This is a genomic window from Sphingomonas sp. (assembly GCF_019749955.1).
Classification (GTDB): Bacteria; Pseudomonadota; Alphaproteobacteria; order Sphingomonadales; family Sphingomonadaceae; genus Sphingomonas.
This window is the reverse complement of the sequence record NZ_JAIEPC010000019.1, coordinates 1-45,930: the sequence shown is the minus strand read 5'-3', so window position 1 is coordinate 45,930 and position 45,930 is coordinate 1. Positions and strand designations below refer to the sequence as shown.

The following is a 45,930-nucleotide window of genomic DNA, read 5'->3' as shown; positions in this document are numbered from 1 at the left end:
TGATCTGCTCGTCCTTCTTCCAAGGTGATGGGAGATTGACGCGATTATAGCGATCGAATGCGTCAGCGTAACCATAGACGACCTGGTCTCCATCGACGTCCATCTCGAAGGTGTCGGGGCGCTCAGTCAGCGCGAAACCCGGGAGCGTCGTGTCGACCCAGCGAAGGCCCCAGCCGCCGACATCAACCAGCGTCTCGGGAAACACGATCTCGATCTACCCATCGCGTTCAATGGCGAGGCGCGGCAGTGTCAGCACCTTGCCTTGCACGACAGGCGATGAGGTCGCCGCATGGCGTGAGATGAAGAGCAGGTTTGATTTTTTGCAGTCTAAGTCTGCAAGGGTCAGTCAATTGCTGACACTGGCTCGAACACCGATCTAAAATGCGCAACTGCTGACCGGCGGTTTCTGTCTCTCAGTGGGAATCCGCCCCCTAGAATCCTCGGGTGAAACTCGGGTGAATTCGGGAGGTATTCCCTCTATGTTCTCTATTCCATCCGGCCGTGGAGAACTGAAAAGATGAGAGAATTCAAGTAAATCGGGCGCTGCCACTGTGTTGACATCGCAGGGGTCGCAAGTTCAATCCTTGCCACGCCCACCATTAAAAGCCCGCCGGATCGCCCGATCCGGCGGGCTTTTTCGTGTCCGCCGAGCGCAATTTCAAAGGCGCGGCGCCGTGCTCGCGACGTCCGCTCAGCCGAACGTCGCGGCCGTGTGCGCCAACCGTTCGTCGATCTCGCCACGCGACGCCGTCACGCCGAGGTGCTTGGCGATCACCGGCCAGTCGGCCAGCGCATCACGCACTCTGTCGATGATCCCGGCGATCGTCCGATCTGACAGGCCGTGCCGTCGTCCCAGCGTTACGACCTGCGCCCGGGTCGGCGTGCGGCCTTCGCCTTCGACGGCGAGGTAATGTTCACCGCGAGGGCCGTTCGAGAAGGTCAGGTCGTAAGCAGGCGCGAGCCGCCATTCGCCGTCGGCATCCACCAGGTAGCTGTGCTGGCGCGTATGATCATCGCGATTGTGCGCGAGAATGTTGAACACCATCCGGCGAAAGGCCTGCTCGACGTCGCCGGCGTGGCGGGTGATCGCTCTTGTTGCGCGCAACAGTCCATCATAATCGATGCTCGGCACGTCGGGCAGCGCCTCCAGCGCGCCTGCCAGCGACACCATGTGCAGGCGGCGGCCGGGTGACGGGCGATCGAACCGGCGGGTCGCGAAATAGCCGAAACCGTCTCTGGCCGACAACAGCCGCGACGGCGCCATGTCGATCCCGGCGGCGCGGGCCATTCGAGCATAGGCTTCTTCGACGGGGCCAATGTCGACCGGATCGACCGTGGCGCGGAACTTGACGATCCACTCGTCATGGCCATCGGCAGCGGCGTTCTGGCAAAGCGTGCCGTCGGTGGCGATGCCGATGCTCACCTTGGGCCGCGCGCCGCCGGATGCGCCGCCCAGCCGGGCCAGCGTGTCAATGAGGTCGGTGTCCTCGCCCAGCAGCAGAAGTTGCGATTGCTTGGCCAGCGCGTCGAGATCGATCGCGCCCGGGTCGTCCGCCGGTGTCGTCGCGGGCTGATAGACCAGCGCGCCCCGCCCGCCATTGCCAACGAGCGCGAGCCGATCGACGGCGGAGAGTGTTTCCAGCCGGACGCCCAGCTTCGCCAGCCGCCGCTTCATCAGCAACCGCCCCCAGGCGTCCGGCAGGCTGCCGGCGAGGAAGCCGTGCAGCCCGTCAAAGTCGCGGCCGCGCGCCGCTTGCAGGCCCGCTTCCGGTGGGTAGAGCAAGGGATCGATCCGCAATTGGGTCGCGATCACCTCGGCTGACCATTCCAGCTGCGCCAAGCCGCCTGCCACCGCGAGCCGACCAATGGGCGACGAAGGCGCGCCTTCGTCCAACAGCAGACTGATCTCGAGGGGGGTGCCGGGCGCGAGCTTCACGACGATGCCTTCGATGGTGGTGCGCGCAAGCGCCGCTTCGGCGCTGCGACCTGCGCCGCCCGCTGCTGTTGCAGCAGGGCATCCATCGACGTGGCGGCAGGCTCAGGAAACAGCGCGGCGAGGTCGCGCTCGCACCGCAGGGCGATCGCCGCACGGACCAGGTCTTCGATCGACGCCTTGCCTTCGCTCTCCAGTCGACGCCAGGTACGATAGGCGACGCCGGCCCGGGCGGCGGCGTCAGCCTGGGTGAAGCCCATCGCGAGTCGCCGGGCCTTGATACGCTGGCCCAGCGCAAAGGCCAATTCGCGCGGCGTTTCTATCATTGGCCTTATGTGGCCAATAAACGCGCTTTTGTCAATTATATTGCCCAATTAAGGACGCTATATGATGAATGATGGCATCGTTCGCTGTCGCCAAACCCGGCGCTGACCAAGGGGCGGGGCGCGGCCCCGGCGCTTGCATCCGCTGCGAAAGCGCGGAAAAGGAAGGGCAGGCTAGGCTGCGCAGGAAAAATCATGGAAACGATCGTCGACCGGCTCGAAGCGAAACGCGCAGGCGCGCGATTGGGTGGCGGGCAGAAGCGGATCGACGCGCAGCACGCCAAGGGCAAGCTGACCGCGCGCGAGCGGCTCGATGTGCTGCTCGATGCCGGATCGTTCGAGGAACTCGACATGTATGTCGAGCATAACTGCGTCGATTTCGGCATGGCCGACCAGATCATCCCCGGTGACGGCGTGGTGACGGGCAGCGGCACGATCAACGGACGGCTGGTGTTCGTATTTTCGCAGGACTTCACCGTGTTCGGCGGCTCGCTGTCCGAGCGGCATGCGCAGAAAATCTGCAAGATCATGGACATGGCGATGAAGGTCGGCGCGCCAGTGATCGGGTTGAACGACTCAGGCGGCGCGCGGATTCAGGAAGGCGTGGCGTCGCTCGGCGGCTATGCCGAGGTGTTCCAGCGCAATGTGTTGGCGAGCGGGGTGGTGCCGCAACTCAGCCTGATCATGGGGCCGTGCGCGGGCGGGGCGGTTTACTCTCCCGCGATGACCGACTTCATCTTCATGGTGAAGGATTCGAGCTACATGTTCGTCACGGGCCCCGATGTGGTGAAGACAGTGACCAACGAAGTCGTGACGCAGGAAGAACTCGGCGGCGCGATCACGCACACCACCAAGTCTGGTGTCGCCGATGTCGCGTTCGACAATGACATCGACGCGCTGCTCGCCGCGCGCGATTTCATCGATTATCTGCCCGCGTCGAACCGCGAAGGCGTGCCCGAGCGGCCGACCGCTGACCCGTGGGACCGGATCGAGGACAGCCTCGACACGTTGATCCCGGCGAGCGCCAACCAGCCGTACGACATGCACGAATTGATCCGGAAGATGGTCGACGAAGGCGATTTCTTCGAAGTGCAGCCCGCGCATGCGTGCAACATCATCGTCGGCTTCGGGCGGATCGAGGGGCGGACGATCGGCGTGGTCGCCAACCAGCCGATGGTGCTGGCGGGCGTGCTCGACATCAACTCGGCAAAGAAGGGCGCGCGGTTCGTGCGCTTCTGCGATGCGTTCGAAATTCCGATCGTGACGTTGGTCGACGTCCCCGGCTTCCTGCCCGGCACCGCGCAGGAGCTGAACGGCATCATCAAGCACGGCGCCAAACTGCTGTTCGCTTATGCCGAAGCGACCGTGCCCAAGATCACGGTGATCACGCGCAAGGCTTATGGCGGGGCCTATGACGTGATGGCGTCGAAGCATCTGCGCGGCGATTTGAACTATGCCTGGCCGACGGCGGAAATCGCGGTGATGGGCGCGAAGGGCGCGGTCGAGATCATCTTCCGCGGCAAGACGCCCGAGGAGATTGCCGAGCGGACCGCGGAATATGAAGCGCGGTTCGCCAACCCGTTCGTGGCGGCGTCGAAAGGCTTCATCGACGAAGTAATCCAGCCGCACTCGACGCGGCGGCGGGTGGCTTTGGGGTTACGCAAGCTGCGCGGGAAAGTGCTGGAGAACCCGTGGAAGAAGCATGATAATATTCCCTTGTGAGGAGATGATTGGATGAGCCTTGTCCCCGCATTTTTTCTGGCGGCGATGGCGGCTGCCAGTCCCGGCGCCGATGTGCTTGCCGTCGAACGCGCGATTGCGCAGGCGCAGGTCAAGAACGACATAGCCACGATTGAGGCATCGCTTGCCCCCGGCTACACCTTCACCCTGCCCGACGGGAAGATCGTGACCCGCGACCGCTTTGTGGCCGATATGCGCACCTGGTGGCGTCCCTTGGCCGTCGAGAATAGCGAGCAGCAGGTCCGGGTCATTGGCTCGGTCGCAATCATCAACGGCAAGGCGCTTTATCGCTGGCAGGCCAAGGGAAAGCCGGTCGAGGAGGCGCGCGAGCAATATACCGATACCTATGCGCTCAGCGACGGGCGGTGGCAGCGCGTCGCGTCGCACTCTTCATGCCTTTCGGGGCGCTGCACCTGAACTTTAGGGTCGCCGAGCCAACATCACGTTGAACGACGTTGCACGCCGCCAAGCCCGGTATTACAATGACCTTATAATGCCAAGGAGCCTGCCATGCAGACCGAACGGGTCACCTTTCTCACCAGCGCCGACCAGAAGGCCGCGCTCGATGCCTTTGCCAAGGGGACCGGGATGTCGGTCGGGCATGTGCTGCGCGAGGCGTCGAGCCAGTATATGGCCGAAGCGCCGCTGGGCGATGATGAGAAGCTGGCGATCCTGGTCGCCGAACTCAACGAAGCGGTGCCCGCCATCGCGGAGAGTTTCGACCGTATGATCGCGTTGATCGACAGCGCGCACGACGAATTGCGGCAACTCCGGGCCGAGCGTGCCGGGTTGCGCACGCAGTGAGCGCGTTCGGGGATGCCTATAAGGCAATCGAGAGCGTCATCCTGCTTCGCTCCCGCGTCGAGGCACTGGAAAAATCCGTCGGCAAGCTGGTCGATGAAATGAAGGAGCAGGGTCGCGATTTGTTTGATCATGAGCGACGCCTGATCCGCATCGAGACGATGATCGAAATGACGCGCGGCGGCCCCCGCACGCCAAGGATCACCGAATGAAACTCGGCCGCCTCAACCATATCGGCGTTGCAACGCCGTCGATCGAAGCGTCGATCGCGCTGTACCGTGACGTGCTGGGCGCGACGAAGATCCACGCGCCGTTCGATTTGCCCGCGCAAGGGGTGAAGGTGTGTTTCGTCGACACCCCCAACACCCAGATCGAGCTGATCGAACCGCTCGGCGACGCATCGCCGATCCACGGTTTCCTCGCCAAGAACCCGGCGGGGGGGCAGCATCATGTCTGCTACGAAGTTCCCGACATCCACGAAGCCAAGGCGTGGTTCGAGGCGAAGGGCGCCAAGGTGCTCGGCAAGCCGCGCATCGGCGCGCACGGCACCCCGATTTTCTTCGTCCACCCCAAGGATATGGGCGGCGTGCTGACCGAGATCATGGAGACGCCGAAAGCACCGCATGACTAGCCTGAGCGCCTGTTTTGGGTTAGCGGTGCGCGATGGATGAGAGTCGTCGCATCAGTTTTGACGTGGATGACGCGACGCTGGCCCGCATTGAGGCACTCGCGGACATTGAGCAGCGCAGTGTCGCCGACATCGCCGCCGAAGCAATCCGCGAGCATCTGGCCACACTCCAGGACTATCATGCGGCCATCGACGAAGGGCTTGCCGATTTTGCGGCAGGGCGCTTTTGGACCCATGAACAATTCCTCGAACGCCGCGCGGAAAGTCGGCGTGCCTGGCTTGCCAATCACACGTCGTGAGGTTGTTCTGGTCGGCGATGGCCGAACGTGACGTTCATCGCATCTGGTGTTTTCTTGCCGCGCGCAGCGTCGCCTATGCCGACCGGGCGGAAGCCAAGTTGCGCGAGCGTGCCGAGTCACTTGTCGACCACCCGCGCATCGGCAGGCCGGTTCGGGGGGAACATGAACGCGAATTGTCAGTGCCCGATTTCCAATATCGAATGGTCTATCGTATCGCCGACGACCAAATTCGGATTTTGAGAATCTGGAGTACGCGCGAACAAGGGGAGAGGGCATGACCTACGAAATGATCCGCACCGAGCGCCAGGGCGATGTGCTCGTCGTCACGCTCAATCGGCCCGAGCGGCTCAACGCCGCGCCGCCACAGATGTTCGAGGAAATCGGCCACGCGATCGAAAATCTCGACGGTGCGCGCGCGGTCTTGATCACCGGTGAGGGGCGCGCCTTTTGTTCGGGGGCGGACCTCGCCGGTCGCGATCAGGCGCAGGTGTCGCCGGCCGAACGCGCGAAAAATTCGCTGACTAACAGCTACAACCCGACGATGCTCAAAATCGCGCACGCGCGGGTGCCGATCGTCAGCGCGGTGAATGGTCCGGCAGCGGGCATCGGGTGCAGCCTCGCGCTCGCCGCCGATTTCTGCATCGCGGGCGAGAGCGGCTATTTCCTGCAAGCCTTCGTCAATATCGGGCTGGTGCCTGATGGCGGCGCGTCTTGGATGCTCGCGCGGCTGGTCGGCAAGGCGCGCGCGACCGAAATGATGCTGCTCGGCGAGCGCATTTATGGCCCCCGCGCAGCCGAATGGGGGCTGATCCATAAATGCGTGCCCGATGTGGTGCTGATGGAGGAAGCGATGGCGCTGGCAACGCGGCTCGCGGCGGGGCCGACGGTCGCGCTCGGGTTGATGCGGCAAGGCCTGGCCGCCGCGCTTGAGAGCGAATATGCGGCGGCGATGGCGGGCGAGGCCGAGCGCCAGTCGATCGCCGGGCAGACCGAGGACGCCCGCGAAGGCGCGATCAGCTTCCTGCAGAAGCGCAAGGCCCAGTTCAAGGGGGCCTGAGCCTCCCAACCACCGTTCGTCCCGAGCGAAGTCGAGGGGCGGGCGTCAAGCGATGCGCGGTGTCTCGACTTCGCTCGACACGAACGGCTAGGAAGTGGGCATGACCGACAAACCATCCGCCGGCCCCACCCTCGCCGACTGGGACGCCCTTGCCGCCAAGGAAGTGAAGGGCGCCGATCTCAGCTGGCACACGCCCGAGGGGATTGCCGTCAAGCCGCTCTACACGGCGGCGGACGTGCGCGATGATCCGGGCCTGCCCGGGTTCGCGCCCTTCACCCGCGGGGTGCGCGCATCGATGTACGCCGGACGCGCGTGGACGATCCGGCAATATGCCGGGTTCTCGACCGCTGAAGCCTCCAACGCTTTTTACCGCCGCAATCTCGCCGCCGGGCAAAAGGGGCTGAGCGTCGCCTTCGATCTTGCGACCCACCGCGGCTATGACAGCGACCACCCCCGCGTCACCGGCGATGTCGGCAAGGCGGGGGTCGCGATCGACAGTGTCGAGGACATGAAGATCCTGTTCGACGGGATTCCGCTCGATCAGATGTCGGTGTCGATGACGATGAACGGCGCGGTGATTCCGATTCTCGCCTTCTTCATCGTTGCGGGCGAGGAACAGGGCGTAGCCTTGGCCAAGCTCGACGGCACGATCCAGAACGATATCCTGAAGGAGTTCATGGTCCGCAATACCTATATCTACCCGCCCGCACCGAGCATGCGGATCATCGCGGACATCATTGCCTATACTTCGGCCAACATGCCGAAATTCAACAGCATTTCGATCAGCGGCTATCACATGCAGGAAGCCGGGGCGACGCAGGTGCAGGAGCTTGCCTTCACGATTGCCGATGGGCGTGAGTATGCCAAGGCAGCCATGGCGGCGGGGATGGACATCGATGCCTTCGCCGGTCGGCTGAGCTTCTTTTTTGCGATCGGCATGAATTTCTTCATGGAAGTGGCGAAGCTGCGCGCGGCCCGTACACTCTGGCACCGCGTGATGACCGGGCTGGGCGCGAAGGACGAACGCAGCAAGATGCTGCGCACGCATTGCCAGACGAGCGGCGTCAGCTTGCAGGAGCAGGACCCCTATAACAACGTCATCCGCACGACGGTCGAGGCACTGGCGGCCGCACTCGGCGGCACGCAGTCGCTCCACACCAATGCGCTTGATGAGGCGATCGCGCTGCCGACCGATTTCTCCGCCCGCATCGCGCGCAACACGCAGATCGTGCTGCAGGAAGAAACCGGCGTCACCAAGGTCGTCGATCCCTTGGGCGGCTCTTACTATGTCGAGGCGCTGACGAGCGAGCTGGTCGACCGCGCCTGGGAAATCATCGAGCGGGTCGAGGCCGAAGGCGGCATGGCGAAAGCGGTCGCGGCGGGCTGGCCCAAGGCGATGATCGAGGAAGCCGCCACGGCACGCCAGGCGCGCGTCGATCGTGGCGAGGATGTGATCGTCGGCGTCAACAAATACCGCCTCGCCGAACAGGACCCGATCGAGATCCTCGACATCGACAATGTCGCGGTGCGCGAAGGCCAGATCGCGCGGATCGCGCGGGTGAAGGCGGCGCGCGACGAGGCCGCGTGCCGGGCGGCGCTCGATGCGCTTCGGGACGGCGCGCGGGGCGCCGACAATCTCCTCGCGCTCGCCGTCGATGCTGCCCGCGCGCGCGCCACGCTCGGCGAAATTTCCGCCGCGATGGAGGATGTGTTCGGCCGCCACGCGACCGTGCCGACGCCGGTCAGCGGCATCTATGGCGGCGCCTATGCCGACGATACCCGCTGGGACCAGCTCCGCGACGGGGTGAGCGCGACCGAGCGGCGGCTGGGCCGCCGCCCCCGCATGCTCGTCGCCAAAATGGGGCAGGACGGGCATGATCGCGGCGCCAATCTGGTGAGCAGCATGTTCGGCGATCTGGGCTTCGAGATCGTGCCGGGGCCTTTGTTCCAGACGCCGCAAGAAGCGGCTGCGCTGGCGGTTGTGAGCGATGTCGATGTCGTCGGCGCGTCGAGCCTCGCGGCCGGGCACAAAACGCTAATCCCCGAGCTGATCGACCATCTGAAGGACGCCGGTCGCGCCGATATCAAGGTGATCGCGGGCGGGGTCATCCCGGCGCAGGACTATGATTTCTTGCGCGAGGTCGGCGTGCAGGCGATCTTCGGGCCGGGCACCAATCTCACGGAGGCAGCGGCGGAAGTGCTGCGGCTGCTCGGGCATAATATGCCGCCGGAAGGGGCGGACGTACAGGAGGCTGCGGAATGAACGAGTCGACAACGATAAGCCCCTCCCCTGAAGGAGAGGGGTTAGTGAGAGCAAACTGGACCCGCGCTGAAATCGCCGCGCTGTTCGACCTGCCTTTCGACGAGCTGATGTTCCGCGCGCAGACGGTCCACCGCGCACACCATGCGGCGGGCGAAGTGCAGCTGTGCACCTTGCTGTCGATCAAGACCGGTGGTTGCCCGGAGGATTGCGGCTATTGCTCGCAAAGCGCCTCCGCCGACACCGGGCTGAAGGCCGAAAAGCTGATGGATGTCGACGCCGTGCTCGCCGCCGCGGCCGAGGCCAAGGCGAGCGGATCGCAGCGTTTTTGCATGGGCGCGGCATGGCGCAACCCCAAGGATCGCGATCTCGATGCGGTTGTGCAGATGGTCGAGGGCGTGAAGGCAATGGGGCTGGAGACCTGCATGACGCTCGGCATGCTCGAGCCGCATCAGGCCGAGCGGCTCGCCGAGGCGGGGCTCGATTACTACAACCACAATATCGACACGTCGCCGGAGAATTACGGCAACATCATCTCGACGCGGACCTTCGAGGATCGGCTCGACACGCTCGCGCATGTCCGTGCGGCGGGGATCAACGTGTGCTGCGGCGGGATCGTCGGCATGGGCGAGACGCGCGCCGACCGCGTCGGCTTCGTCCATGCGCTCGCGACCTTGCCGCGCCATCCCGAAAGCGTGCCGGTCAACGCGCTGGTGCCAGTGAAGGGGACGGTGCTCGGCAACATGCTCGCCGACACGCCGATGGCGAAGATCGACGATATCGAATTCGTGCGCACCGTCGCGGTCGCGCGGATCACGATGCCGCTGAGCATGGTGCGGCTGAGCGCGGGGCGCGAGAGCATGTCGGAGGCGACGCAGGCCTTGTGCTTCATGGCGGGGGCGAATTCGATCTTCACCGGCGACAAGCTGCTAACCACCGGCAATCGCGGCGATAGCGCGGATGGGGCAATGTTCGAGCGGCTCGGGCTGCGGCCGATGGTGGGCGAGGAGCCGATGCGGGTGGTGGCGTGAATGTTGGTCGCGTTGGCCCTTTCTGCTATGATAGCGGCCCTTGGTAGAAAGGTAGTCCGATGGGCGCGCAGATGAATATCAAGAGCGATGAAGCCTATGCATTGGCGACCGAAATCGCGGGCCGCACGGGCGAAACGCTGACGCAGGTGGTGTTGGAGGCGCTGCGGGCGCGGCAGCGCGCGTTGACGAAGGACGAACGGTTCGAGCAGGCCATGGCCATCTGCCGGGATGCTCGTTCGCGCATGAGCCCAGAACTGCTGGCGCTCGATATGGACGAGTATCTCTATGACGAGCGTGGATTGCCCAAATGATCGTCGATAGCTCGGCGGTCGTTGCCATGCTTTGGGTCGAGCCTGAAGGCGAGGCTTTTGCTCAGATGATCCTTGATCGGGGCGGCGCATCGATTTCGGCGGGCAATTATCTGGAAACGGGCATTGTCATCGACAGTGACCGCGATCCGGTGCTCACCGCTGAGCTCGATATGATTCTCCAGCGACTTGGCGTCGACATTGCCCCCGTCACTGAGGCCCAAGCGCGGATTGCCCGGCAAGCCTATCGCGATTTCGGCAAGGGGAGCGGGCACAAGGCGCAGCTGAATTATGGCGACTGCTTCGCCTATGCGCTGGCGATGGAGCGCGGCGAGCCGTTGCTGTTCAAGGGCGAGGATTTTGTGCATGCGGGCGTCGCGAGGGCGGGGTGACGGATGAGTATGGAGGCGATACCAGCGTCGACGGGAGGCGTCGCATGAGTATTTCAGCTAAAGCTGCCGACGAGCGCGTGCTCGACGTGCGCTTCGACGACGCGAGCCTGATCGTCGATCTTATGGACGGGCGAACGATTTCGGTGCCGCTCGTCTGGTATCCGCGCTTGCTGCACGCCACGCCGGTCCAGCGGGCGGGCTGGGCGAAGGCGGGTGCTGGTTATGGCATCCGTTGGCCTGCGGTCGACGAGGATTTGAGCACCGAGGGGCTGCTACGCGGCGCACCGGCGGTAAAGGCGGCGTGACCAACCAATACCCCTTCCGTCACCCCGGCCTTGTGCCGGGGCCTACGTCTCCACTCGCAACCCCGTCGCTTGTTGCGCGGTGGGCCCCGGCACAAGGCCGGGGTGACGCATCGCAGGGAGCGGATGAGTGAAGTTCATACTGGTGTCAGCGGGCTTTTGGCTGTCGGTCGCTGCTGTGGCAGTCGCAACATTTCTAGGAAGTAATTTTGCCGGTCCGTCGGGCACGCCGACCTACGTTTGGCCGACGATAAATGTCACTGCGGTCGGCGCGGTCGTCTATGGTGTCGGCCTGATTATATTCCGTCACCGAAAGAGATTGTAATGCTCAAGAAAATCCTCGTCGCCAATCGTGGTGAAATCGCCTGTCGCGTGTTCCGCACGGCCAAGGGGATGGGGCTCGCCACCGTCGCGGTCTACTCCGATGCCGATGCGCGCTCTCCCCACGTACTGATGGCGGACGAGGCGGTTCGACTCGGCCCGGCACCGGCAGCGGAATCCTATCTCAAGGCCGATCTGATCCTCGCTGCCGCCAAGGCGACGGGCGCGGATTGCATCCACCCCGGCTATGGCTTCCTGTCCGAGCGCGAGAGTTTTGCACGCGCCTGCGCCGAGGCGGGCATCGCGTTCGTCGGCCCGCCGCCGGGCGCGATTGCGGCGATGGGCGACAAGATCGAATCGAAGAAGCTCGCCAAGGCGGCGGGGGTCAATGTCGTCCCCGGTTTCCTCGGGGAGATCGCCGATACCGATGAAGCGGTGAAGATCGCCAAGGACATCGGCTTTCCGGTCATGATGAAGGCTTCGGCAGGCGGCGGCGGCAAGGGGATGCGGCTGGCGTACTCGGAGCAGGACGTGCGCGAGGGCTTTGAAGCGACCAAGCGCGAGGGGCTGGCGTCGTTTGGCGATGACCGCGTGTTCATCGAAAAATTCATCGAAAGCCCGCGCCACATCGAAATCCAGCTGCTCGGCGACCAGCACGGCAACATCCTCTACCTCAACGAGCGCGAATGCAGCATCCAGCGCCGCCACCAAAAGGTCGTCGAGGAAGCACCGTCGCCCTTCGTCACGCCCAAGATGCGCCAAGCAATGGGCGAGCAGGCGGTCGCGCTGGCCCGCGCCGTGGGCTATTACTCAGCGGGCACGGTCGAGCTGATCGTTTCGGGCGCGGATACGACCGGCGAGGGGTTCTACTTCCTCGAAATGAACACCCGGCTCCAGGTCGAGCATCCGGTGACCGAGGCGATCACCGGCATCGATCTGGTCGAACAAATGATCCGCGTGGCTGCGGGCGAGCCGCTGCCGTTCGGCCAGGCCGACATCGGCATCAATGGCTGGGCGATCGAGAACCGGGTGTACGCCGAAGACCCCTATCGCGGCTTCCTGCCGAGCATCGGGCGGCTGGTGCGCTATGATCCGCCGGAGGCCACCGGTACGCCCTACCGACCGTTCGTCCCGAGCGAAGTCGAGGGGCGGGCCGCAGGCGATGCGCCTGGCTCCCGTGTCTCGACTTCGCTCGACACTAACGGGGAAGTGGTGGATTCTCCACAACCCTACACCCGCGTCGACGATGGCGTGATCGAAGGCGGCGAGGTCAGCATTTTCTACGATCCGATGATCGCCAAGCTCATCACCTGGGCGCCCACGCGGCTTGGCGCGATTGACCAGCAGATCGCCGCGCTCGATGCGTTCGAGATCAGCGGGCCGGGGCATAACATCGATTTCCTGTCGGCGATCATGCAGCACCCGCGTTTTCGCTCGGGTAACATCACGACAGGGTTTATCGCGGAGGAATATCCCGACGGCTTCCACGGCGCGCCCGCCTCGCCCAATCTGGTCCGCGCGCTCGCAGCCGTCGCTGCCTTTGTCGCGACGGCGGAGGCCGATCGCGCGCGCCGCGTTGATGGCCAGCTCGGCCAGCGGCTGTTGCCGCCCGCCGACTGGGTGGTACGGATCGGCGATACCGATCACGACGTCGAACTCGCCGAGGACGAGATCAGCGTCGACGGCGAGCTGCTCGATCTGGAGATTGCCTACACCCCCGGCGACCGGCTGATCGAAGCAACGCTTTATGACGCCGAGGACGAGGAAGTCGTCGTCGACCGGCTGATCGTCCGCCTCGCCAAGGCGCCGTCGGGCTATGTGCTGACGACCCGCGGCGCCAGCCACCGCGCGCGCGTGCTACCAGCCTATGCCGCGCCCTATGCCGCGCATCTGATTGAGAAAATCCCGCCCGATCTGTCGCGCTTCCTGCTGTGCCCGATGCCGGGCCTGCTGATGCGGCTCGATGTCGGCGAGGGCGACAAGGTCGAGATCGGCCAGCCGCTGGCGGTGGTCGAGGCGATGAAGATGGAAAACATCCTGCGCGCCGAAAAATCGGGGCTGGTCAAGGTGGTCAGTGCAAAGCCGGGCGATAGCCTGGCGGTCGACGCTATCATATTGGAAATCGATTAGCGCCGCCCGCCGGAGCGGGCGGCGCCGATCCGTCAATTCTTCTTGTCTTCGACGGCGTCAGCGGGGGCCATCGGTTTGACCTTCTTGCCCTTTTTCTGGAACTCGGCGAGGTCGGACGGCGACAAATTGGGGCGTCCAACGATGATGCCCATCGCGATTGTGCACTTCACGAAATAGGTTTCGCCGGGCTCGACTTCCATCGTCAAGCGGTCGGTCGCTTCGCTCTTCACCCAATATTTGTGAACGCCCGGCGTCGCGAGGTGAATAAAATAGCGGTTGCCGGTGAGCTTCGACAGATGCTTTTCGTCGGCACCGTCACCTTCGCGGACGAGGCAGCCGATCAAGGCACCGGCGCCGCCGGGGCGGTAGAAAATGATCTGGCCCTTGTCGGCGGGCGCCTTGTCGAACAGGCCCGCAATCTTGTCGCTACCATCCGCCATCGGCGCGGGCGGTGCTGGCGGCGCCGTTTGTGCCGTTGCGGGCGCTGCGACGAGCAGTGCCAAGGTCAATATGCTTTTAGATTTCACTTGCCATCCTCCTGCTTGGGATTCGTTGTTGGTGCCGGTGCCGGTGCCGGTGCCGGTGCCGGTGCCGGGCCGACGGGCGACAGCGTCGTGTCGACCGCGATTTTGGCGGTGCCGAGCGTTCCGAGCGGGACATATTTGTTGCCGCCGCTGATGAAGACGCCGACGATGCCGACTGCTGCGTTGACGGCTAACGCCAGATCAGTGTTGTTTTTGCCCGCGCCACCGAGTTGAAAGCCGCGTAGCGGGATCTCGCGACCATCCAGGGTAAGGTGACGCACGACCACGCTCAACTCGCCCGGGCGCCCCATCAGGCCCGAGTGCGCGACATGGATGACTTCCCCCACGCCCGGTGTCCCGGCGGGGATCAGGGTCGCGTCGCCCTGCACCAGCGGCTCGGCAAGGTGGATGGGAAATGCCTGCCCGACCCGCGCGGTCTTCGAATCGAGCGCCTTGTCGATCGATATCGTGACCAGCGTTCCGCCCGATACCGTGCAGCATGGCGCGGGAGCGGGCGGGGCGGGCGGATCAGCAGGAGGTTGCGGCGTCACGGCAGCAGGTGCTGCCGGCACATCCTGCGCGGTCGAAGGGCTGGCAGCGGCAACGGCCCCGACCAGCAGCGCTGCTTCGGCGCAGCACAACAGCGGACGCCGCAGGCGCCAACCGACTGTCATCAACATCTTATTTGCCCACCCCGGCCCCTTGCTTCTATTTCAATATCTAAGCGCGGACGCGCGAAGATGGCAATAGAGTGCATCGCCCCCTGTCGTGCGAGGTCATCGCACTTCAGTAACAAATCACCGTAGACGTTGCGCGCGCCACAGGGCATTAGAAGGCGCTATGTGGCGTTCTCACCGATTAACAGTTCCCGGTTTTGCATTGCTGCTTGCATCGTGCGCCGTGGGGCCGAATTACCGCCCTCCCGAGACCAAGGTGTTGGCCGTTCCGCCGGGCTACACCACCCCGGCACCCAATGGTGCCGTGCCTGATCTTCAGCGCTGGTGGGTCAATTTCAACGATCCGCAGCTCGATTTGATCGTCGATCTGGCGCTCAAGGACAATCTCGACATTGCGCAGGCGGTGTCGCGATTGCGTCAGGCGCGCGAATCGCTGATCCAGTCGCGCGCTTCACTGTTTCCGACGGTGAATGCCAACGCCAGCTACTCGCGCAATATCAATATTCGCGGACGCACCTTCGGCCAGATTACCAACGCCGGTATCGTCAACGAGAATTACGCGCTGTCGGGCGACGTGTCCTATACTGCGGACATCTTCGGCGGTGTGCGGCGCGGGGTCGAAGCGGGGCGCGCCAGCTACGAATCGAGCGGTTATAATCTTGCGCAGGTGCAGGCGACGATCGCTTCCGAAGTCGCGCGCAACTACATCCTCGCGCGGGCGGCGCAGGCGGGCGTGTCGATTGCGCGCGGCAGTCTCGCGATCCAGCAGGACAATCTGGAGATTGCGGGTTTCCGTGTCCAGGCCGGACTCGTCTCGTCGCTCGATGCCGAGCAGGCGCGGGCGCAGCGGGCACAAACGGCGGCCAATGTGCCGAGCCTCGAACAGCAATATGAACAGGCGACCAACCGGCTCGGCGTGCTCACGGGCCAGGCGCCGGGCGCGCTGAAGGCGCAGCTCGCCGCGACCGCGCCGATCCCGCAGGGGCCGGGCGCCGTGCCGGTGGGCCTGCCCGCCGATGTCATCCGCCTGCGCCCCGATGTCCGCGCCGCCGAGCGCAATCTGGCGGCGGCGACCGCGCAAATCGGCGTCGCCAAGGCCAATCTTTTGCCGCAGCTCACGTTGGCGGGCAGCATCAGCAGCAACGCGACGTCGATCAACGCGCTGACCGACATCATCACGGGGCGCGTGTTCGGCCAGCTCGCGCAGACGATCTTCGATGCCGGGCGCGGCCGATCGGTCGTCCGTGCGCGGCGCGCGCAGGCCGAGGAAGCGTTTGCCGCCTATAAAGCGAGCGTGCTCGGCGCGCTTGAGGATGTCGAAAATGCGCTGACCGCGCTGGCGACCGCGCAGGCCCGGCAGCGCGAGTTCGAAATCGCGGCCGATGCTTCAAGCAATGCCGCGATTCTGGCGCGCAGCCAGTATCGCGCCGGGCTGACCGACATCACCACGCTCAACAATACCGAAGTGTCGCTGCTGTCGGCGCAGAGCGGGCTCAACACCGCGCGGTCGGATCAGGCACAGGCGCTGGTGCAACTCTATCTCGCGCTCGGCGGCGGCTGGAATGCCAGCGCCCCGCCGCCGACCGCCGAACCCTTGAAGGCGGGGGACGGCCAGCCCACTCCCCGCGCGACCCAGTAGCAGGACCCTAAATGGCAGACGCATCCGCATCCGATCTCAACGACTTTCTCGGCGTTCGCCCGGTCCCGGCGTGGCGCCGCTGGGGCAAATGGGTGCTGGTCGCGATCGGCGTGGTGCTGCTGATCCTGCTCGTCGCGAGCTTCTTCAAGCCTGCCCCCAAGGCAAGCTACGCGACCGACGTCGCCCAAAAGGGGACGCTGACGGTCACTGTCTCGGCGACGGGTAAGCTCGCGCCGACGAACCGGGTCGATGTCGGCTCCGAAGTGTCGGGGCTGGTGTCGAAGGTGCTGGTCGACGTCAATGATCATGTCGTGAAGGGCCAGCCGATCGCGCTGATCGATCCGTCGCGCTTCCGTGATTCGGTGAACCAGAGCCAGGCGCAACTCGCGTCGCAGCAAGCCGCCGTCGCGCAGGCGCAGGCAACGCTCGCCCAGTCGAGCGCGCAGTTGAAGCGGCTTGAGGAAGTCAGTCGCTTGTCAGGCGGGCGGGTACCGGCCAAGACCGAAATGGAGCAGGCAATTGCTGATCGCGACCGCGCGATCGCCAATGTCCGTGCGGCGCAAGCCAATGTCGCCGCCGCCCGCGCGACCCTGTCGTCGAACGAATATAACTTCGTCCGCGCCGTGATCCGGTCGCCCGTCAACGGGGTCGTGCTCGCGCGGCAAGTCGAGCCGGGGCAGACCGTCGCGGCGTCGTTCAACACGCCGACCCTGTTCGTCATCGCCGAAGATCTGACGCGGATGAAGCTCGAAGTGTCGATCGACGAAGCCGATGTCGGCGAAGTGCGCGCAGGGCAAAAGGCAAGCTTTACCGTCGATGCCTTCCCGGGCGAGACCTTCCCGGCGGATATCACCCGCGTCAATCTCGGTTCGAACCTGTCGGCGCAATCGACGACCACCACCAGCACAGCGACGACCAACCAGGTCGTCAGCTATTCGGCGACGCTGGCGGTGTCGAACCCCGATATCCAGCTGCGGCCCGGCATGACTGCAACGGCTGAAATCACGACCACGCAGAAGACCAATGTCCTGCTGGTGCCGAACGGCGCGTTGCGCTTCCGCCCGACGACGCCCGCTGCCGGATCGCAAGGCGGCGTTGCCAGCGTGTTCGGCCCGCCGCGCCTCAACCGGGGTGGGCCGCGCACGGCCAATGCCGGGCGTGGCGCGACCCAGACGCTTTATGTCCTGGACGCCGATGGCAACATCAAGCCCGTCGAGGTCCGCACCGGTGACACCAATGGCACGCTCACGGAAATCACCGGCGGCGATCTGAAGCCGGGGCAGAAAGTCGTGACGGGCGAATTGTCGGCGGCGGCTGCTGCTGCGAAGCCTGCGGTGACGGTCGGGACAACGCGTGTCCGGTAACGAAGAAGCCCGCGCTGATGTGGCGCTGTTGCACGATGACACGCCGGCCAATTCGCGGGCGCTGATCTCGATGCGCGGCGTCATCAAAACCTATGGCGTCGGCCCGACCGCCTTTCAGGCGCTGAAGGGCGTCGATCTCGACATTTTGCCGGGCGATTTCGTCGCGGTGATGGGGCCGTCGGGGTCGGGCAAGTCGACGACGATGAACATCCTCGGCTGCCTTGATGTGCCGACGCGCGGATCGTTTGTGTTCAAGGGGCACCATGTCGAGGCGCTCGGGCGTGACGAACGCGCGCTGCTGCGGCGCAAATATCTCGGCTTCGTGTTTCAGGGCTTCAATCTGCTCGCGCGCACGACCGCGCTCGAAAATGTCGAACTGCCGCTGCTCTATCGCGGCGATTCGAGCAAGGCACGGCGCAAGACGGCGATGGCCGCGCTCGACAAGGTCGGCTTGGCGCCGTGGTGGGACCATACCCCGGCGGAGCTGTCGGGCGGGCAGCAGCAGCGCGTGGCGATCGCGCGCGCGCTCGTCACCAATCCCGATGTGCTGCTCGCCGACGAGCCGACCGGCAACCTCGATTCCGAACGCTCGCTCGAAATCATGGAGTTGCTGACCGATCTCAACAAGTCGATCGGCATCACCGTGCTGATGGTGACGCACGAAGCCGATATGGCGGCGTTCGCCAATACGATCATCCACTTCAAGGATGGCCTCGTTGAACGGATCGAAACCGGCATGCGCAAAACCGGGTCGACCGGCGCGAGAGCGCACTGATGTTCTTCACGACGATCAGCCTCGCGATCCGGTCGATTGCACGGCACAAGCTGCGGTCGTTCCTGACGACGCTTGGCATCATCATCGGCGTGGCGGCGGTGGTGACGATGGTCACGCTCGGCAAGGCAACGACGGCGGCAGTGCAGGCGTCGATCTCGTCGCTCGGCACCAACATTCTGCAAGTGCGCCCCGGTGCCGGCTTTGGCCGTGGCGGCGGCGGTCCGCGTCCGGCGGACTTCAAGATCGAGGATGTCGATGCAGTGCGCAAGCAGATCGCGGGCATCAACGCGGTCGCCGAAGAAGCCCAGACCACGGTCACCGTGATCTATGAAGGCGCCAACTGGTCGACGACCGTCAACGGCACCACCAACGACTTCTTCCGCGTCAATCCCTGGCCGCTGACGGCGGGGCGCGAATTCTCCCCGCAGGAACTCTCCGCAGGCAAATCGGTGTGCATCCTCGGCAGTACCGTCAAGACAAACCTGTACCGTGAGGCCGACCCGATCGGCACGCAGATGCGGATTTCGGGCATCAGTTGCGAAGTGATCGGTGTGCTCACGGCCAAGGGGCAGGCGGGCTTCGGCAGTGATCAGGACGATCTGGTGGTCATGCCGATCAAGGCAGTGCAGCGGCGCATCACCGGCAATCGCGATATCCGCGTAATGCTGGTGGGCGTGAATGCCGATTATTCGACTGCGCAGGTGCAGGCGTCGATCACCGCTCTGCTCCGCGAACGCCGCAACATCACCAAGGGCAAGGACGACGACTTCTTCATCTTCGACACCAAGCAATTCACCGATACGCTGACCAAGACGACATCGCTACTGACCGGCATCGTCTCCGCCGTTGCGGCGATCAGCCTGATCGTCGGCGGCATCGGCATCATGAACATCATGCTGGTCTCAGTAACCGAACGCACGCGCGAGATTGGTATCCGCCTCGCGATCGGCGCGGTTGCGCGCGAAGTGCTGATGCAGTTCCTGATCGAAGCGATTGCGCTGTCGTGCATCGGCGGGGTGATCGGTATCGTCGTCGCCCAGCTGGTGATTCTGGGATTGGTGCCGCTGCTCAAGGTGACGTGGCTGTTCGACTTGCAGATCAACATTGTCGCCTTTGCGATTTCGGCGATCATCGGCGTGGTGTTCGGCTTCTTCCCGGCGCGGCGTGCGGCGAGCCTGAACCCGATCGACGCACTGCGGCACGAATAGAGCCGCTTTTCCGGGTAATACCTCCCTCTATCGACCCGTTCGTTTCGAGCGAAGTCGAGAAACAGGCCAGGGGCGACGCGGCAGCGTTTCTCGACTACGCTCGAAACGAACGGACGGGGTAGCGTTTGATCAAACCAGCGCGCGCAGCCTTTCCAAATCCTCGGGCGTGTCGATGTCGATCAGCTCGGCGGGGCTGGTGATGATATGGCGGCCGCCCCGGATCAGCGCGCGACCGCCTTCGTCGCCTACACTGGCAGCAAGTGCGGCGAATTGTCCGGCGGCGAACAGCGCGGGTGGCGAGGGGCGCGTGCCGTCGCTCGACGCGACCACATCGTCGGGGCCGTCCGCCGCCTCGAGCAGCCGAAATATCTGCGCGGCGGTAACGCGCGGCATGTCGGCTAGCGCGAAGATCACGGCGGCGACTCCAGTCGCTTGCGCCGCCGCCACGCCCAGGCGGACCGACCCCGACAGCCCGGTTTCCGGGGCTGGATTGGCGATCACGTCATAGCCGTGCGCCGCGAAATCGAGCGCCGTGCCGGAGGTGACCGCAACCCGCCCAGCAAAGGGCACGTCCTCCAGCGCCGTCACGACATGCAGCGCAAGCGGACGACCGAGAAAATCGACCGCGAGCTTGTCGGTATCCCCGAAGCGCACCGATCGCCCGGCCGCCAGCAGCACCAGCAGGGTGCGATCAGGGGCGATCATGCCACCTTGGCATTGAAGGCGGCGATCATCGCGGCGGCGATCGACAGCGCGATTTCGGCGGGGCCAACCGCGCCGATGTCGAGGCCGACGGGGGCATCGATCCGGTCGAGCGCGGCTTGGGACAGTCCCGCTGTCGCCAGCCGCTCGCGCCGTGCCGCATGGCTGCGGCGCGATCCGAGCGCGCCGACATAGCTGGCGGGGCTGGCGAGCGCCGCAGTGAGCGCCGGATCGTCGATCTTGATGTCGTGGCTGAGCGTGACGATTGCGGTCGCGGGATCGGGCTTGAGCGCCGTAATCGCCTCGTCGGGCCAGTGATCGTCGAGCGTGACGCCGGGAAAACGCTCCTCGGTCAGGAAGCGCGCGCGCGGGTCGATGACGGTAACGGCAATACCGAGCTCGCGCGCGAGGCCGCTCAGCGCCTGCGCGATTTGCACCGCGCCGACGATCAGCAAGCGGCGCGGCGGATCATAGCGGTTGACGAACGCGCCTTCGCGCTCGCCGATGCTCGACTGGCCGGTCGCGGTGTCGGTGGCGACACTGAGCCGCGCGCCCGAAGCCCGCGCCTCGGCAATGGCATCGAACAAGGCGGGCGCGAACCCCGCGTCGCTCACCGGCTGGACGAGCACGTCGATCTCGCCGCCGCATGGCAGCCCGACTTCCCAGGCGGCCGCATCGGCGACGCCGTAATGCTTGAGCTGGGCCGGCGCGCCCGCGATTACGTCGGCAGCGGTCGCAAGGATGTCGCTCTCGACACAGCCGCCCGAGACCGAGCCTTCGAAGCGACCATCCTCATGCACGATCATGTGGCTGCCACGCGGGCGCGGCGCCGATCCCCAGGTCGATACAACCGTCGCCAGCGCAAGCCGCGCGCCTTGCCACTGCGCGGCGGCGGTGAGGACGGAATCGTTATCGGCCATGCTTAGCTACTTCCCTATCCCCGTTCGTGCTGAGCTTGTCGAAGCACCGTCCTCCTTCTGTCGGCCGGTGGAAAAGAAGGACGGCCCTTCGACAAGCTCAGGGCGAACGGAACTTTTTTCCTCTGGCACTAAACCGGTGGCAGCCCGGGCAAAATCTGGTCGAGCGTCATCGGCCAATCGCGCACCCGCACGCCGCAGGCGTTGTACACCGCATTGGTCACCGCCGCGCCCAGCCCCGAAATGCCGAGCTCGCCCAACCCCTTCGCGCCAACGGGGCTCGCATGTTCGTCGATTTCCTCGACGAACCAGGCCTCGATCTGCGGCACATCGGCATTCACCGGGATGTGATATTCGGCGAGGTCGCGGTTGACGTACGCCCCGGTGCGCGGGTCGAGGATCGCGGCTTCGTGGAGCGCATAGCCAAGGCCCCAGATCATCCCGCCGATCGCCTGGCTGCGCGCGGTCTTGGCGTTGAGGATGCGCCCGCAGTCGAAGATGCCGAGCAAGCGGCGGACACGCACTTCGCCCGTCACCGCATGCACCGCGACTTCGGCGAATTGCGCGCCATAAGTGCCCTGGCTGAAGCTGCGGCTGTTGGTGCCGGGGTGGATTGCGCCAATCGCCTCGATCGGCGCGTCGCCAACCAGTTCGCTGAGCGGCACCTGACGATTGCCCGCAATCGCGAAGCCGTCCTTTAGCGTCATGTCTTCTGGATTGGCGCCCATCCGCTTTGCCAGCTCCGCGACGATATCTTCGCAAGCGATCATCACCGACGATCCGCTCGATGCCGCGCCGAACGAGCCGCCCGATCCGGCGCCGTCGGGATGGTTCGAGTCGCCGAGCGCCACGCGGATTCGCTCGATCGGCAGGCCCAGCGATTCACCCGCGATCTGCGCGAGGATCGTGTAGGTGCCGGTGCCGATGTCAGTCATGTCGGTTTCGATTTCGGCCACGCCTTCGGGTGTCAGCCGCACCCGCGCGAAACTGTCGGCGAGGAAATTGACGCGGGCGGCGGTCGCCATGCCGAGCCCGATCAGCCATTCGCCTTCGCGGCGTTGGCCCGGCGTCGCAATGCGCGCGTCCCAGCCAAAGCGCCGCGCGCCTTCGTCGTAGCAGTCGATCAGGCGCCGGGTGGAGAAGGGCTTGCCGCTGGTCGGGTCGACGCTCGGTTCATTGGCCTTGCGGAAGTCGATCGGGTCCATGCCAAGCTGCTCGGCCATTTCGTCCATCGCCGCTTCGAGCGCCATCATCCCGACCGCTTCGCCCGGCGCGCGCACCGCACCCGCCGCCGTCACATTGATCTTGACGATCTTGGTGGTGAAGCTGCGCGCGGGCGCCGCGTAGAGCGACAGGGCGCCGAGCGCGACGGGTTCGAAGAAATTCAGCCCCGTCTTCTGGCTGGTAATGCTATCCTGCGCCATTGCGGTCAGCTTGCCGTCCGGCCCGGCGGCGAGGCGGATACGCTGGTGCGTGTCGGCGCGGCCATAGATTGAATGGAACAACTGCTGCCGGGTCAGCGCGACTTTCACCGGCCGACCGACTTTCTGGGCAGCAATTGCCGCCAGCACCGTCTCCGGCCCGCCGATTTTCCCGCCGAAGCCGCCGCCGATATAGGGCGAGAGGACGTGGATATTCTCGACCGGCATGCCGAGCGAATTGGCGAGCACCGGCGTGAAGCCGCGCATGATCTGAATCGAGCCGTAGAGCGTGAGCTTGTCGCCGTCCCATTCGGCGATCGCCGCGTGGGGCTCCATCGCTGCATGGACCTGATAGGGCGTCGAATAAGTGACATCGAGCGTCACCTCAGCGGCTTCGAGCGCCGCGTCGACATCGCCGATCACGATATTGGGCAGCATCGCGCCCTTGTGCGGGTCTTGCGCGCTGGCTTGGTTGGCGAGCGTGTCGAATTGGCCCTTCACCTGGACATAATCGACGCTCACCGCTTGGGCGGCAGCGCGCGCGGCTTCGAAGCTGTCGGCAACGACGAGGCCGATGATCTGGCCATAGCTTTCGAGCGTGCCGTCGTTGCGCGGATGCTGCGCCGCGCGGATGATGTGCGATTCGCTCGGCAAGCGCGGATCGTCGGTAATCACGGCGAGCACGCCGGGCATCGCTTCGGCCGCCTTGGTGTCGATCGATCGTACCGCGCCGACCGCAACCGTCGCGGTGATCGCATAGCCATAGGCCATGTCGCCCTTGGGTCGATGTTCGGCGGCGTAGAGTGCGGCGCCGGTCACCTTGGCGACGCCGTCGATCCGGTCGATACCCTTGCCGAGCAGCCCCTGCACGCTGCGTGACAGCGCCGAGGGGCCGAAATCGGCATCCATCACATATTCGGTCATCGTGCGGCCTCCGTCAGATCGCGGAGCGCGGCGACGAGCGTGCGGCGCGTCAGCGGGATCTTGAAGTCGTTATGCCCTTGTCCGCGCGCATCGTTGAGCAGTGCATCGGCGGCAGCCTCGAAGCTTGCGGTTGATGCCGGTTGACCGACCAGCGCTGCCTCCACCGCCGGATCGCGCCACGGCACCGGGGCAAGCCCCCCGAACGCGAGGTGCGCCGAGGTGATCGTGCCGTCCTCGACCGCAATCACCGCCGCCACCGAGACGACCGCGAACGCATAGGACGCGCGGTCGCGGACCTTGCGATAGAGTTGCTTGCCCGCGGGCGATGCGGGCAGTTCGATATGGGTGATCAGCTCGCCGGGCGCGAGGCTGGTCTCGATCTGTGGGGTGTCGCCGGGCAAGCGGTAGAGATCGCCGAGCGCAATCCGCCGCCGGTCGCCGCCGGGTTGGAGCGTCACCACCACCGCGTCGAGCGCGCGCATCGCAACGGCCATGTCGCTCGGGTGCGTCGCAATGCAATGCTCGCTCGCGCCCAGAATCGCGTGGATGCGGTTGTAGCCGCCCTGCGCATTGCAGCCTGATCCGGGCGCGCGTTTGTTGCAGGGGGCGGCGGTGTCGTAGAAATAATAGCAGCGCGTCCGCTGGAGCAGATTGCCCCCCGTCGTCGCCTTGTTGCGGAGCTGCGCCGACGCCCCCGACAGCAGCGCGCGGCTGAGCAGCGGGTAGCGCGCGCGGATCAGCGGGTGCGCGGCGAGATCGCTGTTGGGCACCAGCGCGCCGATCCGCATGCCGCCATCGTGCTCCTCGACCTGCGCGAGATCGAGGCGGCTGATGTCGACGAGGGCGTCGGGCGCCTCGATCTGGAGCTTCATCAAGTCGAGCAAATTGGTGCCGCCCGCGATGAACTTGGCGCCGTCCGCGATTGCCTCGACGGCAGCTTCGGGGCTGTCGGCGCGGGCGTAGCTGAATGTCTTCATGCCCCGGCCACCTCGCGAATCGCATCGACGATATTGGGGTAAGCCGAACAACGGCACAGATTGCCGCTCATCCGCTCCGAAATCTCGGCGTCGGTCAGCTCGAAGCTGTGGAGCGACTCGCTGACATGGCTCGGCATGTCCGCCTTGATCTCCTCAAGCATGCCGACCGCCGACATGATCTGGCCCGGCGTGCAGTAGCCGCACTGGAAGCCGTCATGCTTGACGAACGCCGCCTGCATCGGGTGCAGCGTGTCGCCATCGGCGAGGCCCTCGATCGTGGTGATCGCATCGCCTTCGTGCATCACCGCGAGCGTCAGGCAGGCATTGATCCGCCGTCCGCCCACCAGCACCGTGCACGCCCCGCACTGGCCGTGATCGCACCCCTTTTTGGTGCCGCTTAGCCCGAGGTGGTCGCGCAGCAGATCGAGCAGCGACGTTCGAATATCCGCCTCGGCCTGATGCACCGTGCCGTTGATCGTGAAGTGCATGCGGCGCCCCTTTTTTGCCTGAAGACATGCGATCGGAAGGACCCTAAAGGTGGGGCACCAAAGCGCGGAGGGCAAGCCATGCGGATGTTTTTTGCAACACCCGGGGCACTGGTCGCCGCGCTGGCACTCGGGCAAGGTGCCGCCATGTCGTCATCGCCGCCCGCCGCCAAGCCGCCTGCCACTAAGCCTATTGTCATCGCGCATCGCGGCGCGAGCGGGCTGCGGCCCGAACATACGCTGGCGTCCTACACGCTCGCGATCGAACAGGGCGCCGATTTCATCGAGCCCGATCTGGTGTTGACCAAGGACAACGTGTTCGTCGCGCGGCATGAGAATGACATCACTGGCACCACCGATGTCGCGGCCCACCCCGAATTTGCGGCGCGCAAGGCGACCAAGCTGATCGACGGCGAAAGCCACACCGGCTGGTTTACCGAGGATTTCACGCTCGCCGAGCTGAAGACGCTGCGCGCCAAGGAACGGCTGCCGCAACTGCGCCCCGGCAGTGCCAAGTTCGATGGCCAGTTCGACGTGCCGACGCTGGCGGAAGTGATCGCGCTGGCGAAGCTGCACGGCGTCGGGATTTATCCCGAAACCAAGCACCCGAGCTATTTCGCGTTGATCGGTCACCCGATGGAAGCGCGGCTCGTCGCGCAGTTGAAGGCAGCGGGCTGGGATTCGGCGAGCGCGCCGGTGTTCATCCAGTCGTTCGAGGTCGATAATCTGAAGGAGCTGCACAAAATGACGCGCGTCCGGTTGATCCAGCTGATGGACGCGAGCGGCGGCCCCGCCGACAAGGCCGCGCCCAGCTATGCCGCGATGGCGACACCCGAAGGGCTGAAGGCCATCGCTGCCTATGCCTATGGCATCGGCCCGAACAAGAGCATGATCTGGACGGGCGCGGGGCCGCAGACATCGCTGGTGGCGGATGCGCATGCGGCGGGGCTGAAGCTCCACCCCTGGACCTTTCGCGCCGAAAACGCCTTTCTGCCTGCGGGTTTGCGGGTCGGCACCGACCCGGCAGCGCATGGCCAAGTCGAAGCGGAAATCCGCACCTATATCGGCTTCGGCGTCGACGGCTTCTTCACCGATTTCCCGGCGATCGGCGTGGCCGCGCGCAAGGCTGCACGGCGGTAGCGCGACTCGCGTGGCACGCAAGGCCGCGCAGCAGTTCCGCAAAAACGCCGCAGATTGCGGAATCGATCGCGCGAACGCAGGTTTGCCAAGATCAAAACGTGTCAATACTAAAAGGCCCGCCTTAATCCAATTTGGACATAATTGTAGATTTTGCGCTGTAACAATCATCGTTGAAACGATTGAGCATGGCTCAGAGCCACTACCGGACGACGTTATATAGATGCGTCGATTTTGACCCAAACAATTACTGTATCCCAATTTTGCTCATGTATCTTTGCCGCGCCTGAAGAGGCATTCACGTGAAGGAGAGAGAGCATGACGACGTATCATGAGTTCGATAAGGACAAGATTGACGCAGCAATTGCGACAATCAAAGCACACGGCGAAATGATGTATGAATTTTCCTTGGTGAACGCGGAAGATTCATACCTCGCTAATGAATTGTCGGTTCTAGGAGGCTGTGTCGATGTCGTCATTACTAAAGATCATAAGGCTTGCATAAAGGTTCCGATCTTTGGAAATAAATGTATTAATGTTCCTTCGTGGATTCCCACCGGCGCTAAGCTTTCCGCATGTGCGACGATTTGTGGTAAGTTTATCCCGACCGGTGTAAAAATTACCGTCAGCTTCAACGGCCAGGTCATTGTGACCAAGGTCTTCGGCAAGTGCTGATCTGATCGCGTTGGTAGTCGCAACGATCGAGCGAGCCACGCGATGCGCGCGCTCGATCGTTGCGGTAACATCGGTCGTGCCGTTATTTCGGCTGACGTTCGCTCCACACGGCATGCGGCATCTTGGCCGCGCTGATGCCGGTGATCAGCCGGGCACCGCGATCGAAGGTGACATAGCTCCATATCCACTGCGCGCCGACGATCAGGCGGCTGCGAAAATCGGTGAGGTAGAAGATGTGCGCGGTCGACCAGACGAACCACGCCGGCCAACCGCTCAACCGGGTCCAGCCGAAATCGGCCACCGCACGCCGCCTGCCGATCGTCGCAAGATTCCCGTAACTCTTATAGGCAAACGGCCCCGGATGCTTCGTCCCTTTGACTGATGCGGCGATCACGCGCGCGACATGCTCACCTTGTTGCTTGGCGGCGGGGGCGACGCCGGGCACCGGGCGCCCGTCCTTGTCGGCGACCGATGCGGTGTCGCCGATCACATAGACCCCGGGCCGGTCCGCGACCTGCATATCGGACGCAACGATCACGCGGCCCGCGCGGTCAGCCTCGACCCCCAACCATTTGGCGGCGGGAGAGGCTTGCACGCCGGCGCCCCAAATGATCGCGGCGGCGGCAACGCGCTCATCGCCGACCATCACGGCGTCGGCCGCGATATCGGTTACACGACCGTTGAGTCGCACCTCGACGCCCAATTGCTCGAGCGCGATCAGGGCCTCGGCCGACAGCTCCTCGGGGAACGCGCCGAGCAGGCGCGGCCCCGCCTCGACGAGCATCACCCGGATGCACTGGCGGCTGATATAGCGAAAATCCATGTCGGCGGCGTGGCGGGTCAATTCGGCGATCGCGCCGGCCATTTCGACGCCGGTCGGGCCGCCGCCGATGACAACGAATGTCAGCTGCTGATCGCGCGTCTCGGGCATCTGCTGGCGCTCGGTTTCGGCGCGCTCCATCGCGACGAGGATACGCGCACGCACCTGAATCGCATCGTCAATCGTCTTGATGCCGGGCGCGAATTCGGCCCAGTGATCCTGCCCGAAATAGCTGTGGGTCGCCCCAGTGGCGATAATCAAGGCATCATAGTCGAGCGTCGTGCCGCTTTCGAGCGCGATCGTGCGCGTGGCACTATCGACCCCCGTCACCGTGTCGAGCAACACGCGCGTGTTGCGATAGCGGCGCACGATCGCGCGGATCGGTGCCGCGATCTCCGCTGGACTGAGGCCCGCGGTTGCGACTTGATAGAGCAGCGGTTGGAACAGATGGTGGTTCTGGCGATCAATGATCGTCACCTGCGCGTCAAGCCGCCGCAGGCCCCGCGCTGCCGCGAGTCCACCAAAGCCCGCGCCGATAATCACGATGTGGGGGTGGGGGTGGGAGTGGGGGTGGGGAGCATCCGCCATGTCGGCGGCGATAACAGATCGTCGGGCGCGTGGGCAGCGTTTTGTGCAGTGCAACCAAGAAGCGGGCGGGCCGACCGATGGGCCATTGCCCGCCCCGTTCTTGGCCGTCGCCATTTTCCCCAGCGGACAAGCATGATAGGATCGCGACATGGCAACCGATATGCATGTGCTCACTCGCCCGCCCGAGGGCTCAGGTCCCGATTGGACGATCCCGCAGGGGTGGGAAGCCTATGGCGCGGATGCGCATGCGATCTGGGACACGCTCTATGCCCGGCAGGTGGCGTTGCTGCCGGGACGCGCGTCTTCAGCCTATCTCGCCGGGCTCGATGCGCTCAAACTCTCCGAAGCGGGCATCCCCAATTTCGAGGAACTTTCCGAACGGCTGATGAAGCTGACCGGGTGGCAAGTCGTTGCGGTGCCGGGCCTGGTGCCCGACGATGTGTTCTTCGATCACATGGCCAATCGCCGCTTCGTCGCGGGCAATTTCATCCGGCGCGCCGATCAACTCGATTATCTCGAAGAGCCCGATGTGTTTCACGACGTGTTCGGCCATGTGCCGATGCTCGCCGATCCGGTGTTCGCCGATTATCTCGCGGCTTATGGGCGGGGCGGGCAGCGCGCGGTGCGGCTTGGTGGCGAGAAATACCTCAAATATCTGTCGCGACTCTATTGGTACACGGTCGAATTCGGGCTGGTCGAGGAAGCGGGAGCGCTCCGCATCTACGGTTCGGGTATCGTCTCGTCGGCGGCGGAAAGCGTGTTCGCGCTCGACGATCCCAGCCCCAACCGGATTGGCTTCGGCCTCGAACGCGTGATGCGCACCGAGTACCGGATCGACGATTTCCAGCAGAATTATTTCGTGATTCCGAGCTTCGACGAATTGTTGCGGGTGACGGTCGAAACCGATTTCGCGCCCATTTATGCGGCGGTTGAGGCGGCTGACACGATCCGCATCGCCGAAATCGTCGAGGGCGATCGCGTCTTCACCGCTGGCACACAGGCCTATGCAGCCGCCCGCGCCCAAGCCAAGCTCGTCTGAGCCGCGCTCCCACCGCTCGGCATCGCCAGAGCCGCGTTCCTATAGCCCGCGCAGGCGAAAATCGGGGCGCTTGCGCAAGCGCAGAATCGTCCAGTCGCCCAGGATCAACCGCTCGGCGACGCGGCAGCCCTGGCGGCGATAGGCTGCGGCGACGGCGTCGGCCTGCCGCGTCAGCAATCCCGCGAGCACAATCTGCGCGCCGGGGGCGGCAATCGCGGTGAAATCGCCCGCCATCTCGATCAACGGCGCGGCGAGGATATTCGCAATCACCAGATCATAGGGCGCACGGTCGAGCACTAGCGGCGACGCGACACCATTGGCGACCCCCAGCGCGAGCCGACCGCGGGCCAGCCCGGTCGGTACGCCGTTGATCACGGCATTTTCGGCGCTGACCTCGATCGACACAGGATCGATATCGGTCGCGGCTGCAAAGGCGCGCGGCCACAGATGCAGCGCGGCGAAGGCGAGTAGCCCGGTGCCGGTGCCAAGATCGATCAGATTGTCGACCCGCACGCCGCGGCGCCGGATCGCGTCGAGCATCATCAGGCAGCCGGTCGTCGTTTCGTGATGGCCGGTGCCGAACGCGCGGCTCGCTTCAATGCGATATGCGCGGACATCGGGCGGCACCGCATCGGCATAGGCGCTGGTGTGGACGAAGAACCGTCCCGCGCGCACCGGGGTCAGATCGGCCTGGCTCAGCGCGATCCAGTCGGCATCGGGGATCAGCACCGGCTTGGCCGCGACCTTGGCCGAAGAGGGGATCAGCGCGCGGACGGCCGCGATTGCCTTCGCGCTGGGCTTGCCTTCGAAATAGGCATCGAGCCGCCAGCGCTCGGCATCGTCCTCGACTTCTTCGGTTGTCATCAGCACCGGCGGCGGATCGATCCCCAGATCGGCCATCTCGGCATCGATCGCCTCGGCCTCCGCGCGCGTGCACGGCAGGGAGAGCTTCCAGCTAGCGGGCATTAGTTGATCGCAATCGGATGGGTGGCGGTCACTTTGAGCGTCGCCAAATCGACAAAATGAATGGAGAGGCGCTGCCGATCGCGCACGATCAGCGCGACATGATCCTTATCGGGCATCGAAACTGAATCGAACCCGTCGACCTCGGGTAAGACGGTTGCTTGTTGGCCCGTGGCGAGCACGCCCAATATCACTTCTTCGTGAAGGGTGTTGTCAGCCCGATCGACGGAGAGATAATAGCAACAGACCGTGGCATCTTCCCGATCTTCCGAAAGGAAATCGAAAGCCTCGATTCTGCGGCTATTGTTCGGCAGCAGCCGCCGACTCTTGCCCGTAATGGTATCGAGCAGCAGCACGTTGCGGAGATCGCCCTTCTCGGAATCGTAGGAAGCGCTGCCACCATAACGTTGACCATTTGTTGCAAAGATCGCGATTTTCATCAGCGAGGTGCCCGGCACTTTCTCGACGCTGCCAATCTCGAACACCTGCTTGGTTGCGCCAGCTTGCACGACCGCCGTCGGCTCATGTCGGCGAAAGTTACCGGAAATCATGACGACGATCGCTATGACTGCCACGCAGCCAAGCACACCGATTGCCGCCATCAGGCGGATGGTCCATTTGGCAAACGCGCTTTGGGCGACGGGTTCTTTAGCGGACATAGCTTGCTCCATTCACGTCAAGCACGCTGCCGGTCATCGACGGCGGTGCCTCCAACGCGCAAAAGCGCGCGGCGACCGCGACCTCTTCCGGCGCTGCGACCCGACCGAGCGGGATGTCGGCGAGCAATTTGTCGCCGCCGCGACTCGCGAGATAATCCTCGGCCATGCCGGTCATCGTGAAACCGGGGCAGATCGCGAAGGCCAAGATGCCGTCACGGGCATAGCCGCGCGCGATCGACTTGGTCATTGCGACCATGCCTGCCTTGGAGGCGGCATAATGCCAGTGATCGGGCGAATCGCCGCGATAGGCGGCGCGGCTGGCGATGTTGACGATGCGCCCGCCCGACTCGCGCCCGCGCCAGTGCAGCACCGCGCGGCGGCACAGATCGGCCGAGGCGGTCAGGTTGATCTGCATCGTGCGCGCCCAATCGGCAGCCCAAGCGGCATCGTCGCGGTCGATCGGATTGGCTTCGAACACCCCAGCATTGTTGATCAGCACGTCGATGCGCCCGTCGAGCGTATCGAGCGCAGCGTCCCAGAGATGCGCGGGCGCTGCCGGATCGGCGAAATCCGCGGCAATGCCGCTCGCGGTGCCGTGGCCGATCAGCCGGATATCGGGACGATCAAGCGCGGCGGCGATGGCGGCCCCGATGCCACGGCTGCTGCCGGTCAGAAGAACATGGATCATACCGCGACTTAAGCGCGGAGACGCCCCGGATGTAAAGTCGACGCGCTCGGATCGACGATCAAGCGGCGCGGCGTTGGACGTCGGCGATCAGGTCGACGATCATGGGTTTGACCTTGGTGACATGGTCGATGATCTGTTGCGGCATGGCATCGCTATAGGCGACGAATTTTTCCATCACCGGGCTCGCCTTGTCCGCGCCGACCTCGTTGATATGCGCCTCGGCCTTGCGCCGCGCCTCGACCCATTTCGTGCGAAACTGGCCGATCTGCTTGACCATCAGCTCGTCGATCGGCGCAACCGACTGGAGCGGGTGCATCGGCACATCGCCCATGATCCGCTGCGTCGCGCGATCGGTCGGCAAATAGACGAGGTTCCACGCGTCATAAGGCCGCAGCCGCATCACGCGGATCAGCCACTGCCCCAAGTCGCTGTTGAACACGGGTTCGGCGAGAATGAAGAAAGGGCGGATCGCATTATGGCCGTGCCGCGCGAGCAGCTCGGCCTCGATCTCGCGGCGAAGCTGATCCTGCTCCTTGAGCGATTCCTGCACGGCACGATCAACGTCGACGGGGTCAGGAAGGACATTGGCCGGATCGTCGAGCGCGAAGCCCATATCGCGCAGCATCGTGCCATGCGGGCCGGCAAAAATGGACTCGCCGAAGATGCGGCGCTTGCCGTCCGAATCGCGTGGCGGCGTCGGTATCGTCGGCCTTGCGCCGAAGGGAGTCGTTCGTTTGCCAAAGGTCATGCGCTGCATCCGCAAGTTGTCGCGCCAAGCGTATCGCGCAGAATCGCCAAGATATTGCTAATGCGCGTCTTTTGCCCGCCGCCAGGGCGTCAATTCAGTCGGCAATCTTGGCGATGAAGTCCCCCGCCGTTACGCTGAGCTCGTCGAGCTGGAGATGCAGTTTCGCAAAGCCGTGGCCGACGCACTCGATTTCGTTGGCGACGCTTTCGGTGCCGTTGCGGATCGCGTCGATTGTCCGCGCCGAATTACCGGCGGCGACCGCGGTCTGATCGACGGCGGCGGTGATCGACATCACCGTCTTGGCCTGCGCGCCGATTACTTGCTGAATGCGTTCGGCACTGGCGCGGACTTCGGCAACGGTCTTGAAGATCAGCGCATTGGTGTCGACGGTCGACCGGCTGGCCGACTGGATCGCGGCGATCTTGGTCGCGATGTCGTCGGTCGCCCGCGCGGTCTGATTGGCGAGGCTCTTCACTTCTTGCGCGACGACCGCGAAGCCCCGTCCGGCATCACCTGCGCGCGCGGCCTCAATCGTGGCGTTCAGAGCCAGCAAATTGGTTTGCCCCGCAATGTCGCGGATCAGACCCAGGATCGATTCGATCGACTTGGCGTGATCGCTGAAGGCGGCCGAAGCGACCATCGCCTCGCGGGCCTGATCGGAGGCGCGCGCGGCAATTTCGCCGGTCGCATCGACTTCATCGCACGCGGTTTCGATCGCGTGCATCAGGCCGCCTGCCGTCTGCGCTGCCTGCCGCATCGCCGTTGCCGACTGCTCGGCGGCGATCGCGACTTCGCTGGTTTGATCGAGCATGCCGCGGGCGGAGGCGGACACGGTCTTGGCTTGATCCTTCAGCTGGGCGCCCAGCGCGGCGCTCTGCTGGACGCTGGCGGCCATCGTCGCGCGGAAGCGTTCGGATTGCTCGCGGCGCTCCTGACGCGCGTTTTCGGCCCGCGCATTGCCCCACCACGACATCACGACCTTGGCCTCGAATGTGGCCAACCGCAGGACCACATCGGCAAGCCGGGCATAGCGATCAAGATCACCGGCAACGGCGGCGCGCACGATGGCGAGCAAATCGTGGTTGAGCATCGTCAGCCCGGCAATCACGACATTTGGCGTCAAGCCGACGGCATCGGCCTCGGCCATACGCCTCGACGCCAGCACGATCCATTCGTCGGCGAATGTCCGTCCGAACTTGGCGTTGAGATACCCGATGTCCGCCGCGACGCGCCGGTTCACCACTTCGGGCGTCAGAAGCTGGGTCAATTGGCTACAGTCGGGGCAGCGCGCCAGAAATGCCCAAAAGTTGCGCGCAGGCGCTTCGAAATGGGGAGCAAGGATCGCATGCAGTTCAGCCTGTTGGCTGCGGATAGCGCCATCAGCATCAAAATAGCGCAACCGCTCAACGGCCGACCGTTGGTCTTTGAGCTGGAACGAAGATTGGTCCACAACGATCATGGTTATGCCGCCACTTTGGAGATGAAGTCGCCCGCCGTCGTCTTGAGCGTGCCGAGCCGCGAGTCGAAAGCGTCAAAGCCTTGGCCAACGCGGTCGATATCGCTCGCGACGCTTTCGGTGTCTTCGCGGATCGCAGCGATCGTGTTCGACATCGAATCGGCAGCAAGCGCGGTTTCGTCGACGCTTGCGGTGATCGCGGTCACCGTCTGCGCCTGCATTTCCATCGCCGAGCGGATTTTTTCCGCCGATAGCTGGACTTCGGCAACGGTCGAGCGGATCGACGCATTGGTCTCGACGGTCGAGCGCGTCGCCGACTGGATCGCGGCGATTTTGGCAGCGATGTCGTCGGTGGCGCGGGCGGTCTGGTTGGCGAGGCTCTTCACTTCCTGCGCCACGACCGCGAAGCCGCGTCCGGCGTCGCCTGCGCGTGCCGCCTCGATCGTCGCGTTGAGCGCGAGCAAATTGGTTTGCCCTGCAATGTCGCGGATCAGGCCGAGGATCGATTCGATCGACTTGGCGTGATCGCTGAGCGTTTCGGACATGCCGACGGCGGCACCCGCCTGGCTCGCGGCGCGGGTGGCGATTTCGGCGGCGGCCTCGACTTCGCTGCGGGCGTCTTCAATCGCGCGGATCAGTCCGGCGGCGGTTTGGGCGGCTTCGCGCATCGCGACGGCGGATTGTTCGGCCGCAGCCGCGACTTCGCTGGTCTTGCCGAGCATGCCGCGCGTCGAACTTGACGTGCGGCTGGCCTGGGTGCGCAAGGCGCTCCCTTCCTGGCTGACGCTCTCGACCATCTTGGCAATGCCTTCGCGGAATTCGGCGGCGAGCCGGTCACGCGCGACCTGTGCGCTGTGATCGCGATAGGCGTTGTAGATCGCGACGGTGATTTCGCCTTCGAGCGCCGATAGGCGGAGCAAGGTATCGATCATCGCAGGCAGGCGTTGATCGGTGCGGTCGATGCGGCGCATCAAAATGTCGAGCGCGGCGCGATCGCTGGCGTTGATCATCGACAGCAATGCCATCGGCGTCACGCCGCCAACATAAGCGGCGGCGACTGATCGCTCGATTGATTCGATCCAGGCGCGTCCGGCGGTGTCGAGGAAGCGGTTGCGCAAGAAGTCGCAGCCGACATCGATCATTTTCTGCGTTTCCATCGGCGCCCATTGGCGTTCGTTGGCAAAGCAGCGCATCCATTGCTGCCAATAAGCGCCCGACGCTTCGCGCACTTCGGGTTCGAGCACGGCCCAGGCTTCGCGGCTGGATTGCGCCAGCGACCCGTCGAAATCGAACACCCTGAGCCGCGCCGACAAATCGACCGCTGCTGCAACGGTTCCGATGACGGGCAAATCATTGTTGCTCAAAGGGCATTCCTTCCAGATGTCGACGTTAGGATAACTCGGGGTCCCATCCGAACGCGTAAGGTGATTTGGTTAAGACCAAGTTAGGGAGCACGCAGACCAAGGCCGTGGTTGCATCGGCGTGCGTCGGGGGTAATAGGAGCGCCACAGTCGTCCCGAAGGAACCAGCCTTGGCTTCACCCCGACCCGCCCGCCCGCTGTCGCCGCATCTCAGCATCTGGAAATGGGGGCCGCATATGCTGGTCTCGATCCTGCACCGGGTGACCGGTGACGGGATGGCCTTGGTCGGATCGCTGCTGTTCGTCTGGTGGATCGCGGCGGTCGCGGGCGGCAAGGAGAGCTATGGCTGGTTCCTGAAGCTCTTCACGCTCGACGGCGGGCCGCTGACCCCGCTTGGCTATCTGTTCGGCATCGGGCTGACCTTCGCCTTTTTCCAGCACATGATGAGCGGGATTCGGCATCTGATGCTCGATACCGGTGCCGGTTATGAGCTGCGCAGCAACAAGCTCTTCGCGCAGGCGACGCTCGCGCTCTCGATCATCCTGACTATGGCCTATTGGGCCTATCTGCTGGCGGGGAAATAACATGGGCAATGGTACCGAACTCGGCCGCGTCCGCGGCCTCGGCTCATCAAAAGCCGGCGCGCATCATTGGTGGCACCAGCGGCTGACCGCCGCCGCCAACCTGATCCTGATGGCGTGGCTGCTCGCGTCGATCGCGCTGCTGCCGGGGCATGATTATGAAGCGATGCGCCGCTGGCTGTCGGCGCCGGTCGCGGCGGTGCCGATGGCGCTGCTGGTGCTGAGCGTCTTCTACCACTTCCGGCTCGGCTTGCAGGTGCTGATCGAGGATTATCTGCACGACCACACCCGCGTCGCCGCGCTGCTGCTGCTCAATTTCTTCGTGGTCGGCGCAGGCGCGACCGCGATCTTTTCGATCCTGAAAATCGCCTTCACCGGAGCACCGCTCGCATGACCGCCGCCTATAAGATCATCGATCACACCTATGACGCGGTGGTGGTTGGCGCGGGCGGCAGCGGCCTGCGCGCGACGATGGGCATTGCCGAAGCGGGGCTGAAGACCGCGTGCATCACCAAGGTGTTTCCCACCCGCAGCCACACCGTCGCGGCGCAAGGCGGAATCGCCGCATCGCTCGGTAATAATTCGCCCGATCACTGGACCTGGCACATGTACGATACCGTCAAGGGCTCGGACTGGCTCGGCGATCAGGACGCGATCGAATATATGGTGCGCGAGGCGCCTGCCGCCGTGTACGAACTCGAACATGCCGGCGTGCCGTTCAGCCGCAACGACGATGGCACCATCTATCAGCGCCCGTTCGGCGGCCATATGCAGAATATGGGCGAAGGCCCCCCGGTGCAGCGCACCGCCGCCGCTGCCGACCGCACCGGCCACGCGATGCTCCACGCGCTCTACCAGCAGAGCCTGAAGTATGACGCCGACTTCTACATCGAATATTTCGCGCTCGACCTGATCATGGAAGACGGCGTGTGCCGGGGCGTGATCGCTTTGTGCATGGATGACGGATCGATCCACCGCTTCCGCGCCCACCAGACGGTGCTGGCGACCGGTGGCTATGGCCGCTGCTATTTCTCGGCGACGTCGGCGCATACCTGCACCGGCGACGGCGGCGGGATGGTGCTGCGCGCAGGCCTGCCGCTGCAGGACATGGAATTCGTCCAGTTTCACCCGACCGGCATTTACGGCGCGGGCGTGCTGATTACCGAGGGCGCGCGCGGCGAGGGCGGTTACCTCACCAACAGCGAAGGCGAGCGGTTCATGGAGCGTTACGCCCCCTCCGCCAAGGATCTCGCCAGCCGCGACGTCGTGTCGCGCTGCATGGCAATCGAAATCCGCGAAGGGCGCGGTGTGGGCAAGGAAAAGGACCATATCTTCCTCCACCTCGACCATATCGATCCCAAGGTGCTCGCCGAGCGGCTGCCCGGCATTACCGAAACCGGCAAGATTTTCGCCGGTGTCGATCTGACCCGGCAACCGCTGCCGGTGACACCGACGGTGCATTACAACATGGGCGGTATCCCGTGTAACTTCCACGGCGAGGTCGTCCGGCTGAAGGATGGCAACCCCGACAGCGTCGTCCCTGGCCTGTTCGCGGTCGGCGAAGCCGCCTGCGTGTCGGTGCACGGCGCCAACCGCCTGGGCTCGAATTCGCTGATCGATCTCGTGGTGTTCGGCCGCGCGACCGGCCTGCGGATCAAGGAAACCTTGAAGCCCGGCACCCCGCACAACCCGCTGCCCAAGGGATCAGAAGAGCTGTCGCTCACCCGGCTCGACAAGTTCCGCCACGCGAGCGGTGGCACGCCGACGGCGGTGCTGCGGCTCGACATGCAGCGCACGATGCAGAAGCATTGCGCGGTGTTCCGCGACAATGCGCTGCTGAGCGAAGGCCAGACCAAGATCGCCGCGACCTATGCGGGGCTGGCCGATGTGAAGGTCAATGACCGATCGATGATCTGGAACACCGATCTGGTCGAAACGCTCGAGCTCGACAATCTGCTCGCGCAGGCGGTGGTGACTGTCAATTCCGCCGCCAACCGCCAGGAATCACGCGGCGCGCATGTGAACGAAGATTACCCCGAGCGCGACGACGCTAATTGGATGAAGCACTCCATCGCAACCTTCAACGGCTGGGGCGGCGAAGGCGGCCAGGTCGCGATCGATTACCGCCCGGTGCACGACTATACGCTCACCGACGACATTGAGTATATCAAGCCGAAGAAGCGGGTTTATTGAGACAAGCCCTGACCTGAGGGCGGATCGTGATCGTTCTGCCCGATCAGACGCTTTTGCAATGGCGCCCAAGACGCTATGCTAGGCCAAGGAGCAACCGATGACCCTTTGGACCCTGCACGCAGCTTATGATCCCGAAGCGCATGTCTGGTACACACTCGACTGCGATGTACCGGGACTAATCACCGAGGGCGACACGCTCGAACGACTGCGGGACCGCGCAGTCGCGGTCTTGCCCGAGCTGATCGCGGACAACGCGCATCTCATCGCCGAAGACCGACGCCACGGTCCGCATTCGTTGCGGCTGGTCGCGTTCCACGAAAGCACGATCCCGGTCGCTGCCTGATGGGCGGAAAATACGGGCGGGAATTGAAGCGGACGCTTGCCGCGAACGGCTGTTACTTTGTGCGGCAGGGCAAAGGCGACCATGAGATTTGGTTCAGCCCGATTACGGGCCTGACTTTCACGGTCGATGCCGGTACGCGCAAACTCTACACTGCCAATGCCATTCTCAAGCAGGCAGGTATCAAGACGAAGCTTTAACCCGCCGCGTCCAGCCGATCTGCGATCCACATCTTGATCAGCGCCTGCCGCGTCACGCCGCGTCGCTTGGCTTCCCGATCGAGCCGCGCAACCACTGGCGTGGGGAAATCGACATTGACCCGTTTCATCGGATACGCCAGCCGCGCAAGCGACCAGTCGATCAGGTGATCAATGTCCTCGCCATTGTCGAACATCTCGTCAAATTCCTGCGCGGTCGTAGGCCATTTCTTCGCTGGATCGCGCACGACGGACCGAGATGAGTCGGATGTGCTCACCGCGTTCGGTAACGACTGCTGTCCAGCGTTTGCCGCGCCATTCTCCGACGTAAAGCCGCCGCGTTTCTCCGCCATATTCCACCGCTCCGATATCGGTCAGGCGGTCGTCCGCCCATAACGCCTGCGCTTCGATGAAATCGATGCCATGCTTGGCCAGATTGGCCGCGCTCTTATCCGCATCGAATTCGAACATCGCGGCCCCATATAGCGCCAAAACGGTATAATTTCCACTCTCCCGCAACCCCGTTGACATACCCTCGCCGCGCGCCCGACACTCGGCGCCACAACCAGGGGACATCACTTGGCCGCACTGCCGTATTTGCGCATTTTCCTCAGCGCTTTCCTCGTCACCGTCGCGCTTGTCCCGGCGACGCTGCAGCAGGCAGTGCGCAAGCCGCCGGAGCACGGCCCGCCCGCGCCATTCTTCAACGCCATGACGCCCGAAGAAGTCACCCGCTATTCGGACGGCGGGACCGAGGTCGAGCATCACCGCAATCCCGCTGACGAACTTGCGGAGCACCGCCGCATCGACCGTGCGCTGGCGTCGCTCGCGCCGCAGCGCAAGGGCGTGGTCGATGACCATGTCGTCACCGTCGCGCCCGACAGCGATGGCGAATTTTCGCGCGATGCCCGCGAATCGCTGTCGAGCCACCGTTCCGGGACAAGCCTTGCCGGGGCGGGGAGCGTCACCTATGCGATCGACTGGACGACCGCGGGACGGAAATTGTGGGACGAGCCGCTGATCCGTGCCTGCGGTGTGCTTGCAACGGTCGCCAAGCGCGAAAAGGCCGAGACCTGCGTTCCCCATCTTGAAGCGGCGGCAGCGCCCGCACCCGCCGCGCCGCCTGGACCATGACCACCGCCAGCCAATCGCCGAAACAAGTTGGCCTGCTGTTCGTCCACGGCATTGGCGAGCAAAAGCGGTTCGATCATCTTCGCGCGTCGGTGGTCGAATTTGCCGAATTGATGCGCCAAGCCGACGACGGCCCATTTAGCTGCGCGGTGACTGACCGCACCAAGGGCTGGGAGCTGCCGCCGGGCGACGCACACCCGCACGGCTTGAGTCCGATCACGCTCCGCGTCACTGGCCCCAAGCACGACGTGGAGTTTCATTGCCACGAAGTCTGGTGGGCCGATCTGGCCGAGCGCGAGGGCATTTTCGACGCGATCGGTTTTTGGATTTGGGGGTTCGGCCAATGGGCCGCGCCCATCTATCGCGAGCTTGATCCATCGGGTCTCGAAAAAGCAATCGATGTCGACAAACACCGCACCTCGACGCTGGTCAAATTGCCAAAATCGGTCGCAGGCGATTTACGGGTCGAGCCAGTATCACGACTGCAATTGGCGGTTGCCGGGCTGATCGCGATGCTGACGGCCGCGACCTGGAGCCTTGCCAAGCGGCTGCTGCAAAAGCTTCTTGCCCAAGCGCCGTCGCCGGTGCTGATCGTCCGCTACGTCGGCGATGTCCGCACCTATGAGGAGCGGGCCGTGCCGGGCGCCTCGGCGCTCAGCGATCCGGGCCATCCGCGGCGTGTGGGCATCCGGCGGCGGATGGTCGCCGAAATGGTAGCGATGGGCGCGAATGACAAGCTCGATCGCTGGTATGTCGTCGCGCATAGCCAGGGCACCGTGCTGGCCTATAATGGCCTGACCGAGATTGGTCATGCACTGCCCAATTATCTGACGGAGGCGCAGTGGAAGGCTGTGCCGCTGGACCTGAAAAGCGATTTTGTGACGCGGCGTCGACCGAATGGCGAGATTGGTGCGATGATGCCGGCCCGGCCCCCATGGCTGGCAGACACCCACATTATCAGCCGTCCCAAGCTGTTCGCCAAGCTGCAAGGCTTCCTTACCTATGGCAGCCCACTCAACAAATTCGCGGGGCTGTGGCCGCGTGTTGTGGCGACCGCAACCGATGTCGGCCCCGAAGACGCGCCGACCAATCCCTTCCCGAAGGATTGCCGGTGGATCAACCTGCAAGCGCCGCAGGATCCGGTTGCAGGGACGCTCAGCGCCTTTGCGCGGCCGATCGATCCGACGGCCCAAGTGCCCGGCCAATACACGCCGCCGCTGGAGACGGTCGAAACAGTGTGGGGCTTTGATTATCTGCTCGCGCACATCCGTTATTTCACGGGAACCGAGGGCTTCGATCGCTCGGCGGGTGCCAAGCAGCGGCGCCGCGTGGTGCGCTGGCTGATCGACCCGCTCGACCCCGCCAACCAACCGGTTGAGATCAAACCTTACGACAAGGCGCTCAAATGTGTTGCGCGCTGGCTGCACATGTACGGTGCCTATCTGTTCATCCTGGCACTGTTCCTGCTGGTGACGTCGGGGATGGTGACGGCAGCGGGCGGGCTTGCGAAGGCTGTGCTGGGCGGCAAGGCTGCGAGCTTCGCGTCAGTATGCGACTTTGGCTGGGCGACTCTCCAAGCCTATGGGGCCGTCACCGTGGCGGCAGCGGCGACTGTGCTCTTCGCGGGGCTGGTGCGGTGGGTGCAGGAAAGCAAGCTGAACCGCAAGCTTGCTGAGGGCGAAGCGGCGCGCGCTGTCACGCGACATGACAGGGCTGATGACATTTGTGGGAAGTTAAACCAAGCGAGGGCCCATCGATCCTCAAGCGTCGAGAAGGTTAAAGCCGAAGCAGCTTTTCAAGCGGCTCGCAGGGTGATGGCCGAGAGCTTGGCGGAGCAGCGCTATTGGGCTAAAGTCAGGAAACTGCACGTGCTCCAATATTGGGCTGCGATACTGACAGGCTTGTTGAGCGTGGCAGCGCTAGTGTGGGGCGGAAGGGCCTTTTGGCTGATCGCCCGAATTGGCCCCGACCTAACGGCCCCGGCCAGCATCAAGACCCTTTGGGCCATTGGTCAATGGGTGCCGATGCTGCTGTTGATCACCCTGTGCTATGCAATCACCATGTTCGTCCAGACCGGGATCAATGCGTCAATCAAGCCGCTTTCGAAACAGAAAGACCAAACCAAAAAGCCTTGACGGTCACGCGATGCGCCTCACTATGCGGGCGTGCGCCGTCAAAGAATGTCCCAGCTAGCGATCCGTATCGCCGCGACCGCTTTCCTCGTGACCGTTGCCGTCGTACCCGCAACCCCGCAGCAGGCAGTGCGCAAGCCGCCTGAGCACGGCCCGCCGGTGCCGTTCTTCAACGCGATGACGCCCGAAGAGGTCGGCCGCTATTCGGACGGCGGGACCGAGGTCGAGCATCACCGCGATCCCGCTGATGAGCTCGTGGAGCACCGCCGCCTCGACCGCGCGCTGGCATCGCTCGCGCCGCAGCGCAAAGGCGTGGTCGATGCCTATGTCGTGACGGTCGCGCTCGACAGCGACGGCGAATTCTCGCGGGAGGCGCGTGAAGCGGGGCGGGTGCTCACGCGCCGCTATGACGCTCTCGGCCGCACGATCACGCTGGCGGGACCCGATGGCAAAGGCGGCCTCGATCTGCCGCGCGGCAGCCCCGCGCATCTCGGCCTCGTCCTCGCGCGGATCGCCGAGCTGATGGACAAGCGCGAGGATGTGCTGATCCTTTACACCACCAGCCACGGTGCACGGATTGGCGTGGTCTATAACGATGGCGACAACGGCTTTGGCATCGTCAGCCCGACACGACTGGCGGCGCTGCTCGACGGGCTCGGCATCACGCGGCGGCTGGTGATGGTGAGCGCTTGTTATTCGGGGAGCTTTCTGCCCGCCATCGCCAATGGCGACAGCGCCGTGCTGACGGCCTCAGTCGGCGATCGGACCTCGTTCGGCTGTCAGGCCGACAGCGACTGGACCTTTTTCGGCGACGCGCTGATCAACCATGCGTTGCGCAAGGCCCAGCCGATCGAAGCGGCTGCCGGGGAAGCCGCGCGGCTGGTGAGCGAATGGGAAGCCAAGGGCAATCTCACCCCGTCGCTGCCGCAAAGCTTCATCGGCGATCGTGCCAAGCTCTGGCTCGCCGCGCTCGACAAGCGCACGCCCAAAGCGCCGACGATGCCGGTCGGGGTCCCGGCGGTGAGCTTGCTGGAGAAGAGATAGCGTGGTGACGTGCCGGTCGACTTTCAGTGCGCGCGCCATTTTCTCCTAAAGTCGTCGCTGTTAAACCGCTTGCGCAACGGATGATGGGAGAGAGGCCATGGACGGACCGCTGACCGGAGGCTGCCTCTGCGGCGCCGTGCGCTACACCTTGCGCAGCGGCTTTCGGTTTCGGCCCTATGCCTGCCATTGCACCGATTGCCAGACGCGGACGGGCAGCGCGTTCAGCGAGCATATGTTGGTCATGCGGAGCGACCTCGAGATCGAAGGCGAACTCGACAGCGGCTCGTATCGGCAACCAAGTGGCGCGGATTCGTCCCTCTGGGGGTGCGCGATCTGCAAAGTCCGCATCTTCGCCGAAAACAGCACACGCCCCGGCTTTGCTTCGTTGCGCTGCGGCACGCTCGATCGCAGTGCGGAGGTCGTCCTCGCGGCGCATCTATGGGTTGGCAGCAAACAGCCTTGGGTAACGCTGCCAGATGGCGTGCCGACGGTGATGGAACAGCCCCGAAGTCAGGCTGAATGGATGGCACTGGTCGGACCGACCGCCGTATAGCAGAGGGGTGCGCTCACCCAAGCTTAACCATTTGGATTTACAGGCGCTCTGCTGAATTTAGCGAGGTCTCGCATGGCAATCTTCGGACGCAAGAAAGTGGCGGCGCCCGCCGGGCCGTCAAATCCGTCGAACAACAATGACAAACACCCCGGCCATGCGGCCGTCCTCCACCACTTGCGCGCGGAAGAACAAGCGGACCCGGGTGTTCGCGAACGCCTTGCCGGCGCCGTCATCTTCGATCTGGCCTGCCAATTGCTGAACAGCGAACGCGGCGTGCGGATGGAGGATCTGCTGGCAATGCTCGCGTCGGTGGCGGGGCATGCATGCATCGCGCCGTTTCTGACGCGCCTGGCGGTGGGCGCCACGCCCGAGCAGCTTGGACTGACGGTGGTCAAGGGCAACGACGGGCGCTACTATTTCTTTGGCGATCCGCCCAACCGTCTGCTGGTGGAATCATCGGACTCGGTCATCAGCCTGGCTTTTGGGGCGGCGCAGGCGCTCGGCGCGCGCGTGACCGTTGAGATGATCGGCGATGAAATGGCCAAGGTCGCGAAGCGCGTGGGCGGGCCCGACTTTGAGACGCTGGACCTGCCACCCGAGCATATGACCGACCGGCCCACCGAATGGGCGCGCGTGTTCCGGGGAAAGCTCACCGAAGCGCTCGACCTGTACGAAGTGCCGCCGATGCGCCGGGCCTGCGCGATTGGCTACGCCATCCAAAAGGCGATGGACGCCGGGCGCGACAGCCTCGACCCAATGATGGCGGCGCAAATCGTCCTGCAATGCGCCACGCGCACGGCGAAGGTGACGCTCGCCTAACCGCTACCGCCAGCGCAAATTCGCCCGGCTCAGATCGCCGACCGAGCGCGCGCCCATCAGTTTCATGTCGCGCTCGATTTCGGCGCGCAGGTTGCCGAGCGCGCGTTCGACCCCGGCTTGCCCAGCCGCTGCCAGCGCATAGAGGTAGATCCGCCCGCCCGAACAGGCTTTGGCGCCGACGCTCAGCGCCTTGAGCACATGGCTGCCGCGCGTGATCCCGCCGTCGCAGATTACGTCGATCCGGTCGCCAACCGCGTCGACGATTTCCGCAAGCTGGTCGAACGGCGCGCGTGATCCGTCGAGTTGGCGGCCACCGTGGTTCGACACCATGATCGCGGTGGCGCCGATATCGACCGCGCGCCGGGCGTCCGCGACCGACATGATTCCCTTCAGGCAGAACTCCCCGCCCCAATCGGCGCGGATCGCCTCCGCCGTCTTCCAGTCGAGCGACTGGTCGAGCATCTTGGTGAAATAGTCGCCGACCGACATCGACTTGCGCGATCCTTCGTCGAGGTGATCCTTGAGGTTCGATAGCTCGAATGGCGCGCGGAACAGGTAATCGAGCGTCCAGCGCGGGTGCAGCGCGAAGCTCAGCGCCGATGACGGCGTGAGCCGCGGCGGCGACGTAAAGCCGGTGCGCAGACAGCGCTCGCGATTGCCGCCGACAATCGTGTCGACCGTCAGCGCGATTGCGTCGAATTTCGCGGCCTTGCACGCGGCGATCATGGCGGCGTTGAGTCCCTTGTCCTTGTGGACATAGAGCTGGAACAGTTTGGGCGAGGCGATGGTCCGACCGATTTCCTCGATACTGACGGTGGCGAGCGACGAAATGCCGAACCAAGTGTCCAACTTTTGCGCCGCCGCCGCGACCGCGCGTTCGCCGCGCCAGTGGAACAGCCGTTGCAGCGCGGTCGGCGACAGGAACAACGGCATGCCGATCCGCTTGCCCATCACCTCGACGCTCATGTCGATCTCGGCGACACCCGCGAGCACATTGGGGACCAGATCGCAGCTTTCATAGGCGGTGGTGTTGCGTCGCCGCGTCACTTCGTCGTCGGCGGCACCGTCGATGTAGTGGAACACCGGTCCCGGCAGCCGTGCGCGCGCCAGTCGCCGGAAATCATCAATGTTGTGGCATTGGTCGAGCCGCATCGCGCTTGGCTAGGCGGCTCGACCGGATTGGGCAAGGTGCAGATCGAAACGCCGCCGCCAATGTCGATCAGCGCGCTGGTGATCGGATTGGCGAGAGATGGGCATGACCAGTAGCGGGACAATCATCCGCGCCGCCGCGCACTCCCGCGATTCCCTCCTGCCCCAAAGGCCGTATCATGCCCGACGGTGGCGCCGATGATTTGCAGGCATCAGGGTTTGAAAGCGCGCGTCGCCTCATGTATCGCCCTCGCATACGGGCGCGGTTCGCCCGGTGCATGACAGGATGACGCACGCGATGGCCGAGTTTTTTCTCCCCGCCAACAGCAAGATCAAGCCCGAGGGCAAGAGCCACAAGGCGGGCGGGGGTGCCACGCGGATCAAGAAGTTCAAAGTCTATCGCTATGACCCCGATGTCGGCGAGAATCCGCATTACGACAATTTCGAAGTCGATCTCGACGAATGCGGCCCGATGGTGCTCGACGCGCTGATCAAGATGAAGGCCGAGCAGGATTCGAC

51 protein-coding genes and 1 pseudogene are annotated in these 45,930 nt (G+C 64.4%); 32 read left to right on the top strand and 20 right to left on the bottom strand.

Features of this window, described 5'->3' with window-relative positions; all coding sequences use genetic code 11:
* The 3 genes from K2W81_RS06505 to K2W81_RS06495 form a co-directional block, all read right to left on the bottom strand.
* Positions 1–205, bottom strand: a 205-nt coding sequence (locus tag K2W81_RS06505) for a hypothetical protein (protein WP_294102400.1), incomplete at its 3' end; no start/stop codon positions are given.
* 486 nt (positions 206–691) lie between these two features.
* Positions 692–1,936, bottom strand: a complete 1,245-nt coding sequence (locus K2W81_RS06500) for a type II toxin-antitoxin system HipA family toxin (protein ID WP_294102399.1) — start codon at positions 1,934–1,936, stop codon at positions 692–694.
* Complete coding sequence (locus tag K2W81_RS06495; protein ID WP_294102398.1) at positions 1,933–2,259, bottom strand: helix-turn-helix domain-containing protein; 327 nt, start codon at positions 2,257–2,259, stop codon at positions 1,933–1,935. The genes K2W81_RS06500 and K2W81_RS06495 overlap by 4 nt, the downstream gene beginning before the upstream one ends.
* 192 nt (positions 2,260–2,451) lie before the next feature.
* On the opposite strand from K2W81_RS06495, the gene K2W81_RS06490 reads away from it, so the two are divergent.
* From K2W81_RS06490 to K2W81_RS06425, 14 genes are all read left to right on the top strand, one after another.
* Positions 2,452–3,978, top strand: a complete 1,527-nt coding sequence (locus K2W81_RS06490) for an acyl-CoA carboxylase subunit beta (protein WP_294102397.1) — start codon at positions 2,452–2,454, stop codon at positions 3,976–3,978.
* Positions 3,979–3,990: 12 nt separating this feature from the next.
* Positions 3,991–4,413 carry a nuclear transport factor 2 family protein gene (locus K2W81_RS06485; protein WP_294102395.1) on the top strand — a complete coding sequence of 141 codons (423 nt, stop codon included), beginning with the start codon at positions 3,991–3,993 and terminating at the stop codon, positions 4,411–4,413.
* Between the two features lie 93 nt (positions 4,414–4,506).
* Positions 4,507–4,800: a hypothetical protein gene (locus K2W81_RS06480; protein WP_294102392.1), complete on the top strand. Its 294-nt coding sequence runs from the start codon at positions 4,507–4,509 to the stop codon at positions 4,798–4,800.
* Positions 4,797–5,009: a hypothetical protein gene (locus tag K2W81_RS06475; protein WP_294102390.1), complete on the top strand. Its 213-nt coding sequence runs from the start codon at positions 4,797–4,799 to the stop codon at positions 5,007–5,009. The genes K2W81_RS06480 and K2W81_RS06475 overlap by 4 nt, the downstream gene beginning before the upstream one ends.
* Positions 5,006–5,428: a methylmalonyl-CoA epimerase gene (mce, locus tag K2W81_RS06470; RefSeq protein ID WP_294102389.1), complete on the top strand. Its 423-nt coding sequence runs from the start codon at positions 5,006–5,008 to the stop codon at positions 5,426–5,428. The genes K2W81_RS06475 and mce overlap by 4 nt, the downstream gene beginning before the upstream one ends.
* A 32-nt stretch (positions 5,429–5,460) precedes the next feature.
* Positions 5,461–5,724, top strand: a complete 264-nt coding sequence (locus K2W81_RS06465; RefSeq protein ID WP_294102387.1) for a hypothetical protein — start codon at positions 5,461–5,463, stop codon at positions 5,722–5,724.
* Positions 5,725–5,741: 17 nt separating this feature from the next.
* Positions 5,742–6,002 carry a type II toxin-antitoxin system RelE/ParE family toxin gene (locus tag K2W81_RS06460; protein WP_294102385.1) on the top strand — a complete coding sequence of 87 codons (261 nt, stop codon included), beginning with the start codon at positions 5,742–5,744 and terminating at the stop codon, positions 6,000–6,002.
* The gene (locus tag K2W81_RS06455; protein WP_294102383.1) at positions 5,999–6,781 is read left to right on the top strand and encodes an enoyl-CoA hydratase-related protein; all 783 of its coding nucleotides are present in this window, start codon (positions 5,999–6,001) and stop codon (positions 6,779–6,781) included. The genes K2W81_RS06460 and K2W81_RS06455 overlap by 4 nt, the downstream gene beginning before the upstream one ends.
* A 100-nt stretch (positions 6,782–6,881) precedes the next feature.
* On the top strand, positions 6,882–9,044 hold the full coding sequence (gene scpA, locus K2W81_RS06450; RefSeq protein ID WP_294102381.1) for a methylmalonyl-CoA mutase: 2,163 nt from the start codon (positions 6,882–6,884) through the stop codon (positions 9,042–9,044).
* Positions 9,041–10,072, top strand: a complete 1,032-nt coding sequence (bioB, locus tag K2W81_RS06445) for a biotin synthase BioB (protein WP_294102379.1) — start codon at positions 9,041–9,043, stop codon at positions 10,070–10,072. The genes scpA and bioB overlap by 4 nt, the downstream gene beginning before the upstream one ends.
* 59 nt (positions 10,073–10,131) lie before the next feature.
* A complete protein-coding gene (locus tag K2W81_RS06440; protein ID WP_294102377.1) occupies positions 10,132–10,383 on the top strand; it encodes a type II toxin-antitoxin system VapB family antitoxin in 252 nt (83 codons plus the stop codon).
* Positions 10,380–10,772, top strand: coding sequence for a type II toxin-antitoxin system VapC family toxin (locus K2W81_RS06435; protein WP_294102376.1), 393 nt, complete (start codon positions 10,380–10,382; stop codon positions 10,770–10,772). The genes K2W81_RS06440 and K2W81_RS06435 overlap by 4 nt, the downstream gene beginning before the upstream one ends.
* 44 nt (positions 10,773–10,816) lie before the next feature.
* Positions 10,817–11,077: a DUF2442 domain-containing protein gene (locus K2W81_RS06430; RefSeq protein ID WP_294102374.1), complete on the top strand. Its 261-nt coding sequence runs from the start codon at positions 10,817–10,819 to the stop codon at positions 11,075–11,077.
* A 321-nt stretch (positions 11,078–11,398) separates the two neighbouring features.
* Positions 11,399–13,525, top strand: a complete 2,127-nt coding sequence (locus K2W81_RS06425) for an acetyl/propionyl/methylcrotonyl-CoA carboxylase subunit alpha (protein ID WP_294102372.1) — start codon at positions 11,399–11,401, stop codon at positions 13,523–13,525.
* Between the two features lie 32 nt (positions 13,526–13,557).
* Here the strand turns inward: K2W81_RS06425 and K2W81_RS06420 are convergent, their stop codons facing one another.
* Together K2W81_RS06420 and K2W81_RS06415 are read right to left on the bottom strand one after the other, a co-directional pair.
* Positions 13,558–14,052 (bottom strand): hypothetical protein, encoded by a 495-nt coding sequence (locus K2W81_RS06420; RefSeq protein ID WP_294102370.1) that lies wholly within the window; start codon positions 14,050–14,052, stop codon positions 13,558–13,560.
* Positions 14,049–14,729, bottom strand: a complete 681-nt coding sequence (locus K2W81_RS06415) for a hypothetical protein (RefSeq protein ID WP_294102368.1) — start codon at positions 14,727–14,729, stop codon at positions 14,049–14,051. Before K2W81_RS06415 ends, K2W81_RS06420 begins: the two co-directional genes overlap by 4 nt.
* 160 nt (positions 14,730–14,889) lie before the next feature.
* On the opposite strand from K2W81_RS06415, the gene K2W81_RS06410 reads away from it, so the two are divergent.
* The 4 genes from K2W81_RS06410 to K2W81_RS06395 all read left to right on the top strand — a co-directional run bounded on the left by K2W81_RS06410 (position 14,890) and on the right by K2W81_RS06395 (position 19,712).
* The gene (locus K2W81_RS06410) at positions 14,890–16,365 is read left to right on the top strand and encodes an efflux transporter outer membrane subunit (RefSeq protein WP_294102366.1); all 1,476 of its coding nucleotides are present in this window, start codon (positions 14,890–14,892) and stop codon (positions 16,363–16,365) included.
* Positions 16,366–16,376: 11 nt separating this feature from the next.
* Positions 16,377–17,729 carry an efflux RND transporter periplasmic adaptor subunit gene (locus K2W81_RS06405; RefSeq protein WP_294102364.1) on the top strand — a complete coding sequence of 451 codons (1,353 nt, stop codon included), beginning with the start codon at positions 16,377–16,379 and terminating at the stop codon, positions 17,727–17,729.
* A 70-nt stretch (positions 17,730–17,799) separates the two neighbouring features.
* Positions 17,800–18,504 carry an ABC transporter ATP-binding protein gene (locus tag K2W81_RS06400; protein WP_294102406.1) on the top strand — a complete coding sequence of 235 codons (705 nt, stop codon included), beginning with the start codon at positions 17,800–17,802 and terminating at the stop codon, positions 18,502–18,504.
* A complete protein-coding gene (locus K2W81_RS06395) occupies positions 18,504–19,712 on the top strand; it encodes an ABC transporter permease (RefSeq protein ID WP_294102362.1) in 1,209 nt (402 codons plus the stop codon). Before K2W81_RS06400 ends, K2W81_RS06395 begins: the two co-directional genes overlap by 1 nt.
* A gap of 129 nt (positions 19,713–19,841) precedes the next feature.
* On the opposite strand, the gene K2W81_RS06390 is transcribed toward K2W81_RS06395, so the two are convergent.
* The 5 genes from K2W81_RS06390 to K2W81_RS06370 form a co-directional block, all read right to left on the bottom strand.
* Complete coding sequence (locus K2W81_RS06390) at positions 19,842–20,417, bottom strand: NTP transferase domain-containing protein (protein ID WP_294102360.1); 576 nt, start codon at positions 20,415–20,417, stop codon at positions 19,842–19,844.
* Complete coding sequence (locus K2W81_RS06385; protein WP_294102358.1) at positions 20,414–21,334, bottom strand: XdhC family protein; 921 nt, start codon at positions 21,332–21,334, stop codon at positions 20,414–20,416. Before K2W81_RS06385 ends, K2W81_RS06390 begins: the two co-directional genes overlap by 4 nt.
* A 128-nt stretch (positions 21,335–21,462) precedes the next feature.
* Positions 21,463–23,676, bottom strand: coding sequence for a xanthine dehydrogenase family protein molybdopterin-binding subunit (locus K2W81_RS06380; RefSeq protein ID WP_294102356.1), 2,214 nt, complete (start codon positions 23,674–23,676; stop codon positions 21,463–21,465).
* Entirely contained in the window at positions 23,673–24,653 is a 981-nt protein-coding gene (locus K2W81_RS06375; protein WP_294102355.1) for a xanthine dehydrogenase family protein subunit M, read from the bottom strand. Before K2W81_RS06375 ends, K2W81_RS06380 begins: the two co-directional genes overlap by 4 nt.
* Positions 24,650–25,141, bottom strand: coding sequence for a 2Fe-2S iron-sulfur cluster-binding protein (locus K2W81_RS06370; protein WP_294102354.1), 492 nt, complete (start codon positions 25,139–25,141; stop codon positions 24,650–24,652). The genes K2W81_RS06375 and K2W81_RS06370 overlap by 4 nt, the downstream gene beginning before the upstream one ends.
* A 144-nt stretch (positions 25,142–25,285) precedes the next feature.
* On the opposite strand from K2W81_RS06370, the gene K2W81_RS06365 reads away from it, so the two are divergent.
* Both K2W81_RS06365 and K2W81_RS06360 read left to right on the top strand, forming a co-directional pair.
* The gene (locus K2W81_RS06365) at positions 25,286–26,278 is read left to right on the top strand and encodes a glycerophosphodiester phosphodiesterase (RefSeq protein ID WP_294102403.1); all 993 of its coding nucleotides are present in this window, start codon (positions 25,286–25,288) and stop codon (positions 26,276–26,278) included.
* Positions 26,279–26,593: 315 nt separating this feature from the next.
* On the top strand, positions 26,594–26,950 hold the full coding sequence (locus tag K2W81_RS06360) for a hypothetical protein (RefSeq protein WP_294102352.1): 357 nt from the start codon (positions 26,594–26,596) through the stop codon (positions 26,948–26,950).
* An 82-nt stretch (positions 26,951–27,032) separates the two neighbouring features.
* Here K2W81_RS06360 and K2W81_RS06355 read toward each other — a convergent pair whose 3' ends face one another.
* Positions 27,033–28,313: an NAD(P)/FAD-dependent oxidoreductase gene (locus tag K2W81_RS06355; RefSeq protein ID WP_294102350.1), complete on the bottom strand. Its 1,281-nt coding sequence runs from the start codon at positions 28,311–28,313 to the stop codon at positions 27,033–27,035.
* Between the two features lie 193 nt (positions 28,314–28,506).
* On the opposite strand from K2W81_RS06355, the gene phhA reads away from it, so the two are divergent.
* Positions 28,507–29,397: a phenylalanine 4-monooxygenase gene (gene phhA, locus K2W81_RS06350; RefSeq protein WP_294102348.1), complete on the top strand. Its 891-nt coding sequence runs from the start codon at positions 28,507–28,509 to the stop codon at positions 29,395–29,397.
* Positions 29,398–29,436: 39 nt separating this feature from the next.
* On the opposite strand, the gene K2W81_RS06345 is transcribed toward phhA, so the two are convergent.
* The 6 genes from K2W81_RS06345 to K2W81_RS06320 all read right to left on the bottom strand — a co-directional run bounded on the left by K2W81_RS06345 (position 29,437) and on the right by K2W81_RS06320 (position 35,260).
* A complete protein-coding gene (locus tag K2W81_RS06345; RefSeq protein ID WP_294102346.1) occupies positions 29,437–30,363 on the bottom strand; it encodes a 50S ribosomal protein L11 methyltransferase in 927 nt (308 codons plus the stop codon).
* On the bottom strand, positions 30,363–31,019 hold the full coding sequence (locus tag K2W81_RS06340) for a hypothetical protein (protein ID WP_294102345.1): 657 nt from the start codon (positions 31,017–31,019) through the stop codon (positions 30,363–30,365). The genes K2W81_RS06345 and K2W81_RS06340 overlap by 1 nt, the downstream gene beginning before the upstream one ends.
* Positions 31,009–31,707: an SDR family oxidoreductase gene (locus tag K2W81_RS06335; RefSeq protein ID WP_294102343.1), complete on the bottom strand. Its 699-nt coding sequence runs from the start codon at positions 31,705–31,707 to the stop codon at positions 31,009–31,011. Before K2W81_RS06335 ends, K2W81_RS06340 begins: the two co-directional genes overlap by 11 nt.
* A 58-nt stretch (positions 31,708–31,765) precedes the next feature.
* A complete protein-coding gene (locus tag K2W81_RS06330; RefSeq protein ID WP_294102341.1) occupies positions 31,766–32,455 on the bottom strand; it encodes a hypothetical protein in 690 nt (229 codons plus the stop codon).
* Positions 32,456–32,549: 94 nt separating this feature from the next.
* Positions 32,550–33,722, bottom strand: coding sequence for a methyl-accepting chemotaxis protein (locus K2W81_RS06325; RefSeq protein ID WP_294102339.1), 1,173 nt, complete (start codon positions 33,720–33,722; stop codon positions 32,550–32,552).
* Positions 33,723–33,916: 194 nt separating this feature from the next.
* Entirely contained in the window at positions 33,917–35,260 is a 1,344-nt protein-coding gene (locus tag K2W81_RS06320; RefSeq protein ID WP_294102401.1) for a methyl-accepting chemotaxis protein, read from the bottom strand.
* Between the two features lie 182 nt (positions 35,261–35,442).
* Here K2W81_RS06320 and sdhC point away from each other — a divergent pair, with 182 nt between their 5' ends.
* The 5 genes from sdhC (at position 35,443) to K2W81_RS06295 (ending at position 38,586) form a co-directional block, all read left to right on the top strand.
* Positions 35,443–35,856 carry a succinate dehydrogenase, cytochrome b556 subunit gene (gene sdhC, locus K2W81_RS06315; protein ID WP_294102337.1) on the top strand — a complete coding sequence of 138 codons (414 nt, stop codon included), beginning with the start codon at positions 35,443–35,445 and terminating at the stop codon, positions 35,854–35,856.
* Position 35,857: 1 nt separating this feature from the next.
* Entirely contained in the window at positions 35,858–36,247 is a 390-nt protein-coding gene (sdhD, locus tag K2W81_RS06310; RefSeq protein WP_294102335.1) for a succinate dehydrogenase, hydrophobic membrane anchor protein, read from the top strand.
* Complete coding sequence (sdhA, locus tag K2W81_RS06305) at positions 36,244–38,046, top strand: succinate dehydrogenase flavoprotein subunit (protein ID WP_294102334.1); 1,803 nt, start codon at positions 36,244–36,246, stop codon at positions 38,044–38,046. The genes sdhD and sdhA overlap by 4 nt, the downstream gene beginning before the upstream one ends.
* A gap of 97 nt (positions 38,047–38,143) precedes the next feature.
* The gene (locus K2W81_RS06300) at positions 38,144–38,389 is read left to right on the top strand and encodes a DUF1902 domain-containing protein (RefSeq protein WP_294102333.1); all 246 of its coding nucleotides are present in this window, start codon (positions 38,144–38,146) and stop codon (positions 38,387–38,389) included.
* The gene (locus K2W81_RS06295) at positions 38,389–38,586 is read left to right on the top strand and encodes a type II toxin-antitoxin system HicA family toxin (protein WP_294102331.1); all 198 of its coding nucleotides are present in this window, start codon (positions 38,389–38,391) and stop codon (positions 38,584–38,586) included. Before K2W81_RS06300 ends, K2W81_RS06295 begins: the two co-directional genes overlap by 1 nt.
* Here the strand turns inward: K2W81_RS06295 and K2W81_RS06290 are convergent.
* Both K2W81_RS06290 and K2W81_RS06285 read right to left on the bottom strand, forming a co-directional pair.
* Positions 38,583–38,780 (bottom strand): hypothetical protein, encoded by a 198-nt coding sequence (locus tag K2W81_RS06290; protein WP_294102329.1) that lies wholly within the window; start codon positions 38,778–38,780, stop codon positions 38,583–38,585. The genes K2W81_RS06295 and K2W81_RS06290 overlap by 4 nt on opposite strands.
* Positions 38,781–38,784: 4 nt before the next feature.
* Positions 38,785–39,054: a BrnT family toxin gene (locus tag K2W81_RS06285; protein ID WP_294102328.1), complete on the bottom strand. Its 270-nt coding sequence runs from the start codon at positions 39,052–39,054 to the stop codon at positions 38,785–38,787.
* Between the two features lie 108 nt (positions 39,055–39,162).
* Between K2W81_RS06285 and K2W81_RS06280 the strand changes: the two genes are divergently transcribed.
* From K2W81_RS06280 to K2W81_RS06260, 5 genes are all read left to right on the top strand, one after another.
* A complete protein-coding gene (locus K2W81_RS06280) occupies positions 39,163–39,717 on the top strand; it encodes a hypothetical protein (RefSeq protein ID WP_294102327.1) in 555 nt (184 codons plus the stop codon).
* A complete protein-coding gene (locus K2W81_RS06275; protein ID WP_294102326.1) occupies positions 39,714–41,849 on the top strand; it encodes a hypothetical protein in 2,136 nt (711 codons plus the stop codon). The genes K2W81_RS06280 and K2W81_RS06275 overlap by 4 nt, the downstream gene beginning before the upstream one ends.
* A gap of 45 nt (positions 41,850–41,894) precedes the next feature.
* Positions 41,895–42,890: a C13 family peptidase gene (locus K2W81_RS06270; protein WP_294102324.1), complete on the top strand. Its 996-nt coding sequence runs from the start codon at positions 41,895–41,897 to the stop codon at positions 42,888–42,890.
* A 97-nt stretch (positions 42,891–42,987) separates the two neighbouring features.
* Complete coding sequence (locus tag K2W81_RS06265; protein WP_294102322.1) at positions 42,988–43,443, top strand: GFA family protein; 456 nt, start codon at positions 42,988–42,990, stop codon at positions 43,441–43,443.
* Between the two features lie 96 nt (positions 43,444–43,539).
* Positions 43,540–44,262 (top strand): hypothetical protein, encoded by a 723-nt coding sequence (locus K2W81_RS06260; RefSeq protein WP_294102321.1) that lies wholly within the window; start codon positions 43,540–43,542, stop codon positions 44,260–44,262.
* 3 nt (positions 44,263–44,265) lie between these two features.
* On the opposite strand, the gene K2W81_RS06255 is transcribed toward K2W81_RS06260, so the two are convergent.
* Positions 44,266–45,414, bottom strand: a complete 1,149-nt coding sequence (locus tag K2W81_RS06255) for an alpha-hydroxy acid oxidase (RefSeq protein WP_294102319.1) — start codon at positions 45,412–45,414, stop codon at positions 44,266–44,268.
* Between the two features lie 295 nt (positions 45,415–45,709).
* Between K2W81_RS06255 and K2W81_RS06250 the strand changes: the two are divergent.
* Positions 45,710–45,930: pseudogene (locus K2W81_RS06250) on the top strand (succinate dehydrogenase iron-sulfur subunit); the annotation flags it as partial.

Coding starts and splice junctions, on each gene's coding strand:
- K2W81_RS06485 (WP_294102395.1), top strand. CDS start 3,991: ATGAGCCTTGTCCCCGCATTTTTTCTGGCGGCGATGGCGGCTGCCAGT.
- K2W81_RS06465 (WP_294102387.1), top strand. CDS start 5,461: ATGGATGAGAGTCGTCGCATCAGTTTTGACGTGGATGACGCGACGCTG.
- K2W81_RS06385 (WP_294102358.1), bottom strand. CDS start 21,334: ATGGCCGATAACGATTCCGTCCTCACCGCCGCCGCGCAGTGGCAAGGC.
- sdhD (WP_294102335.1), top strand. CDS start 35,858: ATGGGCAATGGTACCGAACTCGGCCGCGTCCGCGGCCTCGGCTCATCA.
- bioB (WP_294102379.1), top strand. CDS start 9,041: ATGAACGAGTCGACAACGATAAGCCCCTCCCCTGAAGGAGAGGGGTTA.
- K2W81_RS06365 (WP_294102403.1), top strand. CDS start 25,286: ATGTCGTCATCGCCGCCCGCCGCCAAGCCGCCTGCCACTAAGCCTATT.
- K2W81_RS06255 (WP_294102319.1), bottom strand. CDS start 45,414: ATGCGGCTCGACCAATGCCACAACATTGATGATTTCCGGCGACTGGCG.
- K2W81_RS06425 (WP_294102372.1), top strand. CDS start 11,399: ATGCTCAAGAAAATCCTCGTCGCCAATCGTGGTGAAATCGCCTGTCGC.
- K2W81_RS06360 (WP_294102352.1), top strand. CDS start 26,594: ATGACGACGTATCATGAGTTCGATAAGGACAAGATTGACGCAGCAATT.
- K2W81_RS06410 (WP_294102366.1), top strand. CDS start 14,890: ATGTGGCGTTCTCACCGATTAACAGTTCCCGGTTTTGCATTGCTGCTT.
- K2W81_RS06345 (WP_294102346.1), bottom strand. CDS start 30,363: ATGCCCGCTAGCTGGAAGCTCTCCCTGCCGTGCACGCGCGCGGAGGCC.
- K2W81_RS06330 (WP_294102341.1), bottom strand. CDS start 32,455: ATGACCTTTGGCAAACGAACGACTCCCTTCGGCGCAAGGCCGACGATA.
- sdhA (WP_294102334.1), top strand. CDS start 36,244: ATGACCGCCGCCTATAAGATCATCGATCACACCTATGACGCGGTGGTG.
- K2W81_RS06430 (WP_294102374.1), top strand. CDS start 10,817: ATGAGTATTTCAGCTAAAGCTGCCGACGAGCGCGTGCTCGACGTGCGC.
- K2W81_RS06380 (WP_294102356.1), bottom strand. CDS start 23,676: ATGACCGAATATGTGATGGATGCCGATTTCGGCCCCTCGGCGCTGTCA.
- K2W81_RS06335 (WP_294102343.1), bottom strand. CDS start 31,707: ATGATCCATGTTCTTCTGACCGGCAGCAGCCGTGGCATCGGGGCCGCC.
- K2W81_RS06460 (WP_294102385.1), top strand. CDS start 5,742: ATGGCCGAACGTGACGTTCATCGCATCTGGTGTTTTCTTGCCGCGCGC.
- K2W81_RS06275 (WP_294102326.1), top strand. CDS start 39,714: ATGACCACCGCCAGCCAATCGCCGAAACAAGTTGGCCTGCTGTTCGTC.
- phhA (WP_294102348.1), top strand. CDS start 28,507: ATGGCAACCGATATGCATGTGCTCACTCGCCCGCCCGAGGGCTCAGGT.
- K2W81_RS06415 (WP_294102368.1), bottom strand. CDS start 14,729: ATGTTGATGACAGTCGGTTGGCGCCTGCGGCGTCCGCTGTTGTGCTGC.
- K2W81_RS06390 (WP_294102360.1), bottom strand. CDS start 20,417: ATGATCGCCCCTGATCGCACCCTGCTGGTGCTGCTGGCGGCCGGGCGA.
- K2W81_RS06440 (WP_294102377.1), top strand. CDS start 10,132: ATGGGCGCGCAGATGAATATCAAGAGCGATGAAGCCTATGCATTGGCG.
- K2W81_RS06480 (WP_294102392.1), top strand. CDS start 4,507: ATGCAGACCGAACGGGTCACCTTTCTCACCAGCGCCGACCAGAAGGCC.
- K2W81_RS06300 (WP_294102333.1), top strand. CDS start 38,144: ATGACCCTTTGGACCCTGCACGCAGCTTATGATCCCGAAGCGCATGTC.
- scpA (WP_294102381.1), top strand. CDS start 6,882: ATGACCGACAAACCATCCGCCGGCCCCACCCTCGCCGACTGGGACGCC.
- K2W81_RS06495 (WP_294102398.1), bottom strand. CDS start 2,259: ATGATAGAAACGCCGCGCGAATTGGCCTTTGCGCTGGGCCAGCGTATC.
- K2W81_RS06265 (WP_294102322.1), top strand. CDS start 42,988: ATGGACGGACCGCTGACCGGAGGCTGCCTCTGCGGCGCCGTGCGCTAC.
- mce (WP_294102389.1), top strand. CDS start 5,006: ATGAAACTCGGCCGCCTCAACCATATCGGCGTTGCAACGCCGTCGATC.
- K2W81_RS06295 (WP_294102331.1), top strand. CDS start 38,389: ATGGGCGGAAAATACGGGCGGGAATTGAAGCGGACGCTTGCCGCGAAC.
- K2W81_RS06340 (WP_294102345.1), bottom strand. CDS start 31,019: ATGTCCGCTAAAGAACCCGTCGCCCAAAGCGCGTTTGCCAAATGGACC.
- K2W81_RS06405 (WP_294102364.1), top strand. CDS start 16,377: ATGGCAGACGCATCCGCATCCGATCTCAACGACTTTCTCGGCGTTCGC.
- K2W81_RS06290 (WP_294102329.1), bottom strand. CDS start 38,780: ATGTTCGACAATGGCGAGGACATTGATCACCTGATCGACTGGTCGCTT.
- K2W81_RS06400 (WP_294102406.1), top strand. CDS start 17,800: ATGCGCGGCGTCATCAAAACCTATGGCGTCGGCCCGACCGCCTTTCAG.
- K2W81_RS06370 (WP_294102354.1), bottom strand. CDS start 25,141: ATGCACTTCACGATCAACGGCACGGTGCATCAGGCCGAGGCGGATATT.
- K2W81_RS06435 (WP_294102376.1), top strand. CDS start 10,380: ATGATCGTCGATAGCTCGGCGGTCGTTGCCATGCTTTGGGTCGAGCCT.
- K2W81_RS06375 (WP_294102355.1), bottom strand. CDS start 24,653: ATGAAGACATTCAGCTACGCCCGCGCCGACAGCCCCGAAGCTGCCGTC.
- K2W81_RS06395 (WP_294102362.1), top strand. CDS start 18,504: ATGTTCTTCACGACGATCAGCCTCGCGATCCGGTCGATTGCACGGCAC.
- K2W81_RS06270 (WP_294102324.1), top strand. CDS start 41,895: ATGTCCCAGCTAGCGATCCGTATCGCCGCGACCGCTTTCCTCGTGACC.
- K2W81_RS06285 (WP_294102328.1), bottom strand. CDS start 39,054: ATGTTCGAATTCGATGCGGATAAGAGCGCGGCCAATCTGGCCAAGCAT.
- K2W81_RS06455 (WP_294102383.1), top strand. CDS start 5,999: ATGACCTACGAAATGATCCGCACCGAGCGCCAGGGCGATGTGCTCGTC.
- K2W81_RS06490 (WP_294102397.1), top strand. CDS start 2,452: ATGGAAACGATCGTCGACCGGCTCGAAGCGAAACGCGCAGGCGCGCGA.